The 57,671-nt window shown below is 39.2% G+C and carries 46 protein-coding genes and 1 pseudogene (1 of these 47 running past the window's edge); 23 read left to right on the forward strand and 24 right to left on the reverse strand.

Annotation, left to right across the window (positions count from 1 at the left end):
* Positions 1-93: pseudogene (locus F607_RS35940) on the reverse strand (IS982 family transposase); the annotation flags it as partial.
* 442 nt (positions 94-535) lie between these two features.
* Here F607_RS35940 and F607_RS0100015 point away from each other — a divergent pair.
* The 3 genes from F607_RS0100015 (at position 536) to F607_RS0100025 (ending at position 5,635) form a co-directional block, all read left to right on the forward strand.
* Positions 536-1,387: a 6-carboxytetrahydropterin synthase gene (locus F607_RS0100015; RefSeq protein WP_027706383.1), complete on the forward strand. Its 852-nt coding sequence runs from the start codon at positions 536-538 to the stop codon at positions 1,385-1,387.
* A gap of 677 nt (positions 1,388-2,064) precedes the next feature.
* A complete protein-coding gene (locus F607_RS0100020) occupies positions 2,065-4,110 on the forward strand; it encodes a putative bifunctional diguanylate cyclase/phosphodiesterase (RefSeq protein WP_027706384.1) in 2,046 nt (681 codons plus the stop codon).
* A gap of 370 nt (positions 4,111-4,480) precedes the next feature.
* On the forward strand, positions 4,481-5,635 hold the full coding sequence (locus F607_RS0100025) for a type IV pilus assembly protein FimV (protein WP_157365335.1): 1,155 nt from the start codon (positions 4,481-4,483) through the stop codon (positions 5,633-5,635).
* A 63-nt stretch (positions 5,636-5,698) separates the two neighbouring features.
* On the opposite strand, the gene F607_RS0100030 is transcribed toward F607_RS0100025, so the two are convergent.
* Complete coding sequence (locus F607_RS0100030; protein ID WP_157365336.1) at positions 5,699-6,304, reverse strand: hypothetical protein; 606 nt, start codon at positions 6,302-6,304, stop codon at positions 5,699-5,701.
* A gap of 264 nt (positions 6,305-6,568) precedes the next feature.
* On the opposite strand from F607_RS0100030, the gene F607_RS0100035 reads away from it, so the two are divergent.
* The 5 genes from F607_RS0100035 to F607_RS0100055 all read left to right on the forward strand — a co-directional run bounded on the left by F607_RS0100035 (position 6,569) and on the right by F607_RS0100055 (position 14,058).
* A complete protein-coding gene (locus tag F607_RS0100035; protein ID WP_027706387.1) occupies positions 6,569-7,843 on the forward strand; it encodes an imelysin family protein in 1,275 nt (424 codons plus the stop codon).
* Between the two features lie 91 nt (positions 7,844-7,934).
* Positions 7,935-9,326 (forward strand): di-heme oxidoreductase family protein, encoded by a 1,392-nt coding sequence (locus F607_RS0100040; protein ID WP_027706388.1) that lies wholly within the window; start codon positions 7,935-7,937, stop codon positions 9,324-9,326.
* An 89-nt stretch (positions 9,327-9,415) separates the two neighbouring features.
* Positions 9,416-10,462, forward strand: a complete 1,047-nt coding sequence (locus F607_RS0100045) for an imelysin family protein (protein WP_027706389.1) — start codon at positions 9,416-9,418, stop codon at positions 10,460-10,462.
* 2 nt (positions 10,463-10,464) lie between these two features.
* Positions 10,465-11,613, forward strand: coding sequence for a DUF1513 domain-containing protein (locus tag F607_RS27475; RefSeq protein WP_051310582.1), 1,149 nt, complete (start codon positions 10,465-10,467; stop codon positions 11,611-11,613).
* 816 nt (positions 11,614-12,429) lie between these two features.
* On the forward strand, positions 12,430-14,058 hold the full coding sequence (locus F607_RS0100055; RefSeq protein ID WP_027706390.1) for a methyl-accepting chemotaxis protein: 1,629 nt from the start codon (positions 12,430-12,432) through the stop codon (positions 14,056-14,058).
* 77 nt (positions 14,059-14,135) lie between these two features.
* Here the strand turns inward: F607_RS0100055 and groL are convergent, their stop codons facing one another.
* The 3 genes from groL to F607_RS0100070 all read right to left on the reverse strand — a co-directional run bounded on the left by groL (position 14,136) and on the right by F607_RS0100070 (position 16,854).
* Positions 14,136-15,773: a chaperonin GroEL gene (gene groL, locus F607_RS0100060; protein ID WP_027706391.1), complete on the reverse strand. Its 1,638-nt coding sequence runs from the start codon at positions 15,771-15,773 to the stop codon at positions 14,136-14,138.
* A gap of 81 nt (positions 15,774-15,854) precedes the next feature.
* A complete protein-coding gene (locus F607_RS0100065; protein ID WP_027706392.1) occupies positions 15,855-16,148 on the reverse strand; it encodes a co-chaperone GroES in 294 nt (97 codons plus the stop codon).
* Positions 16,149-16,386: 238 nt separating this feature from the next.
* On the reverse strand, positions 16,387-16,854 hold the full coding sequence (locus F607_RS0100070) for an FxsA family protein (protein ID WP_027706393.1): 468 nt from the start codon (positions 16,852-16,854) through the stop codon (positions 16,387-16,389).
* A gap of 365 nt (positions 16,855-17,219) precedes the next feature.
* Between F607_RS0100070 and F607_RS0100075 the strand changes: the two genes are divergently transcribed.
* Positions 17,220-17,981 (forward strand): SDR family oxidoreductase, encoded by a 762-nt coding sequence (locus F607_RS0100075; RefSeq protein ID WP_027706394.1) that lies wholly within the window; start codon positions 17,220-17,222, stop codon positions 17,979-17,981.
* A gap of 114 nt (positions 17,982-18,095) precedes the next feature.
* Here F607_RS0100075 and F607_RS0100080 read toward each other — a convergent pair whose 3' ends face one another.
* Positions 18,096-19,112 (reverse strand): DUF481 domain-containing protein, encoded by a 1,017-nt coding sequence (locus tag F607_RS0100080; RefSeq protein WP_038289356.1) that lies wholly within the window; start codon positions 19,110-19,112, stop codon positions 18,096-18,098.
* Positions 19,113-19,265: 153 nt separating this feature from the next.
* Here F607_RS0100080 and F607_RS0100085 point away from each other — a divergent pair, with 153 nt between their 5' ends.
* Both F607_RS0100085 and F607_RS27480 read left to right on the forward strand, forming a co-directional pair.
* Positions 19,266-19,586 carry an MGMT family protein gene (locus tag F607_RS0100085; RefSeq protein ID WP_027706396.1) on the forward strand — a complete coding sequence of 107 codons (321 nt, stop codon included), beginning with the start codon at positions 19,266-19,268 and terminating at the stop codon, positions 19,584-19,586.
* A gap of 103 nt (positions 19,587-19,689) precedes the next feature.
* Entirely contained in the window at positions 19,690-21,003 is a 1,314-nt protein-coding gene (locus F607_RS27480; RefSeq protein ID WP_157365337.1) for an AmpG family muropeptide MFS transporter, read from the forward strand.
* Positions 21,004-21,065: 62 nt separating this feature from the next.
* Here F607_RS27480 and F607_RS0100095 read toward each other — a convergent pair whose 3' ends face one another.
* A complete protein-coding gene (locus F607_RS0100095; RefSeq protein WP_027706397.1) occupies positions 21,066-21,548 on the reverse strand; it encodes a YajQ family cyclic di-GMP-binding protein in 483 nt (160 codons plus the stop codon).
* A gap of 372 nt (positions 21,549-21,920) precedes the next feature.
* Between F607_RS0100095 and F607_RS27485 the strand changes: the two genes are divergently transcribed.
* The 3 genes from F607_RS27485 to F607_RS0100115 all read left to right on the forward strand — a co-directional run bounded on the left by F607_RS27485 (position 21,921) and on the right by F607_RS0100115 (position 26,273).
* A complete protein-coding gene (locus F607_RS27485; protein WP_051310588.1) occupies positions 21,921-22,901 on the forward strand; it encodes a GGDEF domain-containing response regulator in 981 nt (326 codons plus the stop codon).
* Between the two features lie 10 nt (positions 22,902-22,911).
* Complete coding sequence (locus tag F607_RS27490; protein WP_051310591.1) at positions 22,912-23,892, forward strand: 2-dehydropantoate 2-reductase; 981 nt, start codon at positions 22,912-22,914, stop codon at positions 23,890-23,892.
* A 383-nt stretch (positions 23,893-24,275) separates the two neighbouring features.
* On the forward strand, positions 24,276-26,273 hold the full coding sequence (locus F607_RS0100115; protein WP_027706398.1) for a HAMP domain-containing sensor histidine kinase: 1,998 nt from the start codon (positions 24,276-24,278) through the stop codon (positions 26,271-26,273).
* A gap of 276 nt (positions 26,274-26,549) precedes the next feature.
* Here the strand turns inward: F607_RS0100115 and ampE are convergent, their stop codons facing one another.
* The 3 genes from ampE to F607_RS0100130 all read right to left on the reverse strand — a co-directional run bounded on the left by ampE (position 26,550) and on the right by F607_RS0100130 (position 30,543).
* On the reverse strand, positions 26,550-27,476 hold the full coding sequence (gene ampE / locus F607_RS32400; RefSeq protein WP_027706399.1) for a regulatory signaling modulator protein AmpE: 927 nt from the start codon (positions 27,474-27,476) through the stop codon (positions 26,550-26,552).
* A 16-nt stretch (positions 27,477-27,492) separates the two neighbouring features.
* Positions 27,493-28,053 (reverse strand): 1,6-anhydro-N-acetylmuramyl-L-alanine amidase AmpD, encoded by a 561-nt coding sequence (gene ampD / locus F607_RS0100125; protein WP_268967623.1) that lies wholly within the window; start codon positions 28,051-28,053, stop codon positions 27,493-27,495.
* Positions 28,054-28,143: 90 nt separating this feature from the next.
* On the reverse strand, positions 28,144-30,543 hold the full coding sequence (locus F607_RS0100130) for a DUF1631 domain-containing protein (RefSeq protein WP_027706401.1): 2,400 nt from the start codon (positions 30,541-30,543) through the stop codon (positions 28,144-28,146).
* An 814-nt stretch (positions 30,544-31,357) separates the two neighbouring features.
* On the opposite strand from F607_RS0100130, the gene F607_RS27500 reads away from it, so the two are divergent.
* The 4 genes from F607_RS27500 to F607_RS32405 all read left to right on the forward strand — a co-directional run bounded on the left by F607_RS27500 (position 31,358) and on the right by F607_RS32405 (position 34,771).
* Positions 31,358-31,732 (forward strand): retropepsin-like aspartic protease family protein, encoded by a 375-nt coding sequence (locus tag F607_RS27500; protein WP_211233576.1) that lies wholly within the window; start codon positions 31,358-31,360, stop codon positions 31,730-31,732.
* Between the two features lie 72 nt (positions 31,733-31,804).
* The gene (nadC, locus tag F607_RS0100140; protein WP_027706402.1) at positions 31,805-32,644 is read left to right on the forward strand and encodes a carboxylating nicotinate-nucleotide diphosphorylase; all 840 of its coding nucleotides are present in this window, start codon (positions 31,805-31,807) and stop codon (positions 32,642-32,644) included.
* A gap of 174 nt (positions 32,645-32,818) precedes the next feature.
* Positions 32,819-33,829, forward strand: coding sequence for a UDP-glucose 4-epimerase GalE (gene galE / locus F607_RS0100145; protein ID WP_027706403.1), 1,011 nt, complete (start codon positions 32,819-32,821; stop codon positions 33,827-33,829).
* A 159-nt stretch (positions 33,830-33,988) separates the two neighbouring features.
* Positions 33,989-34,771, forward strand: coding sequence for a class I SAM-dependent methyltransferase (locus F607_RS32405; RefSeq protein ID WP_051310593.1), 783 nt, complete (start codon positions 33,989-33,991; stop codon positions 34,769-34,771).
* A 2-nt stretch (positions 34,772-34,773) separates the two neighbouring features.
* Here the strand turns inward: F607_RS32405 and F607_RS32410 are convergent, their stop codons facing one another.
* The 9 genes from F607_RS32410 to F607_RS0100195 form a co-directional block, all read right to left on the reverse strand.
* Entirely contained in the window at positions 34,774-35,457 is a 684-nt protein-coding gene (locus tag F607_RS32410; RefSeq protein WP_027706404.1) for a class I SAM-dependent methyltransferase, read from the reverse strand.
* Positions 35,454-37,580: a bi-domain-containing oxidoreductase gene (locus F607_RS0100160; protein ID WP_027706405.1), complete on the reverse strand. Its 2,127-nt coding sequence runs from the start codon at positions 37,578-37,580 to the stop codon at positions 35,454-35,456. Before F607_RS0100160 ends, F607_RS32410 begins: the two co-directional genes overlap by 4 nt.
* Positions 37,564-38,352, reverse strand: a complete 789-nt coding sequence (locus F607_RS0100165; protein WP_027706406.1) for a class I SAM-dependent methyltransferase — start codon at positions 38,350-38,352, stop codon at positions 37,564-37,566. Before F607_RS0100165 ends, F607_RS0100160 begins: the two co-directional genes overlap by 17 nt.
* A complete protein-coding gene (locus tag F607_RS0100170) occupies positions 38,346-39,536 on the reverse strand; it encodes a hypothetical protein (RefSeq protein WP_027706407.1) in 1,191 nt (396 codons plus the stop codon). The genes F607_RS0100165 and F607_RS0100170 overlap by 7 nt, the downstream gene beginning before the upstream one ends.
* 1 nt (position 39,537) lies before the next feature.
* Positions 39,538-41,391, reverse strand: coding sequence for an asparagine synthase (glutamine-hydrolyzing) (gene asnB, locus F607_RS0100175; RefSeq protein WP_027706408.1), 1,854 nt, complete (start codon positions 41,389-41,391; stop codon positions 39,538-39,540).
* A 1-nt stretch (position 41,392) separates the two neighbouring features.
* Positions 41,393-42,421 carry a DUF354 domain-containing protein gene (locus F607_RS0100180; RefSeq protein WP_027706409.1) on the reverse strand — a complete coding sequence of 343 codons (1,029 nt, stop codon included), beginning with the start codon at positions 42,419-42,421 and terminating at the stop codon, positions 41,393-41,395.
* A complete protein-coding gene (locus tag F607_RS0100185) occupies positions 42,418-43,296 on the reverse strand; it encodes a glycosyltransferase family 2 protein (protein WP_027706410.1) in 879 nt (292 codons plus the stop codon). Before F607_RS0100185 ends, F607_RS0100180 begins: the two co-directional genes overlap by 4 nt.
* Positions 43,283-45,136, reverse strand: a complete 1,854-nt coding sequence (locus F607_RS0100190) for a hypothetical protein (protein WP_027706411.1) — start codon at positions 45,134-45,136, stop codon at positions 43,283-43,285. The genes F607_RS0100185 and F607_RS0100190 overlap by 14 nt, the downstream gene beginning before the upstream one ends.
* 96 nt (positions 45,137-45,232) lie before the next feature.
* A complete protein-coding gene (locus F607_RS0100195; RefSeq protein WP_027706412.1) occupies positions 45,233-45,649 on the reverse strand; it encodes a pilin in 417 nt (138 codons plus the stop codon).
* Positions 45,650-45,961: 312 nt separating this feature from the next.
* Here F607_RS0100195 and pilB point away from each other — a divergent pair, with 312 nt between their 5' ends.
* The 5 genes from pilB (at position 45,962) to yacG (ending at position 51,040) form a co-directional block, all read left to right on the forward strand.
* Positions 45,962-47,671 (forward strand): type IV-A pilus assembly ATPase PilB, encoded by a 1,710-nt coding sequence (gene pilB, locus F607_RS0100200; RefSeq protein WP_027706413.1) that lies wholly within the window; start codon positions 45,962-45,964, stop codon positions 47,669-47,671.
* Positions 47,672-48,020: 349 nt separating this feature from the next.
* The gene (locus tag F607_RS0100205; protein WP_027706414.1) at positions 48,021-49,238 is read left to right on the forward strand and encodes a type II secretion system F family protein; all 1,218 of its coding nucleotides are present in this window, start codon (positions 48,021-48,023) and stop codon (positions 49,236-49,238) included.
* Positions 49,239-49,335: 97 nt separating this feature from the next.
* Positions 49,336-50,208 carry a prepilin peptidase gene (locus F607_RS0100210; RefSeq protein ID WP_027706415.1) on the forward strand — a complete coding sequence of 291 codons (873 nt, stop codon included), beginning with the start codon at positions 49,336-49,338 and terminating at the stop codon, positions 50,206-50,208.
* A gap of 2 nt (positions 50,209-50,210) precedes the next feature.
* Complete coding sequence (gene coaE / locus F607_RS0100215) at positions 50,211-50,807, forward strand: dephospho-CoA kinase (protein WP_038289361.1); 597 nt, start codon at positions 50,211-50,213, stop codon at positions 50,805-50,807.
* Positions 50,804-51,040, forward strand: a complete 237-nt coding sequence (gene yacG / locus F607_RS27515; protein WP_051310595.1) for a DNA gyrase inhibitor YacG — start codon at positions 50,804-50,806, stop codon at positions 51,038-51,040. Before coaE ends, yacG begins: the two co-directional genes overlap by 4 nt.
* Here the strand turns inward: yacG and F607_RS0100225 are convergent.
* The 5 genes from F607_RS0100225 to ftsZ form a co-directional block, all read right to left on the reverse strand.
* The gene (locus tag F607_RS0100225; protein ID WP_038289364.1) at positions 51,028-51,981 is read right to left on the reverse strand and encodes a Nudix family hydrolase; all 954 of its coding nucleotides are present in this window, start codon (positions 51,979-51,981) and stop codon (positions 51,028-51,030) included. The genes yacG and F607_RS0100225 overlap by 13 nt on opposite strands.
* A 141-nt stretch (positions 51,982-52,122) precedes the next feature.
* Positions 52,123-54,822: a preprotein translocase subunit SecA gene (secA, locus tag F607_RS0100230; protein ID WP_027706418.1), complete on the reverse strand. Its 2,700-nt coding sequence runs from the start codon at positions 54,820-54,822 to the stop codon at positions 52,123-52,125.
* A 127-nt stretch (positions 54,823-54,949) separates the two neighbouring features.
* Positions 54,950-55,891, reverse strand: a complete 942-nt coding sequence (locus tag F607_RS0100235; RefSeq protein ID WP_027706419.1) for a M23 family metallopeptidase — start codon at positions 55,889-55,891, stop codon at positions 54,950-54,952.
* A gap of 524 nt (positions 55,892-56,415) precedes the next feature.
* Complete coding sequence (lpxC, locus tag F607_RS0100240) at positions 56,416-57,330, reverse strand: UDP-3-O-acyl-N-acetylglucosamine deacetylase (RefSeq protein ID WP_027706420.1); 915 nt, start codon at positions 57,328-57,330, stop codon at positions 56,416-56,418.
* A 100-nt stretch (positions 57,331-57,430) separates the two neighbouring features.
* Positions 57,431-57,671: the final stretch of a cell division protein FtsZ gene (ftsZ, locus tag F607_RS0100245; protein WP_027706421.1), read on the reverse strand. Its footprint extends 926 nt past the window's final position; the window shows 241 of its 1,167 coding nt (coding positions 927-1,167); its start codon lies off the right edge, out of view; the stop codon is at positions 57,431-57,433.

Here is a 57,671-nt window from a genome sequence, read left to right on the forward strand (position 1 = left end):
CCCTCGTTCACGTAATCGCTGGCCTTTAAGTAAATCATTAAAGGTATCATCAACCCAGCAATAAACTGCTATGATAAACTCTTCTACTGACATCCCCTGTCCCTTTGAATTTGTTTCGGCAAAACAAAGGTTGGGGTCAGGGGTTGTCATTTCAAACTAATAAAAGTCGAGCATCGCGTTACCATAAGTATTTAATGTTGAGGCGTTAAACCAAAAGACACATCAGTAAAAAAGATGCTAACGACTGATTACTGATATCTCAACCACTTCATCAATAACCAGGGCGATCGCATATAAATTTTCCTTTAAAACCAAAACCACTTTTTAAAGCTCCATGTCCAAAGTCTGCAAAACACCCACCGAACACACCGTAAATCCTTCCCTGGATGCCTGATTCAATAGCTAATAGGCGTAGCTTATTATCTACCGTGTATTGAACTATTTTTAATAAAGGCACAGTCAACACAAAGTGAGGGTGTTTTCGTTACCTCAGAATAAGGTAAAATCACTTGTTTAATCAGTAGACTTTAGTTTTATGGCCTCTTTATTTGTTGAACAGTTGACCGTTATAGACTTCTCCTATTTATGCCCTGAGCGTGGTCTCGTTGGCGAAAGCTGGTTAGTCGACGTGGTACTTGATGGCTCACTTAATGAACAAGGTATGGTGTTTGACTTTGGTAATGTCAAAAAAGATATCAAACAAGCGATTGACAGCACTATTGACCATACACTGGTTGTTCCTTCAAAGTCCAAAGCGATACAGCTCGTTGATCATGGAGATATTCGTGAAGTAACGCTTGAGACTTCCCAAAACGGTATCCTTCACTGTCAAGCACCTAATGCTGCCATTGTGCCAATTCCTGTTGATGTAATCACACCATCAACATTAAAGGCCGTTGTTGAAGAGCATCTAAAAAGTGTGGTACCCGATAATGTGGACTCAGTATCTGTAAACCTATATCCCCAATCCATTCAAGAAGCCTATTATCATTACAGTCACGGCTTAAAAAAACACCATGGCGACTGCCAACGTATTGCTCATGGACATCGATCGCCACTCAAAGTTAAGCTAGATGGTCAAACCAGTCCAAAGCTAGCATCTCAGTGGTCTAAAAAATGGCAGGATATTTATCTTGTTACTGAAGCAGATATTTTGGATGAATTTGAAAATAAAGGCTTTACATATATCAAATGTGGCTACCAAGCCCCACAGGGCTATTTTGAATTGACAATTAATAAAAAATGCTGTTATTTTTTCCAAACGGACACCACTGTTGAGCTAATAGCCCAACACTTAGCACAAGAAATAAAAAAAGATTACCCTAGTCATCAAGTTACTGTTCATGCCTATGAGGGGTACAAAAAAGGGGCCATTGCTACTGCATAACCTATGATTGATTGTTCATTCTTTATCACATAACGCAACGCAATAAAAACAAAAATAAAGGTTTAAAGATGCCCTCAAAAATACGGATCACTGAGGGTATCTTAGTGCTTTCACTAAAACCTAGTCCGAACACAGAGCAGCTATTATAGCAAGCTATTCACACAACGAATAAATTAGTATTTTTGACTTTCTTATATCCAGTATTTAGCTAATCTGATTAGTAAGTTATTTATGAGGTATTCAGTAGTTGTAATACCCTTTTGCAAAAAAAACGCTATGAGAAGGACAAACTTTAATTGCAAAAACAAAATAAAATATACTTATAACACAGGATATACTTATTCAATTTTTACTTTGTTGAATAAGTAGTTGAGTTTAATGAATTGCTTATTATCTCGGCTTTGGCCATTATTGAATACACATGACGGCTAAAAATAAGCTATTAGAAACAACGGGTTAGAATTAATTCATATCATGGTTTTCATTAGACATGAGTTAATTCAGGTTATAACCACTAACAGTATTGCTTTACCTGCAATGCCTTAGCTTCTAAATGGCCAAAGTCGAGTATTATTACAAATCTAAATATTTAAGCGTTTTGACGAATGATAAAACATTTCGCATACTGGAAATGGTACAGACCCCAAGAACGTCACGTTGTAAAAGAGGGACTGTGATTGGCTTTAACAATACCTAAAAGAGATCGGTTATCTGTTAAATTACTGCGCGTGGTGTTATTTTCTGCATTCCTCGTGGGTGTAGTCTTGAGTGTCGCGCAAATCGTTTTTGATGCATATAGCTCCGACGAGACCATTGATAACCAAGCCTACGCAATGCTAGCTATGGTGCGTGATCCAGCTATTCAGGCCGTGTATAGCTTGGATAAAGAAATGGCATCACAGGTTGTTGAGGGTTTATTCGAAAACCAATCTATCCGCTATGCTGCCATCGGTCACCCAGATGAACCAATGCTGGCTGAAAAGCGTCGCCCCCTTATCAGCACACCTTACCGATGGTTTACCGATAAAATCTTTAATACTGAGCGCACTTACAAAGTTAATTTATTTGGACGACTGCCCTACAGTGAATATTATGGTGATCTAATGATTACCATTGATACTGCGCTTAGTGGCTCAGAATTTGTCAATCGCAGTATTATCATTTTTATGTCTGGTATTTTACGTGCCGTAGCCATGGCGACTGTACTCTATTTAATCTACACCATTCTATTGACGAAACCGCTTACCCGAATCATTGATAACTTATCCCATATTAATCCAGACCATCCTGGCCAAAAAAAGATTCCAATGCTTAAAGGCAACGAAAAAAATGAGATGGGAATTTGGATACGAACCGCTAATCAGCTTCTGGAGTCAATAGATCGCAATAACACCAAGCGCCAAAAAGCAGAAGCACACGTGCTTCGTTTAGCCCAATACGACTTTCTCACTGGGCTGCCTAATCGTGTTATGTTGCAAAAACAGTTACAGCGAATACTACAAGAAGCAGGTGGTAAAAACTGTCTGGTGGCCATTTTATGTTGTGGTATTGATGATTTTAAAGGCGTCAATGAACAGTTCACTTATAAAGTGGGTGACCATATTTTAATGGCACTGGCAGACCGTTTACGTAACCAGCGAAGTAGCGTTCGTGCCGTTGGCCGCTTGGGTGGCGATCAGTTTGCTATCATCCAGGATAATATTGAACAGCCTTATGAGGCTGCTGAACTAGCACAAAATGTGTTAAATGATGTAGAAGAGCCTTTTGTCATAAACAATGAACCCATTGCTATTCGAGCCACAATAGGGATCACATTATTCCCTGAGGACGGTAGCAATCCAGAAAAACTACTGCAAAAAGCAGAGCAAACAATGACACTGGCAAAATCGCGCAGCCAAAACCGCTTCCAGTTCTATATTGCCAGTGTGGATACTGAAATGCGTATCCGCAAACAGCTTGAGAAAGATCTGCTTAAAGCACTGGAAAATAAAGAGTTACACTTAGTCTACCAACCTCAAATTGACTACACTACAAACCGTGTCATTGGTGCAGAAGCATTATTACGCTGGATTCACCCTGATAAAGGTTTTATTTCTCCTGATTTATTCATTCCATTAGCCGAAAAGAATTTATCCATTATTCCCATTGGTGAGTGGGTGCTACAACAAGCCGCACAACAACTGCAGTTTTGGCATAATATGGGCTTTGAAGAATTCCGCATGGCCGTCAACTTGTCAGCGGTACAATTACGCCAGGAGAATATTGAAGAACTTATTACTGAAACATTACAAAAATATTCTATCCCACCTTACTGTATGGAATTAGAAGTCACTGAAACCAGTATAATGGATGATGTATCACTAGCTGCAGCACGTCTTGAGAGTATCAAGCGGTCTGGGGTAATGATCGCTATTGATGACTTTGGTACAGGCTACTCATCACTAAGCTACTTGAAAAAATTACCTTTCGATAAAATTAAAATCGACAAAGGATTTATGCAGGATGTTATTCACGATGAAGATAATTCAGCCATTGTGAGAGCAATCATCCAACTAGGAAAAAGCTTGGGACTTAAAGTTATTGCAGAAGGTGTAGAAACCGAGGAGCATGAAGGCTATATTATCAGCCAAGGCTGTGAGGAAGGCCAAGGATATTACTATAGCAAGCCAGTTTCACCCGAACAATTTCAACAGTACGTAAAAAAAAACAACAAAGCAGCCTGAAGAATGAAAACAACAATGGGTTAGAGCCATCTACCGCCAGCTAATAATATACAGTGATCTTCCATGGAGTGCTTCGTTGCCCTCACAAAAAATCACTATTTTTAGAGTCTCCCCAATGTCTTTCACGAAGTAAATACAGAATTTTATCTATTAAAGGCATACTCAAGCTTTACAGATGAACACTTCATGTTGTATACATCCTTAATGGCAAGAATCGCTACTGTAAGAATTTAACAGTTTACGACAAGCATCTTATACTTAAGTAAGTCTTTGGCACGGAAAAGCATAGTCTTCTTTTGTAGTACAACAGTGTTTTATTGTGATACCAAAAGCAGACTACCAGATATTTTACAGCTTGCTAGAAAATACCATGACAAACAAAAAAGCCGTTCTACTTTCAGGAATTTTATCCTCAATTACAGCTGTATTCACCATACCGCTACATGCTTTACAGTTGGGGGATGCAAGCCTCTTTTCCGTTATGAATGAACCTTTAAAGTCCCATATTGAAGTGCTTCTACCTAACGATCGTGCAACACCGACTCACACTATCCATGCACGTCTAGCAAGTCAGCCGGCTTTCTACCAGGCAGGTGTTGAGCCAGTAACTATCTTACAACACTTGCGGTTTAAGACAGTTACTCACCCTAATGGCAAGGCATATATTGAAGTTTCCAGTACTCAACCTATACGCGAGCCTTTTCTCAACTTTGTGATTGAAACAGAATGGCCAACAGGACGTCTACTACGCCAGTATACTTTGCTGCTTGACCCGCCAGCACCAACGTCTACACCACCGACCCTTGACCTTGATGCTACACAGTATCAGATAGCAGGCAGTTCATCAGAGTCCCAGACTAACAGTGCAGCCTCTCAACATCATCAGCCGTCATCTACACAAACAGAAACCTACACGATTAAAGCAAACGACACCTTGTGGGAAATCGCAAGAGATGTTCGTCCAAATAAGTCAATCAGTATTCAACAAATGATGATTGCCTTACAGGCTCTCAACCCTCATGCATTTATCAATGACAACATTAATTTACTAAAACGTGGCAAAGTACTGCGTGTGCCCAACACAGCGCAAATTGCTGTCATTACCCCACAAGAGTCATCGGAATTATTAGCAGCTCAGACAAATGATCCGAACACCTTGACGGCCCCTCCTTTAGATGCAACACATCAAGCCTCTCCAGTTGCTTCCAAAAGTTCAAATAGCGCTGACCGGCTTACTATAGTTACCCGTGTAGATCCAACCGCCAGAGGTAACTCAGCATCACAGACTCATACATCAGAGATAGCTTACAACTCAACGCTAACAGTTACTCAAGAACAATTAGACAAAGCCAAGCGCGAAAATGATGAGCTAAAATCGCGGTTAAATGATTTACAGGCACAAATTAATACATTAAAACGCTTATTAGTCCTAAAAGATGAGCAAATGGCGAGATTACAAGCTCGATTGGAAGAATTAGAGGCACCTGAAACAGTACCTCAACAATCATTAACCCAAGTTCCTTAATCTTTATCTTTGCCCTATAGAAAACCACGTTAAGGCACTAGCTAATAAAAATTGTGAAACTGGCTATAAGCTTACGGTTTGGGTAGCAGCATTTTCAGACAAATCAGAACGCATCGCAAAGCTACCCATCACCAGCTTTATACCTGGCTCAAGTCTTGTCTCTTCCCGTTGATTACGTTGCATAACAAAATATATGGAGTGCGAAGGTGTTTGCATTCCACAATAATCACGAAGAAAAGCCTCCCGGGTATAGCCTTTAACCTGGTAAAACTCACGAACACACTGCACATTACCAAGTTCACTCTCTTTAATATCGTCTATCACTTCGAAGCGTTTTGACTCTATTGATGCACCAGGTATTTCAAGCTGCTTGAACGTATCAGAATAACCCTGTGCATAAGCCATGATGTTTATGGTGTCTTCATAAAGTGCACGTGGAATCTCCTGGTTACGTGACTCAATGTTTATATCAACACCTAATGAAAAAACACCTTCCAATGAAATCCACTGATGCTGTCCATCACTGTTCTGATAATCCACATCCCATGAAGCAGGATAACGAAACGATATTCCATCCTGGCTAAACTGTGCTGTTTCTGTCGTATCCAACGTCATGTCACAGCCAGATATCATCAAACTACTTATGAGAAATGCTATTACTGTCTTCATATGAATAATCAATCAGTTATACAAACTACTTCACACATTACCTGATTAATCTTTACTATAGAATGAATTTTGAGACAAAACTCACCAAATGGATGTGACGAGGCGACAAATACCACCTTTATTCAAAACAGCTTAATAAAGTAGCACCATAACAAACTGACCATCTTTTAAACGATAAGCATTATCATTATCATTATAATATGTAAATCGTTATTATTATCTTTATATCTGAACACGATGTACTTCTTAAGGAGTGTACCCCGCATGCTACGTCAGACAGTGCTTACCTGTTTACTTACGTCAGTAGTGGCCTTGCCACTATCTGTACAAGCCAAAACTGAAAAAGGTCAAACACCATCGCTAAAAGCCGTTGTAAAACAATATGCTGATTTAGCGTATGCAAATTACAGTGATGCGTTACAAACAGCTCAAGCACTGCACACAACAATCAATCAGCTAGCCAAAAACCCTAATGAAGACACGCTTAAACAAGCCAAACAAGCTTGGCTTAAAGCACGTATTCCTTATCAGCAAACAGAAGTATTTCGTTTTGGTAACAAAATCGTTGATGACTGGGAAGGCCAAGTCAACGCCTGGCCCCTTGACGAGGGGTTGATTGATTATGTTGATAATAAAAACTACGAACACGAGCTTGGCAACATTGGCGCGAGTGCCAACATCATTGCTAATACACAAATCAAAGTCGGCAGTAAAACCATTGATGCAACAACCATTACTCCTGAACTATTAGCTTCACTCAATGAACTGGGTGGCTCCGAAGCTAATGTCGCAACAGGCTATCACGCAATCGAGTTTTTACTATGGGGACAAGATCTGCACGGCACGCAAGCAGGTGCTGGTGAACGCAAAGCAACGGACTTTATACCAGGCAAACAGTGTACAAACCAACATTGTGATCGTCGTGTGGCCTATCTTAAAGCAGCATCTACACTGCTGATCAGTGATTTAACCGAAATGGTCAACCAATGGGCACCTAAAAAGAACGACAATTATCGACATGAGTTACTCAACGAGTCACCTGAACAAGGCCTACGTAAAATGTTTTATGGTATGGGCAGCTTGGCTTTAGGTGAACTTGCAGGTGAGCGAATGAAAGTCGCACTGGAAGCAAACTCACCTGAAGATGAGCACGACTGTTTCAGTGATAACACCCATAACTCCCACTACTTTAATGCTCAAGGTGTTAACAATATTTTCTTTGGCAGATACCAACGCACTGATGGTTCAAAATTAACAGGGCCTAGTGTGGCTGATCTGGTAAAAGCTAAGCAGCCAAAAACTGCTCAAGAAATTGAAAAGCTATTTAACGCGACTCAATCTTCGCTACAAGTGCTTGTTGATAAAGCTGAAAATGGTATGGCATTTGACCAAATGATTGCCGCAAACAATAAACAAGGTCATACCATTGTGCGCAATGCCATTCAGTCACTGGTTGCTCAAACAGAAGGCATAGAAAAAGCCGCAAAAGTAATTGGCATTGATAACTTAAATCCAGATAATGCTGACCATTCGTTTTAATTGAAAAAATATTGTTAATTAAAAAAGCTACTTATATACCCTAGCCCTGTTAAAGGGCTAGTTATTATAACACTAATGCAGTAAAACCACCGTGAAGCCTCTTATTACCCTTACCCTACTGTTACCATCTTTTTTTCTTAATGCTACGCCATCGACCAGTGATGTATATTCAGGTGGCAAGACAACAGTAAAAGATACAACCCATAATGCATATTCGCTACCCGCTGCTAATTTACCCATTACCCAAAAACTAGACTTTAGTGTGGGTAATAGTTTCTTTCGAAATCCTTGGGTACAAGCGCCCTCATCAACGACTGCCCGTGATGGTTTAGGCCCCTTATTTAATACAAATGGTTGTCAAAACTGTCACATTAAAGATGGGCGTGGCCACCCTCCTGAGCCTAATGACCATAATGCTGTTTCGATGCTTGTCCGACTAAGCATTCCCGCATTTACAGAACAACAACAGGCTCAACTAAAAAAGCAAGGCGTTATACCTGAACCAACTTATGGTGGACAACTACAAGACTTTGCCAATGCTCCTGTTCCCAACGAAGGTAAAATCAATATTACCTACACAGAACACATCGTATCTTTCGATGATGGGTATCAAGTCAGCTTACGCAAGCCTACGCTCACCATTACTGAACTTGGTTATGGCAAGCTCCACCCAGCCACCATGATGTCAGCACGAGTTGCCCCACCCATGATTGGTTTAGGCTTGCTCGAAAGTATTGATGAAAAAACCATTCTGGCCCATGCCGATCCAGAAGATAAAAACCAGGATGGCATCTCTGGCCGCCCTAATTATGCTTGGGATCATCACTTACAAAGAACACAAGTTGGACGCTTTGGCTGGAAAGCCGGGCAGCCTTCATTAATGCAACAAAATGCGGCTGCCTTTAATGGCGACCTGGGCATTACATCGCTCATGTTTCCTCATGATGATTGTACTGCACCACAAAAAGCGTGTAGCAAAGCACCATCAGGTGGAATACCTGAAGTTAGCGAAAAAATTCTTAAGTTTGTTGAGTTTTATACCCAACATTTAGCAGTTCCCGCTCGAAGAAATTCTAACGATCCATTAGTAATAAAAGGTCAAACGCTGTTTAATGACAGTGGCTGTAATAGTTGCCATATTCCCCAGTTAAAAACAGCTCACCGCCCTGAACGACCAGCCTTATCTGAACAAGTCATTTGGCCCTACACCGACTTACTGTTACATGATATGGGGGAAGGACTCGCAGACCAACGTCCAGAGTTTGAAGCTTCAGGTACAGAGTGGCGAACACCAGCACTGTGGGGTATTGGACTTACGAAAGCAGTTAATGATCATACCTACTTTTTACATGACGGGCGCGCCAGAAACTTAATGGAAGCTGTTCTCTGGCATGCTGGAGAAGCTGAACAATCAAAACAACAGGTATTAAAAATGAATGAAGAAGAACGAGCGGCATTACTGGCTTTCCTAAACTCACTATAGGGCCCCCCCCAACTCACAAGCCCTCAGAACATTACAGTTATCTACTCAAATACCACTTTTGGGTGGTATTTGATTATGAGTTTGACACTATGAAATACTTACACTTCAATCATTATCGTCGCATATACTCTAAGTGTCTTTTAATAAGCTGCATCTTAATAGCATCACCACTACGAGCTAACACCGATAGCTTAACTAAGCTCATTGAAACAACCTATGCCAACCTAACAACTCACGCAGAAACACTACATCAATCCAGCCAGCAACTTTGTAAATCACCAGCTACACAACAACCAGCCCATTTAGTCACTAGCCAGCAGGCCTGGCGAGATGTTATGGGTGCCTGGATTAAAGCTGACATAATTAACTTTGGACTGGTCGTTGATGAGAATATTGCTTGGCGTTTTCAGTTTTGGCCAGATAAAAAGAATTTAGTTAAACGCAAAGTCGAGCAGTTTTTACAACAACATTCCGATGCCATTACTGAACAGCAAGTAGCTCAAGCCAGTGTAATTCTACAAGGACTTTCTTCGGCCGAGTATTTGCTCTTTGATCAAAATAGCCCCTCTGTCGCAGACAACAACCAACGCTGCCAACTCTTGGTGGCCATAACCAAAGTTCTCGTTAAAAATAGTCGCTATCTACAAAAACAGTGGAATAAACAACAGTTAAGCATCAAAAATCAACATGATTATCTAGCGTTGGTCAGTAATGCATTAGCCTCTTACCTGGAAAAAACCTATAAAAAATGGTCCTTAGCCGTATTAAAAGAAAACCCATATTTTGCAGAATCCTGGCGTAGCCAGCACTCAAATGAAAACGTCCAACAAAGCTTAATGGCTGCTAACCGCTGGTATCAACAGCTTATTCTACCTTATCTAAACGATACTAAAGCCAAGCAAGTTTTAGCGAAATCCCTTAGTACTAATTTCCAACAAACTATTACACAATTCAAAGCGTTACCAACGTCTTTATTTAAGATGCTGCAAACAATCAAACAACAAGAAAAACAATCTGCAGTAAACCAATTACAAACAGCAACACAACAACTGCGTAGTTTAAAAAAACAAGTAACTGTGGATTTGCCTCAAGCACTTGATGTTTTGATCGGCTTTAATGCAAATGATGGAGATTAGTTGTGTCATTTGAACAGCCCATCAATCGCCGTACTTTTTTGCAAAACAGCTTTTTTGGTTTATCCGCCTTTTGCTCACCCACATTGTCTGCTACTGAGCAGATACTCAATAAAACCACTAAAACACCACCTCTTCTTAGCGCAGCAAAAGACAATAAAGGCAACTACCGTATTTGTATTTTTTCACCGTGGCAGTCACAACTTTTTTCCTTAGCCCTCCCCCACCGCGCACATAGCATAACACCACACCCAAACCAACCCATTGCAGTTTGTGTTGACCGTCGTCCTGGCCGACAGCTATACATATTTGATTATCAAAAACATCAGTTGCTCCAACAACTAACCGCGTTACCCAATCACCATTTTTACGGTCACGGCGTCTTTAGTCATGATGGTGAATATTTCTTTACCACTGAACAGCACTGGCCAACCAGCCGCGGCCAAATAGGTGTATATCAAACCCATAACTTTAAACGAGTAGATACGCTCAGCAGTGGTGGTATAGGTCCTCATGAAATACGTCTACATCCACAACGCAATCAGTTAATTATCGCTAATGGAGGCATACAGACCCATCCAGACTATGATCGACGTAAACTGAATATAGACACTATGGAGCCGAATTTAAGTTTAATCGACTTAGCAAAAGGCGATGTACAACAGCAATGGACATTTAATCCCAAACAGTTGAGTATTCGACATTTAGATGTAGGTGAGGATGGATTAATAATTGTGGGTTTACAGTATCAGGGCGATCAAAGTGATATTGTGCCTCTAGTACTTTATCAGCAAGGTAATAGCGAATTACAGCCTATGCATACTGACGAAATCGGCTGGCTTCAACTTAATCAATATATTGCCAGTGTCTGTGTCATGACTCGTTGCAATACTGCGGCTATTACTGCACCACGAGCCAACAAAGTTACGTTTTGGGATTTGAAAACGAAGCAGCTACGAAAAACAATCTCCCTAATAGATGCTGCAGGCGCTATCGCGTTAAATGATCAGCTCTGCGCCATAACCACAGGGACAGGAGAAGTACATATTTTTGACTGTAAAACGGATATCAAAAAAGTACACACCACAAAATACAATAATATTGCCTGGGATAATCACTTAAATATTGCCAATGCAGTGCATGAATCAGTTTGATTCCTCCCGCAGCAGAAGAGCATCCTTGGTCTCTACTGCTAACGGTGCTCCCAGCACCCGCTCCACAAACAAATTCAAGCACTTCAAACCTACATTGTGCGATACCCCAGCCACAAGCTAATATACCGTTGTCGTGCTTTTCTCCAATTAAAGCGTCAAAGATACGCCAGCAAGCTTGAGATGTTAACGCGATCTTGATGGAGCCATTGAGGACTGTTTGTGAAACACGCGCTGGGAGCGCAGTACCCATTGCAGGCCAAGGATGGCCTTGTGATGGGTGTGGCGCAAATAGTCCTTAATGGCGAATTACACGAATACACCTCAAGATGTACACCTGCCCTAAAACACCTAAACGGCAAAAGTCACAGATACTCAACGAGAAAACCGTCACCATATTAAATCCATCTATAACATTTTGCTTTATACTTTACAGTTATTGACTGATCACTTTAAGAGCACCTCTAAAAATGAACCATTTTCCTAATAGCATTGCCAGCACTGTATTCGCCCCCTCATGTACTCCTTACTTCCCTGAGGCTCTCCGTGCCGAACTTTCTTGTTCTTGCAAAAAAATCACTATTTTTAGAGGCACCCTTAATTTTATTGTTAAATGTATTGACTCAAAAATTAAAGCGATAACAAGCATTAAAAATATTAACGAAGAGAGTAACGCTATTTCACTGAAAAGGTCATAGCTAAAAGCAGCTCACGACAGTTAACTGCTTTACAGTTGATTTATTTCGCCCACTCGATACATCACTGCTAAACTTTTAATATCACACAATACCGATTTTATATAATAAATTGAGGTAGCTCATGGGGTGGCTCAAGAAAAGCCTATTAGCAAAGGTTTATTTTATTCCTTTTTTAGTGGGCGCTATACTTCTTGCTCTGAGTGCTTTCAGCCTTTGGCAAACCAATAATGCATTAAAAGAGTACAATACTCTGATTAATGAAGACTTCTATCATAGCCAACAAATCGATTATTTGAACTTGCTATTTAAAAGGCAAGTTCAAGAATGGAAAAATGTTCTACTTCGCGGACATGATAGTGGAGACAGGCAAAAATATTGGGTAAAGTTTGAAAGTCAACAACAAGAAATTCAACGTATTGTCAAAGAACTCATACCTCTTATTAACGAAAAATCAACAGCTAATGATCTAAATTCCTTTGCTCAAACCCATCAGCAGCTCTTTAGCAAATATCAACAAGCTTATAATACTTTTAATCAAGGTGATAATGATTATAAAGCCGCTGATAAACAAGTAAGAGGTATAGACAGAGAGCCTTCAGCATTACTAGAAGGGCTTCAAAAGAAATTAAGTGATAGCTCAAAATCAAAAAGTGCTTTACTTGCCTCAAGCAGCCTAACATTATCTAACAGCTTATTTATTACAACGCTTGTGGTGCTAATTTTTAGCCTCAGTGTTGCTTTCCTTTGGTTAAAAGCCTTATTAATTAAACCACTTCGAGCCTTATCAAATCATCTTTTTGCATTAGAATCCGGCAACCTTGAATTTAACAGTGAACTTAAATCTCGCGAAGATGAACTTGGCCTAGTCTCAAAGTCAGTTATAAAACAGCAAGCCTCACTCAAAAATACAACTGACAGTTTAAAGGCTGTTTTACAAAGCTTAAAACAGTCTTCCCGTTCATTAAGTCATATTTCTCAGGATATTTCTCGCGGTATTAATGAACAACATTTGCGTACCGATCAGGTCGCTACTGCAATGAATGAGATGAGCGCAACCGCACATGAAGTTGCTCAACATGCGGCAAATGCTGCTGAAGCAGCCACTAATGCAGACAACTCTGCACAAAGTACAATGGGCATCATGAATAACACGATTGAAACCATCAATGATATGTCAAAAGAGGTCAGTAATACTTCGGATGTTATTCAACGTTTGGAAGAAGAATCAAAAAGTATTGGAACAGTGTTAGACGTGATTCGTGGTATTGCAGAACAAACCAACCTGCTTGCACTTAATGCTGCTATTGAAGCAGCACGTGCAGGCGACCAAGGTCGGGGGTTTGCGGTCGTAGCCGATGAAGTTCGCACACTTGCCCAACGCACCCAGCAATCCACAGCTGAAATACAAGATATTATTGCTAATGTTCAAAATGGTGCCCATGATGCCGTTGCAGCAATAGAACGCGGTCGAAATCAAACAGCAGAAGGTGTTGAAAAAGTGACTAAAGCAGGTGAGTCATTACAAACCATCACCCACGCAGTAGAAGAAATTCGCGATATGAACCAACAAATTGCGACTGCAGCAGAAGAACAAACCTCTGTCGCTGAAGATATTAGCCAAAACCTACATGAAATTACGGATATAGCATCAACTAACAGCAAAAACGCTGATAAAACTGCAGAAAACAGCCATAATTTAGAAGACCTTGCCAAACAATTAGAAGAACTTGTTGTACAGTTAGCAAAATAGAAAATACATCAACCACACCTTAATACCAAAAACCCCCGCAGAGCGGGGGTTTTTATAGGTGCTTATAAAGCAGGCAATTACATCATGCCGCCCATGCCACCCATTCCGCCCATGCCACCCATATCTGGAGCAGCTGGCTTGTCTTCTGGGATTTCAGCAATCATTGCTTCTGTAGTGATCATCAGACCAGCAACAGATGCAGCAGCTTGCAGCGCAGAACGCGTTACTTTAGCTGGGTCAAGGATACCCATTTCGATCATGTCGCCGTATTCACCAGTTGCAGCGTTGTAACCGTAGTTACCTTCACCTTTCTTGATGTTTTCAACAACAACTGATGCTTCATCACCTGCGTTAGCAGCGATCTGACGCAGAGGCGCTTCAAGTGCACGTAGAGCCAAAGATACACCTGCATTTTGGTCTTCGTTGTCACCTTGAACAGTTACTTTTTGCAGAGCACGGATCAGAGCAACACCACCACCAGGTACCACGCCTTCTTCTACCGCAGCGCGAGTTGCATGCAGAGCGTCTTCAACACGTGCTTTTTTCTCTTTCATTTCAACTTCAGAGCCAGCACCCACTTTGATGACAGCAACACCGCCAGCCAGTTTAGCAACACGCTCTTGCAGTTTTTCTTTGTCATAGTCTGAGGTAGACTGCTCGATTTCTGCACGGATTTGCTCAACACGCGCTTTGATGTCAGCCGCAGAACCAGCACCATCTACTACAGTTGTATCTTCTTTAGTGATTTGGATGCGCTTAGCTTGGCCCAGCTCGTCCAGTGTAGCTTTTTCCAAAGAAAGGCCTACTTCTTCAGAAATTACAGTACCGCCAGTCAGGATAGCAATGTCTTGCAACATCGCTTTACGACGATCACCAAAGCCAGGAGCTTTAACGGCACACACTTTAACGATACCGCGCATGTTGTTAACTACTAGTGTAGCTAGTGCTTCACCCTCAACGTCTTCAGCAATAATCAGCAAAGGCTTGCTTGATTTAGCAACAGCTTCTAGTACTGGCAACAGCTCACGGATGTTAGCGATTTTCTTGTCAACCAATAAAATGTATGGGTTTTCAAGCTCAGCACTCATGTTTTCTTGGTTGTTGATGAAGTATGGAGACAAGTAGCCACGATCAAACTGCATACCTTCAACAACTTCCAACTCGTTTTCGAAACCGCTACCTTCTTCTACAGTGATAACGCCTTCTTTACCTACTTTTTCCATTGCTTTAGCAATGATTTCACCAACGTGAGTATCAGCGTTTGCAGAAATAGTACCTACCTGAGCAATAGACTTGGAATCTTCACAAGGAATTGCCATGTCTTGTAGGTGATCAACCACTTCCAATACAGCTTTATCAATACCGCGCTTCAGGTCCATTGGGTTCATGCCAGCCGCAACAGACTTCAAGCCTTCGATAACAATTGACTGAGCCAATACAGTTGCAGTAGTTGTACCGTCACCTGCTTTATCATTTGCTTGAGACGCAACTTCTTTAACCATTTGTGCGCCCATGTTTTCGAACTTGTCTTTCAGTTCGATTTCTTTTGCTACAGAAACACCATCTTTAGTGATGGTTGGCGCGCCAAATGACTTCTCTAAAACAACGTTACGACCTTTAGGACCGAGTGTTGCTTTAACTGCGTCAGCCAAAACGTTTACGCCCTTGATCATTTGTGAGCGGGCGCTATCGCTAAACAAAACTTCTTTTGCCATATCTAGTATTCCTTAGAACGTTAAGTGCAATTAACCGTAATATAAGCGTGTAATAAAACTGCGAATGGTGTAGTACTGTGCTTAGCCTTCCAATACACCATAGATGTCGCTTTCACTCATGATGATGAGTTCTTCGCCATCTACTTTAATGGTGTTGCTATCAGCGTATTTTCCAAAAACTACTTTATCGCCTACTTTTACGCTCAAAGGACGTACTTCGCCGTTATCCAGTACTCGGCCGGAACCAACAGCGACAATCTCACCTTGGTTTGGCTTTTCAGCTGCACTACCAGGCAGCACGATACCGCCAGCAGTTGTCTTTTCTTCTTCTTGACGACGAACAACAACTCTTTCGTGTAACGGACGGATTTTCATTAATATCTCTCCAGTTTTTACCTATTCGCTGAGTTACGCTCAACAAGGTTGTCCAAGCGTGAACAGCTATTGGAGTAGCTATTCACCATCCCTTTGCCAGGGCGCCTGTTACTCACTCAAAGCAAGCTTAAAGCCTTTTGGAAAGTGCTTAATTCATAAGCTTTACTTGAGTTCTAAAATTCGTGTGTCCATTAATGGGGATCACAAAAAATAATTTCAATGGGTCCCACCAAAAAATTTATTTTTTTTCCTCATTTGAACCTTCTCGATGGAATTCACCATCAATCACATCCCCATTTAAAGGACGCTCCCCTGTTTGCTGGTAATAGCTCTGTGAGGTGGAGGTATAAGCCATAAATTTACCCGACCGGAGCACTGCAGCAATCATTGCCCGTCGGGTAACTGGCAACAGACAGCAAAAACCAAATGCATCAGTCACAAAGCCAGGCGTTAATAACAAGGCACCTCCGACAGCCAGCACAATGCCTTCAAGCATTTCCTGAGCAGGTAACTCACCCGTTTGTAGCTTAGAGCGAGCACGCATCAGTGTGCTAAAACCTTGTTGACGTAAAAGATTAAGGCCAATAACCGCGGTTAATAACACTAATCCAACAGTTGGAAATGCCCCTATCCAGGAGCCCACTTTAATGAGTACCAGCATTTCAACAACCGGTACCACAATGAATAAAAGCAATAAAACGCGCATGACCCCTCTCACTTACTAACTGTTAACGTGTGCAGCAATTAACCATGGCATTGGCATAATGCATAGGGTGCTGTTTTGTTAAATGACGACGCTTTGCCCAAATTCAAGGGGTAAAGCTTAAATTATCGCAATGTTGGCCCACTATTTTGACCCACTATTGTTGTGATTGCTTGCTGAGCAGCTTTGGGCTAGGGCAACGATGCAAGGAAGATTAAGAGGTTTCACGGTACTCTTCTCTCTTCACTTGTCAACAAAGGTAGATGGCATCATAAAACATGCGTAGTATGACAGCCTGTTTACGGAGTAAATTTATCTATAACGAAGGATAACCCCATAAGAATAAACAAATTAAGGGAGTAAATACGATGGAACTAAAAAACCGCTCCATTATGATCACTGGTGGCGCCCAAGGCTTAGGAAAAGCTATGGCATTACACTTAGCGTCACAAGGTGCGAACTTAGCTTTAGTTGATTTAAATGCAGATTTGCTGTCTCAAACTGCAGATGAATGTGAAAGCAGGGGCGTTAAGGTGACAATGCACACGGCTAATGTCGCCAACGAGACAGAAGTTATAGAAACTGTAAATACCATTGCACACCAACATGGCACGATTGACGGCCTTATCAATAATGCAGGGATTCTGCGTGATGGCATGTTGGTAAAGGTTAAAAACGGTGAAATTGTCAAAAAGCTCAGCTTAGAGCAGTGGCAGTCGGTGATTGATGTCAATCTAACAGGTGTATTTTTATGTGGGCGAGAAGTTGCTGCTCACATGATTGAGCATCAAACAGCCGGCGTCATGATCAACATTTCCAGTATTGCCCGCTCAGGTAATATCGGCCAAACCAACTATGCTGCCACCAAAGCAGGCGTTATCGCACTAACCACCACCTGGGCCAAAGAGCTTGCTCGATACAACATCCGTTGTGGCGCAATAGCTCCAGGCTTTATCGCCACGGATATGACTGCGAGCATGAAACCAGAAGCTTTGGAGCGTATGACCAAAGCAATCCCCTTACAACGAATGGGTACTCCTGATCAAATAGCGCAAGCAGCTGAATTTATTTTCACCAACGATTATTTCTCTGGACGCGTTATTGAAGTGGACGGAGCCATGCGGCTATAACCTTCATGGCGCTTATGCTATTGATTAGTTAGCCATCAAATAAGACATTAGGAAAGAAAACTACTCCTGCCGACATGCTGTACCTCTAATAAAGTCAGGTGTCGGTAGGAGGTATTACCAGGAATAACCTAAGCCAACAGAAACAGCTGAATCCCGCTTGTGTTTTCCTTCATCAGGTTCGTTATCGTAGTCTAATTCATATTGCACGACAGCAGATATATTATAGGGCAACTTGTACTCTAAGCCTGTTTCACTCTCAAACAGTAGCTTATTCCCTTCTGTGCGAGGAATAAGTAACTCATGCTTGTGGAAAAAAGACAGCTTATCAAGAAATACCGTGGCTTTTTCGTAGTCTGTTGCCCAACGAAATACATCTACATGGCTATCACCAGCATCACGATAGCGAGACCACACACGTGCCAAGCCACCTTCAACTGAAAAACGATGCAGTGGCGTATTGAAAAACTGGTAACCTAAACCAAAGCCTAATGTTGTACGTTCATTAAGGTTTTTCAAACCGTCTTCTTCATACGACAAATAGGTATTAGCAAACCAGTGCTCATCCAGAAAACGGTCGTAATTGTAGTTCGCTTCTAACTTGTCTTCTGTTAAACGCTCATTTTTCTCTGCACGCTCTGATTCAAGCTCTAGACGGTGCCGGTTCATACCGTGAACCAGGTTTAAATTAAGATCCAGCTTCAGTTCTTTTGATTCCGTGTTCCCTTCCTTTAACTCAGCAAAAGCCAACGCCTTTCCTGAAAATTTAAAGGGTTTGGATTTTTTTTCTTGGGGGTACATTTGATCAATCCCCCGCAGCTCAGCAAACTCAATAACCTGCCCATTTCCTTGCTGTAATTTGTGGTTTTTTCCATCTGCCAGCAACTTGCCATGAATAGTTTCACCACTGTGCGTAAGGAGTGTTACAGGCTTTTTAGTTTCAATTTTTTTTACTTTGGACCAATTCAACTGAATAGTTGCATAAGGGGTTTTAATCACTAAAACTTCTTGATCAAGATACTTTATTGTACCTGAAATTTGGTCGCCATTACTGAGCTCAAGACTGTCTGCAAAGACAAAGCAAGACATACTCAGCAAACACGACACCAGAGTGCTTTTAATTAAAAACTGCATTCGTTTACTAACACTATTACACTGATATTAAGGATTACTACTGATTACTACAGCGACACTTTTGGATGTCACCCTTGTCGGTCATAGAGTCTGAGTTAAGAATCATCTATGATGTTCAAGGTGAATGTGTATAAATGTCGATTAGAGCAATGTATGGAAGTATCTAAACACGAGCGCATATGGCAGGTGGTCAGTATGATTCCTACGGGCAAAGTGGCTACCTACGGCCAAGTCGCCCGAATGGCTGGGCTAAAAAATCATTCCCGCATGGTGGGTAGTGTACTTAGTCAACTTCCCCCTCATTCCGGACTGCCTTGGCACCGGGTTATTAATAGCAAAGGGAGAATTTCATTTCCCCAAAACAGTCCACAATATAACAAACAGAAACAATTATTATTAGCGGAAGGCATTAACTTTATTTCAGATAAGGTTTCACTTGCTAGCTATCAATGGCAAACTGAGGGGTGCGCTTAGCAAATGCTGTATAATTTTTAAATTGTGTTAATAAGAATTTTCAAGGGTATTAATAATATTAAAATTATTATTAATACAATACATAAGTTGTTTTGGTTAATCAATGAAAATGACGCCTTTTTTCCAAGCGATTCTTAACCGTCGCATGCTGATATGCCTGTTTACGGGTTTAGTGTCTGGCCTGCCCCTATATATATTAATTTCCATGCTGCCTGCATGGCTTCGCACTGAAGGTATTGGCCTTAAAGAAATCGGCTTGTTAACACTGGTACAAATTCCTTATGCCTGGAAATTTGTCTGGTCACCGATCATGGATGCCATCAAGCTACCCTGGCTGGGTTTACGTCGAGGCTGGATGTTAATTTCCCAACTGGCGTTATTGTTGTGTGTTTGTGGTTACGCATTTATTGATCCAACAGACTTAATGTGGGTCGCGATTATTTCCACAGCGACTGCCTTCTTTAGTGCCAGTCAAGATATCGTGATTGATGCCTATAGACGGGAAATACTACCTGACGAAGAGCTTGGCCTGGGTAACTCATTACATATCAATACCTACCGCCTCTCAGGTTTAATTCCTGGCTCTTTAGCATTGATCCTTGCGGATACTATGCCCTGGTCAACCGTCTTTTTAGTCATTGCATTATTTCTGCTTATTGGTATTGGCCTCACCCTGAGCATTGCTGAACCCAAGCACCAACTACCACCTCGCCCTACATTTCAATCTGCCGTTATTGAGCCATTCCATGAGTTTTTTACCCGCCATGGACTTCGCTATGCTTTAGCTGTTTTAAGTTTTATGGTGCTTTATAAACTTGGCGATAACTTAGCGACGGCATTATCCACAGCCTTTTACTTAGACAAAGGCTACAGCCTGACGGAAATCGGGCTGATCGCTAAGCATGCTGGCCTTTGGCCAATGATTATTGGTGGTTTGCTGGGCGGATTAATTATGATCCGTATTGGCATCAATCGATCACTTTGGCTTTTTGGTCTTGTACAAATTGTCTCTATTTTGGGCTTTGCCTGGCTAGCCGAAGCAGAAAAAAGCTTATGGCTACTTGCTCTCATTATCAGCTTTGAATATCTGGGAGTTGGGCTGGGTACTGCTGCATCTGTTGCCTTTATTGCCAAAACAACCAGCAAAGCACATGCTGCAACTCAATTTGCTCTATTTACGGCATTAGCCGCTTTGCCGCGTACCACCCTCAACACATTTAGTGGTTTTTTTGCGGAGTGGCTGGGTTGGACTCACTTTTTTATGTTCTGCACCCTGTTGGCTATTCCAGGCATGCTACTTCTCTTTTATATTGCACCGTGGAATGGAGCCACGCGCTCAATCCCAAAGTACCCAATACCACCAAAAGATGAAGACTCATTAACCGCCAAGCCAGCTAATATTTCACAGTCAACCTAGGGCCTGTTAACACGAAGGGACAACTAAGGTGTGTCCCTTATACTAAGCCACAAACTGAGCGCTTAGTCCCTAAAGTTATTGTACTGTAGTGGTAGATCCAATTCAGCTTCTTTCAAAAGGCTAATAGCTTCTTGCAGGTCATCCCGTTTTTTCCCTGTCACTCTTACTTTATCACCTTGAATAGATGCTTGAACTTTCAGCTTTGCATCTTTAACTAACTTAACAATTTTCTTACTAATATCTTTATCAAGGCCTTGCTTTACCGTGATATCCTGCTTCACCTGCTTGCCTGAACCATAATGGTCTTTCACCTCAAGACATTTTATATCGATGCCACGTTTAACCATTCTGGTTTGCAGTAAATCAATCATCTGCTGTAATTGAAAGTCCGCATCTGCAGTCAGAGATACTGTTTCATCCTGCAATTTAAAGGATGCTTCTACGCCTCTGAAGTCATACCGTTTATCCAGCTCTCGATTAGCCTGATCTACTGCATTATTAAGTTCATGCAAATCTACCTCAGATACAATATCAAACGAAGGCATTAACTATTTCTCCATTCACTAAAAAATAAGAAAGGTTTACACACTTGGCCATTCAGCAACTATCGTTCTAATAACATGTGCTATTCCATAAGTGGATGCAAGCCTATAAATAACGCATATATAACAGTAACTTGACTTTTACACAGCACTTACAAAATAAAAGCAAAAATAGCTCCACCAACTAATGGTAAATTAGCTAAACTTAGAGCCAATACAATAATTTGACAGATATCACGGCCTGTTATTATATCTTAATAATCAGCTTTTCTGTCGAATTTCAGCAGTTTATGCTGCTTCTTAAGCTATTGTAAAACGAATACTCAAGCATTTTCTAAAGTAAACAACAATAAAGCGGTACATAAGAAGTATATTATGGCGAACCTGAATACCCCTATCCTTGTGGTTGATGATGCAAAGTTCAGTAGCATTATGATAGGACGCGCTTTAACAGCTGCTGGTTTTAAAGATATTCGTTTTGCCAGTAGTGCTAACGAAGCCCTCAATCAACTTGAAAAGCGTGCTGCTAATATTTTGATTGCTGACTGGTTGATGCCTGAAATGGACGGACTTGAGCTTACAGATCAAGTGCGCATACTTGACAGTAACTCACATCACTTTACGTATGTCATGCTGCTTACTGCAAAAGAAGGTGTCAACGCATTAAAAGAGGCATTTGACCGCGGCGTTGATGACTTTATCAACAAGTCTGTAATGAATGACCAACTACTCCCAAGAATTTACGCCGCTGATCGTATTTCTTCTATGCAAAACCGTTTATTAGAAGAAAACAGACTACTTACTGATAATATGAATGTGCTTGAAAAGCGCAACTTGGTTGACCCGCTAACAGGTCTTGGTAATTTACGTTATTGCCTGCAACGATTAAGCGATGCGTTACGCCATGTAGAATCTCGTGAAGCAGCCTGTTGCTTACTCGTGGTTGCGTTACAAAATGGCAAAGAGATTCAAAGTAAATATGGCCTTGCCATTTATCAAGAAATTATTCGTGGTATGGCACGACGATTACATCAGCTTATCCGGCCAATGGACATTTTATCGCGTACTGGAGAAGAGCAGTTTGCGGTCATCACCACACATGATGATCTTGAAGCATTCAATGTGAAAGGCTTTAGACGACTTCATGCTGGGTTAAACCTAAAAGCATTCAAGACGTCTGTAGGCTACTTATCGATTAAAGTAGGCATCAGTATTTGTATAGCCGATAATAAACAAAAATTACCCACTCATGAACAAATTTTAGTTATTGCCCGCAGTCAATTAGCAAAGTCATTTGAAACAGGTATGATCACGGTTACCCACTGGAAACCTGAGCTAATTGCCAACAAGTCCTAACGGATACGCAATGATCAAAATGAATACTGCCCACTGTGCTGAGCACTTCCAGGCAGCGCCTTGGTTTATTTTAGGTGGTGGTGCAATGGGGTGTTTGTGGGCTTATGATTTATCCCCAAACAGTATTATCCTGGTTAAACCTGAACGCTATCGTCACTACACAAGCGGCTCCACTAAATCCTTAATTACAACTCAGCTCGCTTATCAGCAAACGCCTTTTGCCTCCCCCAACACACGTAAATGTAAACTTGCCAATATACAAAATTACACTTCGCCTATTCTCAAACTTATCGTCACCACAAAAGCACAGGATACAGTAGCAGCCTTAGAAACTATTCAGCACACACTCCATTCCCATGCCCATATACTACTGTTACAAAATGGTATGGGCAGCCAGCAAGCCGTTAAAAAACAATTCCCAGAGTATACACTCTGGTGTGGATCTACAACACAAGGCGCCTATACGACGGATTTCCTGCATGTGGTTCATGCTGGATTAGGTCAAACCTGTATTGGACCTTGGTATATAAGCACTGAGACTAACCCTCGATATTCAGCTATTTTTCAACAACAACTAATAACGCAGGGTCAGCAAGTAATATTTATTGATGATATTCTTCCTCTTCTATGGCGAAAGCTGGCAGTCAATGCATGTGTCAACGGTCTAACTGTTTTATTTGAATGTAAGAATGGTGAGTTACTTACTCATCCTAAACACTTAAAGTGGGTTAAAACGCTTTGCCAAGAGACGGCACAGTTTTTAGATTACAAGCGAATTGCCTACACAAAACCCCTGTTTCAACATGTTTGTCATGTTCTAGAGCAAACTGCTGAGAATTACTCTTCAACCTATATGGATGTTAGCCACCAGCGCTCAACAGAGCTGATGTACATCAATGGTTTTATCCTATCAGAAGCAAAGCGGCTTGGGTTATCATTACCTACACACACCACATTAATGGCGCAGTTGGCTGAAAAAGGTATATTTTAAAGCTTGAACTCAACTAGTTAATAACTATAGTCAGCTCTAAAAGAGTCCTTCGCAAAAGGTATTGCATCACTGAACTGCTATTCTATACCCAAAACGAAGGGTTTTTAGGGGCGGCCGTCAAGCGATGAAGCCCCTGGGCAAGTTTACTTCTGTGAAACTTGCGGTAGCCACTTTAATTGATATAACAGCGCTGCTGGGCGGTTATATTAATAAGTGACTAGGGTGGCAGTTAAATGCTCCTGCATAAACTGCATTCCCACCATCCTTGGTAGTCAAGAGTGCTGACAACAAACCCAAAAAATGATTCGTGAAGGGTATATACAGTTAACTGTGCCTTTTCTGTGAGAATAATCAGTCTATTTTTCTAGGTATTTTCTATAACCATGGCTAGTTTTCGCCGGTACTTAGCAAATGACTCTATCAGCGGCAAGCTGCTCACGCTGTTAATTTCAGTGACAGTGTCATTGGTACTTATTGCCTGTGGTGCATTAACCATCACAACCTATTTAATTTCTAAAGAGTACAATATCACCCAGCCCTTACACCAAATTGAAGCATTATTTGGTAACCCTGTATTAATTACCTATCTATTAGAATCCCCCGAGACAAGTAAGCCCTTTCTTGCCAACCTTAGCTCTCTTACCTCACTGCAGTCACTTAACATTCTTGATGCAAATAAAACATCGCTACTTTCTTATCAGAATACAGAGAGCCAGCCAGAACTCAGCACTGAACAAAGTCAGTTAGCGGTTTACCTACCTCAAAAAAAACAAGTCGTCACGTTGGTGCTTGCCGCCAAACCTTCTTTATCCAACGTATTAGTCCTTGCTATCCATATTGCAATTTTAGCTATTATTGCTACGGCTGGCTTGATCTGTATCTTAGCTATACGTCGAGTGAAGCATATCATTATCCATCCCATCCTCCACCTGATTGAGCAAGCACACACCATTTCAGACTATGACAACTACAACGTGCGTGCGACCAAGTTTAACAATGATGAAATTGGTATCTTGGCAACGTCATTTAATAAAATGCTTAATAAAGTACAGGCACGGGATCAACAACTGATCAATGCCAAAGATCAAGCAGAAAAAGCCAGCCAACAAGCACAAGCTCTTGCCCTGGAAACTCAAAGAACGAATAAAAAGCTGGCTTTAGAAGTTCAGGTACGCACTCATATAGAACAAAAGCTAACGGATTTAAAAAAATACTTAAGCGATATCATTGACTCTATGCCCTCCGCACTCATCGCTATTGAGCAATCCCAGCATATTCAACAATGGAACAAACAAGCCAGCACACTCTTTGGTATAACTGAAAATGACGCCTGTGGTAAGTCTGTCTACGAAGTGATTACCTGCTTAAAAAAACATCAGGATACCATTAGTAAGGCTTTAGCACTTAATCAAGCCCAAACAATAGAAAAAGTTGCTATCAAACATCCCAGCCAGGAAGTGCATTATTTCGATATTGTTGTTTATCCCCTCACCTACTCAGCCTCAGCCAATAACTCATCTAAAAAAGGCGCTGTTATTCGGTTAGACGACATTACCCAACGTCTTTTTATTGAAGAAGCCATAGTACAAAATGAAAAAATGATATCCGTTGGTGGCTTAGCTGCTGGAATGGCTCACGAAATTAACAACCCATTAGGAGGGATAGTTCATAATGCGCAAAATATTCAACGACGCTTATCACCCAGTTTAATCAAGAACCAAGAGCTGGCCGCAAGACTGCATATTGATATTCAGTCATTGAACCAGTATTTAGAAGAAAGGGGTATATCTCGCTTTTTAAACAATATACAAGATGCTGGACAGAGAGCATCTAAAATAGTCAATAACATGTTGCAGTTCAGCCGAAGAAGCAACCGTGTCCTACAACCCACTCAACTAAATACACTTATTACACGCACACTTGAAATTGCCCATAGTGACTTAGCCATCAAACAAAGCATTGAACTTAATACTATAAAAATCAGAACCTATTTTGACCCTCAGCTGGATAAAGTACCTTGTATTAGCAATGAAATTGAACAGGTTTTATTAAATCTCATCAAAAATGCTGCCTATGCTATACACCAGCGTTCAAGCCCTCTAACGGAAGGGTTAATAAATATAAAAACCGAGCGCAAAGAGCAGCAAGCACTTATTATTGTCGAGGATAATGGTGTTGGTATGACAGCTGATGTCAGAACCCGAATTTTTGAACCTTTTTTTACAACAAAAGAAGTAGGATCAGGAACAGGTTTGGGGTTATCGGTTTCTTATTTTATCATTACCAATAATCACAAAGGCAAGATGCAAGTCAGATCAACCCCTACAGAAGGCACACGGTTCACCATTAGTTTGCCCTTAGCAGCATCTATTGCAGCATAATTCACAAGGAGTATAAATCTCTCATGATGCTAGGGCCTGTTAACACTATTTGAATATCACTGTTATGACGGTAAAAGCACTAATCTAGGCGCGAAGAGTGAAGTTTAGTTGTTCTAAATAAACAATGAGCAACAACGAGTAGTGCTTTTACCGTCATCACCCTTCGGGCCGTGATTATTTTTCCACCTAGCAGTGTTACAAGTCATTTATGTAGAATGACTACACGGCATTCCTTGTGCCTTGCTAAGCGAATAAATAGTCTACGGCAGTGGTGATTCAAATAGTGTTAACAGACCCTAGGCTAAAATGCCAACCTATCACCAAAATTGCCAAGCCTGCAGCCCATACTACAAGTGTCCTCATCAGCAGATCTCGGATAGCCATAAGCTCTTCAACTGCAAGCTGTTGTTGCTCTCGCCAATGATTTAGCTTTACAAACTCTTCCAAGTTCAGTGGCAGTGATAGTGCTTGGAGTCCACAGCGGGCAACAAACTCTCCTGGCTTTTCTGTCCAGTTTGCCCAAATATGTCTTAACTCATGGTAAGCACCTGCAAAGTTACCTGAAAGGGTAAATGAAGCCGCTAACAGCCTGGCTGGCAACCACTCTAGTAAATAAAGACAGTCCCAGGCTATTGAAGCACGAACCAATGCAGGACTATGCTTTTCCATATAGTCAATATAAAGCGCATTCAGTCTATATAGCAATGCAGCCCATGGTCCTAATAATACAAACCAAAATACGACTGTAATTAATTGCTGTAGGGCATCATAAAACAATTGACGCCTTAAAAGAATGTATTGATTTTCTATACCTGTGACTTGCTGTTGAGCAAACTCTGGGAATATTTGTTCCGTTCGAATAAAAAGTGTTTCGGGGTTTGCTGTGCGCATAATCGCTAACACGCGATCAAGACGTTTTACAAACCCATGCCGACCAAAACTATAAAGTAAAACTAGAACATTTAATAAAACTAAAGGCGCATTCCATAAAAAACCTTCAAGCAGCCAGGTTAAAGCCGCTAATCCTAGTAATGGAATGCTCCAGGCAAGACACCAAAGTCGTACATCAGGTACCAGCTTTACCTTAAACAAGCGCATCAAAAAACTTAACCACTGAAAGTACCAGCTGTCATGATGAATTGATTCTCGCCATCGCTTTAATTGACAGCACCCAAAGGCAATAAATATTTCCAAAAAAAGCATTGTCGCCTCGCTGGTTTTATTGTCCGTTTTTTGTCAGCAGCCGCTTATAATATTTCCAGTCAAACGCAGGTCCTGGGTCCGTTTTTCGTTCTGGAGCAATATCACTGTGCCCCACAATCCGCTCCATTGTAATACCAGGATAATACTTTATTAATGTTTGTGTTATTTTAGCTAATCGCTGATATTGAACACTTTCATAAGGCTGGTGATCAGTACCCTCAAGTTCAATACCTATCGAAAAATCATTACAGTTTTGTTGATCTAAGAATGCAGACTCCCCTGCGTGCCATGCTCTTTGATCAAAACGAACAAACTGAACTACATTACCTTTCCGACCAATCAATAAGTGAGCCGATACTTTCAGGCTAGAGATTTCTAAAAAATAAGGATGATCACTGGGATTAAGCTGATTAGTGAAGAACTGACGTATAAAGTCATTGCAGTACTGGCCTGGTGGCAACGAAATATTATGTATAACAAGTAAGTCAATAGTTACTGAGGCAGGACGACTGTTACAGTTTGGGCTTGGACAAAACATTGCCCCCTCAATGAGCCCATTTTCAATTGTTTCAAACACAACAAAGCCACCACACATGATTAGACATCATGTGTTAGGCTATCATAAGCAAAAATAAGATTCTCTCAAATATACCCTACGTGAATGATTTTAGACTTTCATTTTACGCAGGTTACCAATAACTGACTGAAGCGCTCGATCAAAAAGAAGGTCGTCATCTAGCAGCGTAATATTGCCATTTTCAATATCTAGCGCTAAATCTAAATGGGTTTTTTCAGCTACTTTAACACCCGTACGGTTAACAAAAATATACTTACCATTAGGCTTAATATAGGCCGCTAGCTTAGCTCGATAACGATTTTCAGTTGATTGACCAAACTCTACCCAACTACCCACTTTCAATCTTTCTAGCTTCGCTAAACTGGCATCACTGACCAAGGGCTTTTGGTTATCTTGTAACTTATTACCTTCTGTATTAACCCTCATAGTGGCCATATTGGCTGTTTGCATTTGCTCAAGCGGCTGCCCACTTTCTGCTGACGTCATTGCTTGCCCCTTTTCATTATTATCTTGAGCTTGTTCAGCTTTTTGCCCTGTGGACTCAGGCGCAACAGGTAACTGTGGAGGAACTTCTGACACCACTTGTTGTTTAATTTGTGGTTGGTCATTGGCTACTGGGCTTACTTCAGTTTCTTGCGTTGGTCGAGGAGTCCTCAGGCTTTTGATCTGCAAATTTCTGATTTGCACAAAAAGCTCTTTCATATTGAAAGGATCATACGCAATACTGGTCAAACCTTCCTTGACCTTTTTCATTAAAGGAGGGACAAGTCTCAATAATTCTTTTCTCTCTTCTACACGCTGATGCGGTGTAATACTCCATAATAACTGGTCCATCGTTTTTACTGCATCCTGCCAGGCCTCTGACTCCTCTCCCTCTTTAAGGTAAGCCAGAAACATGACATTACTCCATGCATCTGTCAGCAAGTTTGTGACAACTTCAGGTACTTGTCCTTTAACTAAACGCTCCTGTATCGTTTTATCAACAGTATCTCTAGCCACCTCAGATCTTGCTTTACCTTCTTCAGCATCTTTTGTGCGCTGCTCAAGAATACCTGCGCGATGACGCTCTTTTTCAAGGAAATGGGTAAAGTCATCTAATAGCTCTTTGAAAAGCTCAACATTATCAGTGAAATCATTAAGTATCCGTTGAACAATTTCATCCGTTTTTTTGTAAAGTGCTTGCTGAGCTTGATCATCATGCTCATCACAACCGAGTGCCGCAGCAGCCATCTCATTCAACAGTTTGCGGGCAGGGTGAGCGGCTTTGCAGAATACCGCCTTGTCAATGATAGCAACTTTCAGTATTGGAATTTGTAAGCGGCCAATGAGCGCCTTAAAGTTTTCAGGCAAGTTTCGATCATCAAGAATATACTCAAAAACCATTGATACCAGGTTGATTACATCCTCATCAACCTCACCAAGGGATTTATGCACTTGTTGCTGAACGACACCTCGCACCTGTACAGCTAAATCCGTGTTCTGCATATCAGCCAGACGTCCTACTTGAAAAATTGGCTGATGCTGTAACTGAGAAAGTGCCGACATGAGTTGCCCATGATCGATCACAGGTTGATCAGATGCTATTGCTGGTTGAACCTGTGGGCGAAAATGACCCAATAACCCACGCAATTCATTAAAAAACTCTTGAGCCAGGTGATACTCAGTAGCCCCGTCCCCGCCAGCAGCTGAAAAGCCTGTGTCACCTCCAGCCTGGTCACTTGCTGAGGTTTGCGTCTTTCTGGATGACGACAATGTTGGTCGCTGACCGGGTCTTCGCGCTGCCTGAGCTGATGTCAGGTGAGGCATTACACCTGCTGTTTTCAATAGGTTATTAGCATCACTGTAATACTTATCCAGCTCACCAAGCACATATTTTTCAAACAGCTTGAATATGACAAGCTTAATTTTGATTTCAGCATCAATGGATTTACAGGCGTGAACAAAAGCAGTACAGAGAGAGTGCGGACCAAGTGGATTATTTTTGTCATTTATAGTTTGCTGAGGAACTAGACTGTCAATACGGAGAGACAAGTGCATCAAATTCATGCTGACATCATGATTTAGCACTTTAGAAACCATTGTTTCAATAGCAACAGCTTCTTCTAAATCATCATTTTGTACCAAAGAAAGTGCATCAGCACTAAAGCTATCATAAGCGAGGGTCGCAGACTGGTCCTTAGCTTTAACAAGTTGAGTGAAGTTACGCTTATACTCTTCATGAAAGGTTGAAATAATAGAAGTACGCTTTAAACGAACCTCACGCATAGCCTCAAAAAATGCGTTTTGCTCTGCGTTACTGCCAGCACGATCAGCCCGCTCAAACAACACATCATCAACATTTTCAAACAAGTTGCCTAGTGCACTACGTAAGTGATTGTTAAAGCTTTCAGAAAGCTGATTTAGAAGCGGTGAAAGTCTTGCATTCAATGCAGTTGAACCACCCTGATTAGAAATCTTACTTATCGGTACAACTTTAGACTCATGGTTCATATTCTGCATCTCCGTACTAAACCAAGCACTACTTTGAAGTGATGCGTTACTTACTGATTTGTTTCACTACATAAGCAAGTATAAGTTATTAGCGCCACATTCCCTGAAGTATCACGTACCTAACAAAGCAGGCTCTAACCCTCCTGATAGAATCATTTCCCGGACTAATAGGAGAAAAAAGTAAACTGCCTAGTCAATTATAGCGTTAATATTGTCGCAAAAAGATCACAAAAAGAAAATATTGGTGAATCAGTCACATTTTTGTAGGTTTTGTGTCATTTTCATGTCTTTACTTATTTAATCTAAACCATCAAAATGACATGTTTATTTTGATTTGCTATAACACTGGTAGATAAAAGGCCAAAGCAGCACGATAAGAGTTCATTCTGGTCACTGTAAGTAAAAAGTTTGTGTCTCCTAAATAAACCCTCCAAAAGCAGGCAAACACTTCACTATCTCTTATTTACAGCAATAAGCTATAAAAAAGACTTACGCTATTTCAAGTTTATATACCTTACAAGCTATCCTACCTACTCATCTATCTGCGTCAAACAAAGGATAAAAATACAACAAGGGAGCTACTGTGGTGTAAACATCCAACATATTTCATACTTTAAGCTATTTGTAATACTATAGAATTTGCGTTTTCGACAGTCTACGAGAGCTTTTGATGCAAACCAACCCTCACAGTAAACTCGGCAAAGGCATGATGATTGCCGGTTGGGCAATTGCTTTACTAATATTGACGTAGATCTTTGCAAAGTTTGAGTCATCACAAAACAATCCTAACCAACAGCTTGAAGTCACCCAAACAGTGAATGGCGAAGTACAAGTTCATTTAAAACGAAATCGTTATGGTCATTACGTGCTGACAGGGCAAATAAACCAAAAAGATGTCGCCTTTCTGGTCGTCACTGGTGCTACTTACGTTTCAGTCCCTGAAGCTGTAGCAGAACAGCTTGGCATGATTAAGCAAGGACAAGGTTATGTTCAAACGGCGAATGGAACAGTAACTGTTTACTATTCAACCATCCGACAGCTCACTATTGGTGATATCGAGCTTTATGATGTCCCCGCTAATATCAATCCCCACATGGATGATGATGAAGTTCTTCTTGGTATGAGTGCACTTAAGCACCTAGAGTTTACTCAGCGTGGTAATACATTAATATTAAAAACCTCTTCATAAAGACATCCTGTTTTTCGCTCGCTATACTCTTGCCCATACTTTCTATTCATCACTAAATACCCTTAATTGGCTATGTATTCCAATCAACAATTGCAAGACAGTATTGACCAAATCACCACTTTTGCCCTTGCCGAAGATATTGGCAATGGTGATATTACCGCAAACCTTATTCCTGCTGACGAAAATGCAACAGCCACTATAATTTCTCGTGAAGATGCTGTTATTTGCGGACGGCCTTGGGTCGATGCCACATTCCATAAAGTGGACTCGACAATAAACACCCACTGGCAAGTCAACGAAGGTGAACACGTTACACCGAATCAGCTGTTGCTCACGGTATCTGGTCCTGCTCGCAGCATATTAACTGCAGAACGTACAGCTCTTAACTTTTTACAGACGCTGTCAGGCACTGCTACACGTTGTAGCCACTACGCCAAACTAGTAGCTCACACAGAAGTGAAACTACTTGATACCCGTAAAACACTTCCTGGCTTACGGCTAGCACAAAAATACGCCGTTGCCCAAGGTGGTTGTTTTAACCACCGCATTGGTTTGTACGATGCATTTCTTATAAAAGAAAATCACATTGCAGCTTGTGGTAGTATCTCCGCAGCTATTAAAAATGCTCAGGCTTTAAACTTAGGGAAAAACATTGAAGTTGAAGTGGAAAATTTAGATGAGCTGCATGAAGCCCTTTCTGCTAAAGCAGACATCATCATGCTGGATAACTTTTCAATTAGTGACTTACAGCAGGCTGTTTCCATCAATAAAAAACAAGCGAAGCTTGAGGCCTCAGGAAATGTAAGCAAAGAAACCATTATAAGTATTGCAGAAACAGGTGTTGACTATATATCCATTGGCGATTTAACCAAAAGCTGCCAAGCCATTGATTTATCAATGCGTTTTCAATAACAAACTGTCTGCATACCACCAATCAGTCACTTTTTTAGCTACTATGACATCATAATTTGACTGGTGTATTAAAAAAACCCTTCACTAAGGGTATATACTTTACACATCTCTTTTTAATCAGCGCTACCCATAATATGGGTAGTACTAACCAACGGTTTAAAAACAAAATATTCTATGAAAAAAATCCTTGTTACTGGTGGCGCTGGCTATATCGGCAGCCATACGTGTGTAGAGCTACTTAATGCAAACTATGATGTCGTTGTTGTTGATAATTTATGCAACAGTAGTAGTGAAGCCCTTAATCGTGTTCAAAAAATTTGTAACAAAGAGCTTACTTTCATCAAAGCGGATATACGTGATAAAGAAAGCATGGAAAGAATCTTCAAAGAGCATTCTTTCTATGCCGTAATCCACTTCGCTGGTCTAAAAGCCGTTGGCGAATCAACTCAAATACCACTGACCTACTATGAAAACAATATTACTGGCACGCTGAACCTCATCCAGGTAATGCAGCAACATAAAGTATATAACTTCGTTTTTAGCTCTTCTGCTACGGTCTATGGCGATCCTGCAAGCCTTCCTATCACCGAAGACTTTCCTCTTTCAGCGACAAACCCCTATGGTCGCTCAAAACTTATGATTGAAGAAATTCTAAGAGACCTTTATCAAGCAGAGCGTCATTGGAATTTAATAATACTACGCTACTTTAACCCTGTTGGCGCCCATAAGTCAGGACTCATTGGGGAAGATCCACAAGGTATACCCAACAACCTGATGCCTTTTATTTCGCAAGTAGCTATTGGTAAGCGTGAAAAACTTCATGTATTTGGCAATGACTATGATACAAAAGATGGCACAGGGGTAAGAGACTATATACATGTGGTCGATTTAGCCAGAGGCCATGTTAAAGCGCTCGAAAAAATTCAGGAAAATCCTGGATGTAAAGCCTATAATTTAGGCGTAGGAACAGGCTACAGTGTACTTGAAATGGTCAATGCATTTGAAAAAGCCAGCGGTAAGCCTGTCCCATATGATATCGTTGCAAGAAGACCTGGAGATATCGCTGCCTGCTACGCCAATCCAGATTTATCAGCCAAAGAATTACATTGGAAGGCTGAGTTAGGGTTAAAAGATATGGTTGAGGATACCTGGCGCTGGCAGGAAGGTAATCCAGGGGGTTATTAAATTCTAAATATTATGTTTTGAGGTGGCTAGCTGCCTCATTTCAAATAGCATCCTCTTTCCTATCTTCTCAAGTTTAACTTTCATAAATCCACATAAACAATTTTCTATATTATTACTAGCAAATAAATTAATAATGATTAATTTATAACTGGTCCTACTATGAAACGAATAGAAGAAGTTTCACCCAAGGTAACTCCTGAGTTATACTCAAAGATATATGAATTTTGGAGCAATAATGTCAACAGTGAGAAGATCTATGGGAGTCTTGTTACAAACAGTGAAAGAGGATCAGAGCAATATTTTCAGGAGCTAGAAAGCCAGCGTTACCGATCTCATAGACACTTATTACCTTGGATTCATAGTATGAAGCCAGGAAAAACTGTTCTTGAAATTGGTTGCGGCATAGGTCTTGACTCATATCAGCTAGTCAAGCATGGTATGAAACTAACTGCTATTGACCTGACTAATATCGCTATTGAAATAGCATCTAGTCGTTTTAAAGCATCAAATATTGAAGGAAATTTTTTTATTGGTGATGCAACAAGCCTCCAGTTCGACGATAATTCATTTGATTACGTTTACTCTTTTGGGGTACTTCACCATGTACAAGACACAGAAAAAGCTATCATTGAAGTTTACAGAGTACTTAAACAAGGCGGAATAGCAAAAGTAATGTTATATAATCTACACTCATTAAATGAACTTATACATAGACTCACTCTTACACCCTTTGAAGATAAAAATGAACTTTGTCCTGTAGTGAGAAGATTTTCTAAAAAGGAAGCTTCGAGGCTTTTTTATAAGTTTAACAGAATTGACATAAAAAAAGACTTTGTATATGGTGAAGGATACGGCAGACTCTTCAAATACACCCCACTCTGGCTATACAAGAAACTTTCTTCCATTGCAGGCTGGCATTTAATGATAACAGCATACAAATAGTTCTATATTTTCCTCATTGACCACAAAAACCATCTATGAAAATACTTTTTTAACTTCCATTTTGCAAATGGACCTATCAATAAAACCTGTATAATTTGAAATATTGTTTTTTGTCGATACTCAAATGAAATATATTTTTTTTTAAAGTTTGAGAACCCAACCTCACCAGATAAATCCCTTAAAAGTAATGGATCTAATGGCCTTTCATCTGGACTAAATACATTTAATCGCAGTAGATTATTTGACATAAAAATTTTATTTTGAATACAACTTCCATTTGGATCATACCCAATAATTCTTCCTGAAGAACGTAACACCCTATAACACTCTTTCAATAACTTGCATTCTTGCCCTGGTAAATGATGAATAAATGCAGCAGCAATAATTAAATCAAATGAGTTATTTTTAAAAGGCAATAATAAAGCATCTGCTTGAACTTTAGTGTGACCAGAATGCTTCAACATTGCGTATGATAAATCTAAACAAACAATCCATATTCCCGAAACATTTAGTAACTTTTTACTTGCAGCTCCTGATCCTCCACCAATATCTAATACATCCCCTCTTGAAAAATTTCCTATCCATTCCATAACCTCTACTTCATCTTTTCTTGACAAAACAGAATAGTAACTATCACGATTAGTTTCCCAAAATTCTTTCTCTTTTGTATAGTAAAATTTTTTCATATTTTTTTATTTAAACTCATAAATGCATCCAGGGATATTTTTGATGCCGAAAGGACATCCTCGGAATTAACATTCCCGCCATCTTTAATCATTTTACAAAAATAATTTATTTCCTCTTTATGTCCCATATCAGGCACAATTTTAATTTTTCTATAGTTTGAACTACCAACAGCATTAATTGACTTAAAGTTATTTATTGAATATGTAGTACCTCCTTGGTGTACCGTAATGAACTCTCTAGGCAATTTTTTATGTCCAAATGATAAGTACGTCAAAACGCCTATAGCTTTATTATCATAACCAACGGTAACACAAAAATTACACTGACTTTTAATATTCTCTGATTCTTTTCTTAAATATTGAGCTTTAACCATTGAAGCTTTTTGATCAGTCAAGTAGTTCATATAATCAAAAAAATGCTCAGCCTCTCCTATTAGTCGCCCACCACCTTCAAACTCATTCAGTGTCCAGTGATCTGATGGTATAACTGGTATATGAACTTGGTAATTAATAAAAAGTGGGAGGTTTGGGTCAAGCATACTTTTAAGTATTTTAGAAACTTTTGCGAATCTTCTATTATATCCGATCATTAGCATTTTATTTGACGAATTAATACTGGCTAATAACTCTTCATATTCATGATAAGTTAAAGCTGCAGGTTTTTCTAAGAAAACATGTTTTCCTGCTTTTAATGACTTACATGCTAGATCAGCATGACTATTATGCCGTGTAGATATTACAACTGCGTCTATATCGGGATCTGTTAAGGCATCATCTATATCTGTACTATTCAACTGTATATTATATTTATCGCATAACGAAATAGCATTAACACCAGAGCTAGAAATAACAGATTTTATTACAAAACTATTATTCTCATAAAAATATGGCAACAGTGTACTTCGCGCAAAGTTACCACAACCCAAAAATGCCAAAGTAATTTTACTTTTATTTATAACAGCGCCAATCCTAACAGTTTTCTTTTCAACTTGATTCAGATTACGAGAATACTTAATCAAAACAGAACAACCTTTATACTTATTGCTATATAAATCATTATACGCATCCTGTGCCGAATCAACTGGGTATTCACCTATTAAAAAATCATTAAGATTTATTTTGCCAACTGATATTTTTTTAATAAATTCCTGCAAATTTCTATGCTCAGTCCATCTAATATATTCATATGGATAATCAGTTCTACCTGCATTATAGTCAGGATCAAAACAACCAGGTCCATATGCCCTCGAAAAACGTATATCTAACTCGTTTAAGAAAAATGGCATTCTTTCTAAATCCATTTTTACAATTCCAACAAAAACAACTCGTCCTTGCTTCCTACACATTTTCATTGCATTATTTGGTATAATACTTTTCTTTGATGAGGCACAAATTATAACAACATCCGCTCCATAACCTTGAGTAAGCTCAATAGCAGAACTAACTGGATCAACATTACTAGCATTTATTGTAAAGGAGTTAGGACATGTCTTTTTAAATAAATCTATTTGCTTTTGTGCAATGTCAACACCAATAACCTCACATCCAGAGATTGATGCTAACTGAGCAGTTAAAAGTCCAACTAAACCCAAACCATAAACAATAACTCTATCGCCTATTTGAACTTCAGCTTTTCTAATGCCCTGTAAAGCAATTCCTCCTAATGTAACATAAGATGCATCCTTTAATGGGACATTATCTGGTACTTTTACTACATAATTTACTGTAGGAGCAACAATTTCTGCATGACCTTCTGCAGCAAAAGCAACTCTATCACCTGGTTTAAATTGAAATACATTACTTCCAACTTTTTTAACGATTCCAGAGCCACTATAACCTATCGCTCGCATCAACGTAGCTTCATCGTAAATAATATTTTTGACTATACTTGGACTATAACCAAGTATTAAATTTTTGACGGCATTCCTCATCCATGGATCATTAGCAATCTGTTTAATTAACTCAGGAAATGTTTTACTAAGTGTAGCACTTTCAGTTCCTGAGCTAACTAACGTATATTTTGTTTCAATTAATACCGAGTTATCACCATACTTAGGAACTGGAACATCCTCAACAACTATTTTTCCCTTTTTATCAATAACACGTCTAAACACTTGCTTCATTCATCTTCCCTTTCTTTGCTACCACTAAAACACCAGCACCTTTTTTTGGCTTACTCCACTGCCCAAACCAAGAAACAACGTTAATTACAGGAAATAATAATGCATAAAGTATTTTATTTTTTTCTTCCGCCTTGGTAATTAAATATGATATATTATTTGCCAATGTCTCTAAATACCCAAATGTATAATATGCCTCATTAACGTTAAAGCCAACTAACTTTACCTTTTTAATAATATCATCTAGTGTATATCCAGCTCTATAATGTCCAGGAACATTAAAGTTTTCTTTAAATTTAATAAACCATTGCCTTTCTAATGCAGGAACATGGAGTATCAATAAGCCTTCACTTCGTAATGAAGAGTAAATACTTGACAACCCAGCCATATCATCTTGCAAGTGCTCTAAATTATCAACAGAAATAGCCAAATCAAAATAACCATTAAAAGGAAGTCTCGTTATATCTGCTAATACAAAAGATACATTTTTAATATTACATTTATCTATAATAATCGCATTCTCTACCAGTTTTTTTATTTCTATATCACACCCAACAACCATTGATTCAGGAAACTTTTTTGCTACCTCATAACAAAAAACTCCTCTACCACAACCCGCATCTAAAATTCTACTAAAACTTTTACCTTTGAATATATAAGGCAACACTCTTCGCAACCTTATTCTTAATCCAGATATTGGCACCCCAAAAACATTTATATACACTTTCTCAATAAATCTAGCATTAGGATTTCTTGCAATATCTTTTCCTAACATGATTTCTCCTCGACGCGAGGGTAATAATACAAATAGCATGATAAAGCAAAACACATCCAGGCATTACACCACCTAAGCAAATTTATTTTTTTAGTATAGAACCTATTTTTTTGATAATAAAAAACACCTCTTCCTGAGTATAAATTACTTAAAGTCCAGTTTAATATTTTATTTGTTAAATTAAAATATCTATCGTAGTGCCTAGAAAAACTAATAACTCCTTGAGCAGAGCCATGAATATCATAAGGAAGCTCTTTATCACTCATCCACTTTGGAGCTCCATCTATATTAAATAAGTTATCCGCGTAAAATGACAAACCAGCATAATACTCATCTTTGAAGCTATAGTCCTCCCTAGCATTCATGTAACTCCATAGTGCATCTAGTATAAATCCAGTATGATAATTATCATGTCTTATAGGTGACATTTCTTTCGGATCGGTATAAAACCAAGAGCCTTTTTCTGTTTGCTGGCTAACAACATATTTGACTAATCTATCAGCCTCTTCAGTATAAAAACTTATATTGCTAAGTTTTTCATACTCAGCAACAACACTACCAATTAATATACTGACATCCATAACTCTCATTGTCATGGGCAAAGGCATATAACTAAGACATAATTCCTTTCTAGTATTTTTAAGTACCTGCAATTCATTAAAAAAAAATCTAATTGATTTTCTAACGGTTTTTAAGTATACATAATTATGTGTGACTTTATAAGCATGTAGAAAAGCATTACATACGAATGCTGTAACAACAGCATTTGGTGTATTTTTTTTTGCATAGAACCCAAGGTCTTGCCAAGGGTACTGATATCCCCAGGACTGACATTCTTGATTGCACACTGCTATTCTATCAAGCAGTAATAGTAAATCTTCAGCTTCTTTTAATAAATAGCTTTCATTCGTTTTCTCATATCTAAAAAGGAGAGACCTTATAAATAGAGAAATACCTTTCGGATTATAGGTCTTTGGTATTAACAAGAAAGGTCTTATATTTATTGGGAATCTCATTACAGCCTGTATACAAAAAATTCTTGACCATTTCGACCATCCAAGAGTACTCCTCAAAAATGGACTATTTAAGCCATCATGCTTATTATACCCCTTAAAGTCTTGACTTTTTGCATAGTCATAAGAAGCATTATAAATATTTTCAACTTCTTCAACAGTAAATACCACTTCACCCTTCCTCAAATAATTCAAGCCAAATGTGAGTACCTATAATCATATATAATATAAAATAGTGCCATCTATAACACTTAGCATTATTTGATTTTAATACCATTTCAATAAACTCATAATTAAATAACTTATATTTATTAACAGTCGATTTACTTAAATAGTACTTTGTTAGCTCAGAAAGCTGTCCTTTAAGCAAAGATGTAGGATCGAGCTGAAAACCACTTTTCTTTCTATTTATTATTTTTTGTAGCTCATAGCTATAAATAGTATTCTTAAGAAAACCTTTTAGTTGATTATTAGGCAACAATATATTATTGCTCATCCACCAAAAGTTATTTTTCAGTGTTTGATCTAAAAAAGGCACTCTCACTTCAAGACCAAAAGCCATGCTACATCTATCTTCTTGCCATAACAAATCATTTACAAGTTTTGTTTTCCACTCAAACTCTTTCATCTCAAATATAATATCACTTTTACAAGACCAGTTTTCTTTCAACCATATAAATGCATTATCAAGTTTAGAATCAAGCATTCTCTCACCATATATTGTTTTTCTTCCAACCTCACTATCCCAAATATTTCGCAACACACCATAAACAAATGCATTATCATTAATATTTTTGAAAATATTTACTATCCTATGAGAGTTACTCCAATAAAGCTTTGCTGGATTATAAAATATTCTGTTTATCACTTTTCCAGCATGCCTTAAAAACCATCCACCTAACTCTCTTGATTTATCTATATATAGCAACCATTTAAATGCGTTATACCCAAGAAATATTTCATCAGCACCTAAACCAGATAGTGTTACTTTCACATATTTTGATGCATGCCTTGCTAATTCATAACACTGTAGCGAGTTTACTTTTGGGCACTCTAAATGCCATATTAACTTTTTAAAATCTTCTGGTGAACATTCATTAATTTCTTCACAGAAATTATCTACTTTTAGAATCTTGGCAGTTTCCTTTGCATTTTCACTTTCTTTTGGATCATCACCAACCCCAAGCGTAAAAGTTTTAATTTTATATGGTTTGACCTCTTTGACCACTGATGTAATAAGTGCTGAATCAATACCTCCAGATAGATAACATCCAACCTCAACATCCGAAACAGCATGTTGAATTACTGTTTTTCTAAAAATACTATTAAATGATTCATCTTTACCCTCTTCATCTAAAGATAATTTTACAATATTTATCTTATTATTTTTCCATATTAGAATTAATCCTGGCTTAAGCTGATAAATATTTTTAAATAAAGTTTGGTTACTAGGAATATATCTAAAGTTCATAATCATGTGAAGAACAGACTCGGAAAGAATACCACGACTATTCTCTTTAGCAATAATAGCTTTTGCTTCTGAGGCAAAAACCACTGTATTATCACTCTCAATTTTAATAAAAAGAGGTTTTATTCCAAATGGATCTCTAACCAGCATGCCCAACTTTTGTTTAATATCCCATAAAGCAAAAGCAAACATACCTCTCAACCGATTGAAGCCTTCTAAACCTTCCAAGTCATATAAATTCAAAATAACTTCTGTATCAGACTCTGTTTTAAAGTGCTTCCCTTTATTAATCAACATACTTCTAAGGTCTTTATAATTATAAATTTCCCCATTATACGTGATCAAATATTCTTTATTAAATGAGAGCATAGGTTGATTTCCACCATCAATATCAATGATAGATAATCTTCTATGTGTAAAATAAGCACAATCAAGTATATAAAATCCTTCTCCATCAGGCCCTCGGTGGGAAATAGCCTTTGCCATTCTCTTCAAGCGCTCTTCACCACTTATTGGAGAATATGTCATTTTAGAAAACCAGCCAGCAATTCCACACATATCAACTAGCTTTCTCAACTATAATATCTGCAACAAACTGAGCAACATCTATCGTATCATTCAAAAGCTGCTCTCTCTGCCTTTTAAAGTAGTTAATATCCATCTTCAAAATTTCATCCATATTATTCTTTATCAAATCCCATGATATATTATTGATATTCTTTACTAGTCTATATTTATTTTCTTGCTCATCCGTGTATCCCCTTCCAGTAGTCGCTGCATATATAGAAGGTACACCCAATACAGCGGCTTCAGATGAGACTGTTGCGCTTTCACCAATAACTAAGTCAGAGTAAGCTAAAACATGGTGCATTTCACTAACCACACCATTATACCTATAATCATTTAAATCACTAGGTAATTTTTCCTCGGAAGATATAATAATATTATAATTATCATTATATTTTTCCATCATTTTTTCCAATATTTCATAATCCCACCCAATCTCACCAATATCATGATTAGCCTTCCAGGAAACCAACCTGATAAAAATATTTTTTTTATTTTTTTTAATACCATTTTTTATAGCAATATCAATATTCGGCCTAAAATAATTTGGATGCAAATATGAAAGTTCGTGGTAACCATTATATCTGATATTTCCTTTAGGCAGCCATGAATTATAGCAATTAGGTGTTATAACATAAGATGCAAAAGGATAAGTAATTAAGTTTTGTAATTTGGCATTTTCCGTATCATAAAATACTAATGAAGGTGTTTTTGTTATTTTTCCTACATGCGCTATGAAAGTACCCCCAATCGCAGCCATTGCATTTGGACGTATTTTTTTTACGAAATCATAAAGCTTATAGTTTCTTTTAAATAACTCTAAAACTAATGAACCAACACCTCTACTACCCTGAGAAGAAAGTATTGTGTGCTCAAACCCCAACTGATCAAGTAAACTTGTAGTGACATCCTTATCTCTACTTGTAAAGAAAACTTCACAATTTTTTTTTAAAAGCTTTTTTGCAGGATTTTTAAAAAAATGAATATGTGCAGGATGGTTTATATCAAATAATATTTTCATTTTTTTGTATTTCTATATAGCAACATTGTTATTTGCTCAGAAACCAACCCAACCAAAAAAACTAAAAAACTATTACTAATTAACACGGCACCCATATTTGTGAATGATCCATATAAAATATATGTAAATATATAGTACAAAACACCTATATTAAAATATATCAAGCTGACGGGGAAAAAAATTTTTAAAGGTGAGTAAAGCATACATATTTTAAATATTATAAGCAAAAATCTAACACCATCTCTTATAATATTTATATGACTTTTCCCTTCTCTTTTTCCCACATAAATTCTTTCGTATCCAACTGAATACCCTGATCTAAAAAATGCTATTGTACATGTAGTTGGGTATGAAAATCCATTAGGATAAAGATCAATAAATTCACTAATTTTTTCTGTCTCAACAACTCTAAACCCTGATGTTAAATCTTCTACGTGATGACCTACCACCCATGAGCTAAACTTATTGTAAACAGTATTAGCTATCATTCTAAATATATTTGCCTGATGCAGTCGACTCCTTGAACCCACAATCATATCAAAGCCTTGTTCAAACTTATCTATTAATTTTGGGATGTCTTCAGGTCTGTGCTGCCCATCAGCATCCATTATTATAACATTTTTAGTTAATACTTTTCTTAAGCCACTTTTTACAGCAGCACCATTACCAGATGAATACTTTTTCTTTATCTCTTTAACATTATTTTTTAGGCAAATTTCGCTTGTATTATCAGTACTACCATCATTAATTACTAGTATTTCAAAACTATCTCCTCCCAACACTCCTTTTAATTTTGGCAGTAATATACTGAGATTTAATGCCTCATTTTTTGCTGGCATGAGGATAGTGTATTTTTGCTCATCAGGATTCAACATTATTCAACTCTTTTTTAAATTCATTGATTAATCCACTAAAAATACCAAATTTACTCATGCTATAGCTTTCAATTTCTAGCATAACCTCTCTTGCTTGTTGTGTATGCCCATTTATGATTAGCGACTGAACATATTTCAAACCTATAAAAATTTTGTTAAAACCTACCTGCCTTTCGTAAGCAACCTCTAAGTAATACATATATTTTTTTATATCATTCATTGATAAATATAGCTCTGCTAGTCTAAGAGGCATCCCTCTGTAATCTAACGCTCTTCCATCAATATCAATTCGATTTAGCATATAATTTACGATATCTTTATTGCATTTTTTCTTTAACTGTAATTTTGTTAGTGACTCAATAGCAGTTAATAGATACATATACTGTTGTGAGCTGCTAAAATCCAAGCTTCCAATCAATTCTTTTTTAACTATATTTTTTTTGTAATCGCAATCAATGCCTACGACATTTATTATATATCCAGCCAAATACCTTTTATGGTACATCATACTATTTAGTGTTTTTAAGGCCATATCATGATTATTTCTTCTTAAATAGTAATTTGTCATATATGAAATCGCTCTTGGGGATTGAGGATTTCTTTCATATTCCTTAATAGTAAAGCTGTCTAATGATGACCAAGCATATGCTCTTGTAGCGCAGACCAACGACAAGAAAAAAATATAACAAATAACCAATATATAAAAACCAATTCTGTTATCAAGATTCGACAAAGAGTATACCATTATAAAAATGATACCAATTGAAGGAAAGTAATTCCTATGCTCAAAGTACATTTCAAGGGCAAAAACACTAGACTCCATACTTATAGAAATCAAATAAAAAAACCACCCAAATAAAACCACTTTATTTTTAAAACTTAAAACAGAAATAAGAACAAAAATTAAAAACTTAATCAACACCTGCTTATCATCTAAAAAATTATTAACTATGGTATAATTATCAAAGAAGAGACCCAAGTTTCTCTCCAATGGAAATACTACATTACACAAATATCCAAAAACCACATTTATCTGCGTCATTAAACGCTGAACATAATCAAACGACTTGTATTTATATGAATAAATTGTAAAATAATCCCATCCAATTACTAACCCCACCCCTCCACAAATCACAAAAAAAAGCAACACAACAAAACCTTCTCGCCTTAACAAGCAACTCCATTCTATATTTCTTTGTTTTACAGAAATCAACTCCAAAAACAAAACAACCGGAATAATTACAAGACCATTCTCTTTGCTTAAAACAGCAAATAAAACCAGAACACCCACAATTAACAACTTCAAAAAACCGAAACTTTTATTCTCCACATAATACAAATAATACAATAGAGCCATAAGCATAAAGAATGTAGATAAAAGATTCATCCTTTGAACAACATACATAATTCCTGACAAATGGAGAGGGTGAATCATCCAGATGACAGAGGATATTACTGATACTACATATGCTTTTTTAATATCTAGCAAATTACAGAGCTTCACCAACACTAAATACAATAGAAAACTATTAGCGATATGTATTAACAAGTTAAAAAACTTATAGTAAGAATAATCATCTTTACTAAAATTGTAACTTACTATAAAACTCAATACAGAAATTGGCCTTAACAATGGGCCAGACTCATTTGTCAATGAAACATCAAGAAGAGAAACATCAGGATTATCAAGGAGAGACAATGAACTTAAATTAGGCTCATCATCAAGAAGAAGGAAGTTACTTATTGCAGGTTTATATAAAATATATGTATAAATTGGTGATAAAAAAAACACAAAAAGCAATACTTTAACTTTATGTTTCTCAAAAAAAAATTCACCCATTTTTGATACTATTAAGAACTTTATACTAATTAAATTTAACTTTAATAACCATTAAAACTACCCCCCCAGGCTAACTGGAGGGGTTACCTAACCTAATTAAGAGTCACGACAGGTAGCAGGTAAATACTTAGCGTCAATAGTCCCTTTTTCACAATCCCAGCTAACTGCTCCGCTAGAAAAAGCAGGTGTAAGAGTAAAAGTACCTCCACCAGCAGCAGTTTTCATTGAAACTGTTATCACTCCAGCTCCTGAAATTGATACACTTGTAACAAACTCACTAGTTACTGTTGCTCCAATTCCAGCAGTTGCGTTGCTACTAGGGAAAGTTCCTTCAGAAAGACGATACTCTGACACTGCAGTTTTTGCTGCTGCAGCCATATTTAAACCTTCTGTCACCTTTGCACGAATGGTATAATCCTGATAGGCAGGTATAGCTACCGCCGCCAAAATACCAATGATCGCAACCACGATCATTAATTCAATTAAGGTAAAACCTTGTTGCATTTTTTTCATGTGAAGCTCCTCCGATCAAATCCTATTCACTTGAATAGTCATAGTACGGATGTGAGAGCAATGCCAATGCCAATTTTTTTAGTTAGTACACACTCACCCCATTAGCATTAACATACTGTATATTTCTCAAAATTTAACATGTTTACTAATACAGATTGATGTCAGGTTCATTTTTAATCAGTTACCTTCATCACCACTTAGTGACAAAATTTGTCACATACTTTATGTTAATTATATCTCTTATATAGATTTTTACTTTTCGATCTATACTTTTCGTATCCTTCATCAACTAGAAACAGTAGTAACTATTCCATGTCCAGAATCATGCTTACCGGTCTTGCGAAAAGACTTGTTGATGACAATCTTCTTGACGAAGAAACGGCACAAGGCGCTTATCAAGAAGCTTCCAAGCAGAAAATTCCTTTTGTTACTCATTTAGTGCAGTCAGACTTAGTCAAACCCTTGGATGTAGCTCGACTAGCCTCTGAAGAGTTTGGCTCCCCGTTAATGGACCTTAACAGCTTTGACTTTGAAATAGCGCCTAAAGATGTTGTTGATGAAAAGCTTATTCGCAAACACCATACAATTCCGCTTTATAAGCGCGGTACTCGGCTTTTTATTGCAGTATCTGACCCGACTAACTTAGCCGCGCTGGATGAAATTCGTTTCAATACTGGACTTAATATCGACTCTGTACTGGTCGAAGAAGATAAACTCAATACAGCCATCGAAAAGTTTCTTGATAATACAGATGATGGCTTATCGGACCTTGATGATGAAGGCTTAGAAGATCTTGATATTAGCTCAGTCGATGATGATCAAGACGATAAAGGGCCAGCTGCCAGTGAAGCTGATGATGCTCCCGTCGTTAAGTTTGTCAACAAGATGCTGCTTTCAGCCATTAAGGGTGGCTCATCCGATTTACACTTTGAACCTTATGAAAAAACCTACCGGGTTCGCTTTCGTACTGATGGTGTATTACATGAAACAGCAAAACCACCCATCAGCTTAGCCCCACGGATTTCATCACGCTTAAAAATTATGTCATCGATGGACATTTCTGAGCGCCGTAAGCCTCAGGATGGCCGTATTAAGATGCGAATATCCAAGACTAAGTCTATCGACTTTCGTGTGAATACCTGTCCAACCTTGTGGGGTGAAAAAATAGTACTACGTATTCTTGATCCTACCAGCGCCCAAATGGGCATCGATAGCCTAGGATATGAAGAAGCTCAAAAAGAGCTTTATATGAATGCTCTTATGCAACCACAGGGTATGATTTTGGTTACCGGGCCTACAGGGAGTGGTAAAACCGTATCGCTTTATACCGGCCTCAACATTCTCAATACCGTAGAACGTAACATTTCAACTGCAGAGGACCCAGTTGAAATCAACCTTGAGGGGATTAACCAAGTTAACGTCAACCCCAAGCAAGGAATGGACTTTGCCCAGGCATTACGTGCCTTCTTGCGTCAAGACCCTGATATTATCATGGTGGGTGAGATTCGAGATCTAGAGACTGCCTCGATTGCGATCAAAGCTGCCCAAACAGGGCACATGGTAATGTCCACATTGCACACCAACAGCGCTGCTGAAACGTTAACCCGCCTACTTAATATGGGAGTACCCGCTTTTAACCTTGCAACAACTGTTAATCTAATCATCGCCCAACGCCTTGCCAGAAGATTGTGCAGCAACTGTAAGCAGACCATTGATGTTCCAGAGAAAACTTTACTGGAAGAAGGCTTCACTCCTGAACAAGCAAAATCTGCTGTACTTTATGGCCCCAGCGCTAAAGGCTGTGAAAAATGTAATAAAGGTTATAAAGGCCGTGTTGGTATTTATGAGGTAGTGAAAATAACCCCCGCTTTATCAAGAATTATTATGGAAGAAGGTAACTCGATACAAATTGCAGAAGTTGCTGACAAAGAGGGCTTTAGTAATTTACGCAAATCTGGCCTGTTAAAGGCCCTCCAAGGGGTTACCAGCCTAGAAGAGGTTAACCGCGTTACTAAGGATTAAGCAAATAGGCGCTAAAAACATGAAATGGTTGGCATTAATAGATTTTTGGCCTCCTTATTAGTATTCGCAATAACGATTAATAGGCTACACTAATAATGCGAACTATTTCATATAAATAATTTTAAATGGTTACTCCGAAGCAAAGATATACAGTCCTTATGAAAGCACTATGGCTCATAGAATGCAGCAACAAAATTATGACTATTGTGCTTGGATTTACATAGTACTGTTACATTCATGTTATGAGTTAAAAATAAACTTTTGCACTTCCGCCGTTATCGCCCAATACTTTCTATAATTCTTACTCTTCGGGTCATTGGCGTAGACTCAGCCCAAGGAACAGATCATCATGGCAACCAAAGCAGTAAAAGTAGCTTCCTTTACTTGGGAAGGAAAAGATAAAAAAGGTCGTAAGACTAAAGGCGAAATACAGGGTGCCAATTTAGCCACCGTTAAAGCCGAGTTACGAAAGCAAGGCATCGTCCCTACTAAAGTACGAAAAAAAGGGATGACGATTGGCGGCAAAGGCAAAAGCATCAAGCCTTTAGATATCGCTGTTTTTACTCGACAACTCGCAACAATGTTGCGTGCTGGTGTCCCTTTAATTCAATCTTTTGAAATTACTGCCGAGGGAGCCGATAACCCGAATTTAAGAGACTTGCTCAATAATATAAAAAATGAAGTGGCTGGGGGTAACACGCTAGCGGACTCACTCAGAAAGCATCCTAAGTATTTTGATGATTTATACTGTAACTTAGTCGCATCAGGGGAGCAATCGGGTAGCCTTGAGTCACTGTTAGCAAGGATAGCAACCTATAAGGAAAAAACCGAGTCTCTTAAGATGAAGGTTAAGAAAGCCATTCGCTACCCCATCGCTGTAGTTGTCATCGCTATAGTTGTTACTGCCATTCTACTTGTTAAGGTGGTTCCTCAGTTCCAAGAAGTATTCCAAGGCTTTGGTGCTGATTTGCCCGCCTTTACTTTGATGGTCATTAACCTCTCTGAATTTATGCAAGCTTATTGGTACTATTTTCTTATTGGCATCATTGCTTTTGTCTTAATAACTAGCAAGGCATTAGAAAAAAATAAAGGCCTTAGGGACGCAAGAGATAGAATGGTCCTAAAGCTTCCCATTATGGGTGATATTTTGCACAAGTCAGCCATGGCCCGCTTTGCACGAACACTTTCAACCACTTTTGCCGCGGGTGTGCCTTTAGTTGATGCTTTAGACTCTGTTGCTGGGGCTGCAGGTAATGTGGTGTTTTATGATGCAACGAAGCAAATTAAAGAGGATGTTTCATCGGGTATGCAGCTTCAATTTGCCATGAAAAATACGGCTATTTTCAGCAATATGGCAGTGCAAATGGTCTCCATTGGTGAAGAATCAGGAGCATTAGATGAAATGCTGGATAAAGTCGCCAGCTACTATGAAGAAGAAGTGGATAATGCAGTGGACGGCTTAACCAGCCTGATGGAGCCATTAATTATGTCTGTGCTAGGGGTGCTTATTGGTGGACTTATTGTCGCCATGTACCTACCTATATTCCAGTTAGGCTCTGTCGTCTAATCCCCATTTTTTATAAACTAACTGTTTTAATTATCAAGGGCAGCTAAGCTGCCCTTTTTCCTGTTGATAAGCCTCACTTGCTCCTGTAGGAAAATAAATGAGCATTCTTGAATATTTAGCTTATAGCCCAACAGCGCTCTTAATTACTTTGTTAATTGTTGGGCTAATCGTAGGTAGTTTTCTAAACGTTGTCATTTTACGTTATCCCATTATGCTGCAACGTTTATATGAGTGTGAGTGTCGTGACCTACTCAAGCTATCCCATGAAAGCAATCATGAAACGTTTAACTTAATTGTACCTCACTCTCACTGTCCATCATGCAAAACCCCCATAAAACCCTGGCAAAATATTCCTGTATTAAGCTACTTATTACTTAAAGGAAAGTGCGCTAAATGTAGTACATCAATAAGTATCCGTTATCCACTAATCGAGCTTTTAGCAGGTTTACTTGCCTTGTTAAGTGGCTGGTACTTTGGTTTTTCATTAAACACCCTTGCTGCTTGCTTGCTACTATGGGCACTTTTGACTTTAACAATAATAGACTTCGACCATCAAATTCTCCCGGACGCTATTACTTTACCTTTGCTCTGGATGGGTCTACTGGCCAACTTTCATTGGCAACTATTTACCACCATTGATCAAGCACTGTGGGGAGTTATTGCTGGCTATTTAACCTTATGGAGCGTTTATTGGCTTTTCAAACTTCTCACCCAAAAAGAGGGCATGGGCTATGGAGATTTCAAGCTACTTGCGATGCTTGGTGCCTGGCTTGGTTGGAAAATGTTACCCTTAATTATCCTAATGTCATCATTGATCGGTGCTATTGTGGGCGGACTACTCATTCTTTTTAAAGGTCACGACCATCAAGTTCCCATTCCTTTCGGCCCTTACCTAGCCGGTGCAGGGGCTGTAGCACTTTTTTGGGGCGAAACAATTGTACAACAGTATTTTCAGCTAGCAGGCTTTTAATAATGTTTATTGTGGGTCTTACTGGTGGAATTGGCAGTGGTAAAAGTGCTGCCACCGATTTTTTCAAGCGACAAGGCATTCACATTGAGGATGCAGATCAGGTTAGTCGAGCATTAGTTGAAAAGGACTCTCCCGTTCTTTGTCAAATTGTTGAGCATTTTGGTAGCTCTATCCTAAACATCGATAGCAGTTTAAACCGTCGAAAACTAAGAGAAATTATTTTCCAAGATAAACAAGAGCGACAATGGCTAGAGCAGCTTCTTCACCCACTTATTAATCAGAAAATGCTAGACAACTTACACAGTGCGTCTTCCCCCTACGCCATAATGGTTTCTCCTTTACTGTTAGAGACAGGACAACAGAAGCTAGTAGATCGAGTGCTTGTTATTGATGCTGACGAAAGTGCTCAAATTGAGCGCGTTTGCGAACGAGATCACCATGACCCTAATCAGGTTAAAGCCATTATCGCTACTCAACTTCCTAGGAATAAACGGCTAGCGATGGCGGACGATATTATTGATAATAGTGGCAATCTAGAACAGCTTTATACAAAGTTAGCGAGTCTTCATCAAACCTACTTATCAAAGGTGAAACCATGACGCTCAAGGTCAACTGTCCAACATGCCACAAATCCATGGAATGGAAGACGAGTAATCCTAACCGCCCATTTTGCAGCGACCGTTGTAAACTGATTGATCTGGGATGTTGGGCCGCCGAGGAACATAAAATTCCTGGTAGCCCTGTCTATGCAGATACCTTATCTGAGCAAATGGAGGATACCACTGGTGACCTGAGTAACGTTCACCCATTATTCTCTAATCATCGCCAATAAGCGCGAATACTGGCTATGCCCTGAGCACCTCGTGACCAAGCCAGAGACAGCTGCTCCTGAGTCATACCACCTAGCCAGAACACAGGCATAGTGGCTTGTAGCGTTAACATTTCGCACTCATCATTCGACAAAGGAATAGCATCAGGGTGGCTTGGTGTATGAGTCACAGGGGATAACGTAACTAGATCAACACCAAGGATCTCTGCTCGCTTAAGCTCTTCTTCATTATGGCATGATGCGGCAAGTAAATAACCTGACTGTTTGAATGGCTCAATATCAGCCATAGATACCTGTTTTAACTGTTGTGCAGTTAAATGTAATCCTTTACCTCCCAGTTGATAAATAGACTGGGGATAGCCTTTTAGTATTAACTGGCATCCCGCGGTTTCACAAAAAACCAGTAACTCTGAGGCAATCGCTAAATAATTCTGTTCGCTAAGCTGGGGGGCTCGAAACTGAATGAGACAATATCCCTCACCAATTAGTCTTTTTACTTCACTAAACAATTCATTTTGGTCAGTAAAGTCTCCTGTAATGACATATTCCGAAGGTAGTTGGATAGCACGAATAATTGGCTTATTAGCGGCAGGAAATGTATAGGACCAAAGTGCTTCTTTCGCTACCCACTGAATTGGTTGCCCTTCTAACCCAACAGGTTCTCCCGATAGGTGGTTTACATACCACACATCGAGCATAACAGACTTATCACCATAATCATGTTTAATTACTATCAACCTTCTAGAAGGCTTAACAATAATATTTAATTCTTCCTGACACTCTCTTATCAATGCTTTAGTAACATCTTCACCAGCTTCAACTTTACCACCAGGAAATTCCCATTTATCTCCTTGATGTTGATGAGAAGCACGCTTGGCAATGAGCACTTCACCTGATGCATTAACAATGACAGCAACAGCTACATGAACAGACTTGCTAACCATTAAGTTTTGCACTCCCCATTAACCCAAACTTATTCTTAATAAGCCAGTTATCCTCATTCTTTCCCAAACCTCAGCTTATTGAACAAAAGTAAAACATAAAAAAAGGCGACATAATGTCGCCTTTTTTTATGTTTTGGTCAACTAACCCAATCTACCATGACACTGTTTGTACTTTTTACCCGATCCGCATGGACAAGGTGAATTACGACCTACTTTCTTTCCTTCACGGGTATAAGGTTTATTAGACTCAATATCCTCAACGCCGGCTTCAGCTAATGCTCCACCTTGTTCGTGCTCATAACGCATACGTTGGGCCATTGCTTCTCGACGCTGACGCTCAACCTCTTCTGTATTGTCATCTTGACGTACTTGCACATGTGTCAGGATTTTAATGGTTTCATGAGCAATATCTTGCAACATTTGCTTAAACAGCTCAAAAGCTTCTCTTTTATATTCTTGCTCAGGGTTCTTCTGTGCATAACCCCTTAAGTGAATTCCTTGACGCAAGAAATCCATTGTTGACAAATGCTCTTTCCACTTATCATCTAAGACCCGAAGTAGCATCTGCTTCTCAAACATACGCAACACTTCTGATCCTGTTAATTCTTCTTTAGCTTTATACTCATCGATCAAAGTTTGCGCAATTTTTTGACGCAGAGGCTCCTCATGAAGTCTTTTATCTTCATCTAACCACTGCTGTATAGGGAGCTTGACATTGAACTCAGATGTTAAGTGCTCTTCTAGACCTTTAACATCCCACTGTTCAATTAAGCTTTGGGGAGGGATAAACTGATCTACTACCGAAGTTAAAACCTCATGACGATACTCATCAATGATTTCTGTTACATCATCAACCTCAAGAACTCTATCTCTTAAACCGTAAATATAGCGACGCTGCTCATTGGCTACATCATCATATTTCAGCAGAGCTTTACGAATATCAAAGTTTCGACCTTCTACCTTGCGCTGCGCCTTTTCGATAGCATTTGTGACCATTCGATGTTCTATGGCTTCACCTTTTTCCATTCCCAGAGCTTTCATAAAGCCTTTAACACGATCTGATGCAAAGATCCGCATTAAATTGTCTTCAAGAGAAAGGTAAAAGCGAGAAGAGCCTGGATCACCTTGACGACCTGAGCGACCTCTAAGCTGGTTATCTATCCGGCGAGACTCATGACGCTCGGTAGCTATAATATGCAAACCACCAGCTTCCAATACCTGTTTATGACGCTCCTGCCACTCTGCTTTAACTTTTTCTATCTCCTGCCCAGAAGGATCATCTAACTGGGCAACTTCAGCCTCCCAGTTTCCTCCAAGCATAATATCCGTACCACGCCCAGCCATATTGGTTGCAATGGTTACCGCACCTGGCTTACCAGCCTGGGCAATAATTTCAGCCTCCCGAGCATGAAACTTAGCATTAAGCACTTCATGAGGGATCTTTGCTTTGGTTAATGCTTGAGAGACTTTTTCAGACGACTCAATTGATGCTGTGCCCACCAAAACAGGTCTTTTATTAGCAACACACTCTGTGATATCAGCAATAATCGCACTGTATTTTTCTTCAATCGTCAAATACACCAGATCGTTATGATCTTTACGAATCATTGGTTTGTGTGTAGGAATAACAATAACATCTAAACCGTAGATCTGCCGAAACTCGAAAGCTTCTGTATCTGCAGTCCCTGTCATACCTGATAGTGTTTGATATAAGCGGAAATAATTCTGAAAAGTTGTAGAAGCTAGTGTTTGACTTTCACTTTGAACATGTAAGTTTTCTTTTGCTTCTAGAGCCTGGTGCAAGCCTTCTGAAAGGCGTCGACCAGGCATTGTACGACCAGTGTGTTCATCAACAAGCAACACCTGACCATCTTGCACAATATAGTCGACATTTTTATGAAAGATTGTATGAGACTTTAATGCAGCATACACATGGTGTAGTAAGTTGAGGTTTTGAGCAGCATAGAGGTTATCACCTTCTTCTAGCAGATTAGCTTGAACTAATAACTCCTCCACATACTGGTGTCCCTGCTCTGTCAACTCAACTTGACGTGTTTTTTCATCAAGCGTGAAATGACCTTCGATAGCCTCTTCCTGTCGTGTCAACTTTGGTGCTAATTTATTAATCGCAATATACAGCTCAGAACTTTCCTCTGCTGCCCCAGAAATAATCAGAGGTGTTCTTGCCTCATCAATTAGAATGGAGTCAACTTCATCAACAATGGCAAAATTAAGTCCCCGCTGAAACTTATCTTCAATACTGAATGCCATATTGTCACGAAGATAGTCAAAACCAAACTCATTGTTGGTGCCATATGTTATATCCGATTGATATGCTGCACGCTTTTCCTCAGGTGTTTGACCTGGAACCACTGCCCCCACAGAAAGTCCCAAGAACTCATAAAGCGGTTGCATCCAGCTAGCATCACGACGAGCAAGATATTCATTTACAGTGACAACATGAACGCCTTTACCTGAAAGCGCATTTAAGTAAGCGGGTAATGTAGCAACTAGTGTCTTACCCTCACCTGTACGCATTTCAGCAATATTACCCTCATGCAGTGTAATTCCACCAATCATCTGCACATCGAAGTGACGCATTCCCATAACGCGCTTACTTGCTTCACGCACTACCGAAAATGCCTCAGGTAATAACTTATCGAGTGATTCGCCTTGCTCTATACGCTGCTTAAACTCTACAGTTTTTTGCTGCAGCTGCTCATCAGACAGCTTCTGTAAGCCCTCCTCCTGGGCATTAATCGCTTTGACAATTTTTCTCATACGCCGCAATTGGCGATCATTTTTACTACCAAAAACTTTTCGGACTAAGGGGGCTAACATAATGCTCAGCTATATAAAAAGGTTGGACACATTCCCAAGGTGGGGATTCCATAGAGATAATAAAAGGGTAATGTTACCGCTAAATCTACACTATTCGAAACTCAGCACTAACAGTGAGCTAAATAGCTCACTTTCTGGTCAGCATATTTCTATCTATGTAGCCAGAGGGGTTAACCCTGCGCCCACCTTTAAACACTTCAAAATGAACGTGAGGGCCTGTAGATCGACCAGTACTTCCAACAAGCGCTATGGACTGACCTTTCTCAATGATGTCTCCAACATCAACCAGTAGCGCACTGTTATGAGCATAAAGTGTAACTAAGCCTGCTCCATGGTTAACTTCCACCACATTTCCATACCCATTCTTGCGGCCAGAAAAGGTGACTACGCCAGAAGCTACAGCAAGTACATTTTCACCATGCTTTGCAGCAAAGTCGATTCCGCCATGAAATGACCGGCGCCCCGTAATAGGATCCGTACGATAGCCAAAACGAGAGGAGATAAAGCCTTTAAGAACGGGTACACCTTTTACTAAAAATTCTTCTGAAAGCTTTCTGTTTGCCAGTAGGTCTTCGAGAATTTCTAGTTGAGTTTCACGGCTTTCAATTTTACCAATTAATTGATCCATTAACTCAATAAAGTCAGGAGCAGTATAGGCTTGATCTATATCCTGAGAGGAGGGACCACCCACAGCGGGAGGCTCTGAAAAGTCAAACTCACCATCATTAAGCTGGGCCATAGTCGTTAGACGCTCACCTAAAGCATCTAGCCTAACTATACGGCTTTGCAGTTCTGACACTCGCAAGGCTAATGAGTCAAGCTGAACATTAGCCTGCTTTTTTAAGTGTTCTATTTCTTGTTTCTGCAGCGCAATTTGATGCTGCCACTGTTTTGCTGTTTTAGCTGTTACGACAACTTGTGAGCCCATTTGCATGACACAATAAGTTATCCATGCACTAAGCACCACTAACGATGCTAAAAACAGAATACTGGCAACAAGAATCGTTGAAAACCGCACATTGACCGTTTTCGACTGTCCATGGCTGCGCCTAACGACGATAATATTCATTATGTTTTGCGTTCTACCTGGATCTTAGCGGTCTAAAGTATCAATCCTATTAACGACTAAGTAAAAACCTGCCGTATTTTCTAACTCCCTTAAATTGACCACTTTCCAATAATTGAAAACTAAGTATAGTTGTTTTCATACGTAATGTAGCTAAAAACTATACATAAAGTAACAGTTTAGCTGACGAATTTAACATCTGACTGCAATTCATTCAACTATTGACCTGAAAGAAATACAGAATTTACTGTTAATTTACTTTTGAGGACTCGCTTATGAAAACACTTTAACCCAACATAAACACTCAGCATACAAGAGCGCTTTATCTACTTTAAAACCTAGTTACCAAAATACTTGAATCCTGTTTTTGGTGCAAAAATTCTAAGGCGAGTCTGTGAATAACTCGAAAATTTCGAGTATATCCTTGCAACCACTGTTTTAAGTTATCCCTACACCCACCCAGTATTAACCACATCAAAATACGTAAATTCACCTAACAAACAAATAATAAATGTTATTTTAAGGGATTACACAGCAGCTACTGGACGCATATAAGATATGGGAGCTGTCGATGGGTCATCAAAAGTCACCATTTCCCAAGCATCTTGGTGAGAAATGAGCTTTCTCAATACTTGATTGTTTAATGCGTGACCTGATTTATACGCACGAAATTCTCCAATAAGGCTATAGCCAAGAAGATATAAATCACCAATTGCATCAAGCATTTTGTGTTTAACAAATTCATCTTCGTAGCGCAGACCATCTTCGTTAAGAATACGATAATCATCAACCACAATTGCATTATCAACACTACCACCAAGAATAAGATTCTTAGATCGAAGATACTCAATATCACGCATAAACCCAAAAGTACGGGCTCTTGCTACTTCTTTCACAAAAGAAGTACTCGAAAAATCTATACTGGCTTTCTGAGTTCTACTCCGAAATACCGGATGATCAAAGTCAATCTCATAAGTTACTTTAAAGCCATCGAACGGCAAAAAAGTTGCTACTTTGTCATTATCTTTAATGGTAACTTCACGTTTGATTCTAATGAATTTTTTGGGTGCATTCTGTTCCATGATTCCTGCAGATTGTAACAGAAATACAAATGGTCCAGCGCTGCCATCCATTATAGGAACTTCATGAGCACTCACTTCAACATAGGCATTATCGATGCCCAATCCAGCCATAGCAGAAAGAAGATGCTCAACAGTGTCTACACGAATTCCATCACTGTTTATCAAAGAGGTGCACAGTGTAGTATCACCAACATTCTTTGCTTTTGCTGAAATTTCCACCACAGGATCTAAGTCAGTGCGACAAAAAACAATTCCTGTGTCAACCGGTGCAGGTTTTAATGTTAAATAGACTTTCTCTCCAGAATGAAGGCCGACACCTGTTGCTCGGATTATATTTTTTAACGTTCTTTGTCTGATCATAATTAACGCCGCTTTGTCAAAATCCTGCATAGAGTTACACAGAGCCGGCGATTGTACCAAAGTTGTTCTTTATCACCAACTTTTCGCGAACAACGCCAGGCTAATCTGCTTGTCTTCTTAAAAAAGCAGGAATATCTAAGTAATCCATATTATCCGAGTTACGAGCTGCGTCAGGCTTGACAGCCTTTGTTGATGAACTTTCTGCAGCAGCTTGCTTACGCATGACCGTAGGCTTATCCAGTTTATTGTAGTCTAACGTACCGTCACTTTTCGTATTATCTACAACTTTAACTGGCTTTTCTGAACTTACATTCTCACCTAAGCCTGTAGCCACTACAGTG

Origin of the sequence: Zooshikella ganghwensis DSM 15267, assembly GCF_000428585.1 — a bacterium.
Taxonomy (GTDB): Bacteria; Pseudomonadota; Gammaproteobacteria; order Pseudomonadales; family Zooshikellaceae; genus Zooshikella; species Zooshikella ganghwensis.

Excerpts from the sequence above, each read along its gene's own strand:
- lpxC (WP_027706420.1), bottom strand. The coding sequence starts at position 57,330 with ATGATCAGACAAAGAACGTTAAAAAATATAATCCGAGCAACAGGTGTC.
- F607_RS0100035 (WP_027706387.1), top strand. The coding sequence starts at position 6,569 with ATGCTACGTCAGACAGTGCTTACCTGTTTACTTACGTCAGTAGTGGCC.
- F607_RS0100055 (WP_027706390.1), top strand. The coding sequence starts at position 12,430 with ATGGGGTGGCTCAAGAAAAGCCTATTAGCAAAGGTTTATTTTATTCCT.
- coaE (WP_038289361.1), top strand. The coding sequence starts at position 50,211 with ATGTTTATTGTGGGTCTTACTGGTGGAATTGGCAGTGGTAAAAGTGCT.
- pilB (WP_027706413.1), top strand. The coding sequence starts at position 45,962 with ATGTCCAGAATCATGCTTACCGGTCTTGCGAAAAGACTTGTTGATGAC.
- F607_RS0100085 (WP_027706396.1), top strand. The coding sequence starts at position 19,266 with ATGGAAGTATCTAAACACGAGCGCATATGGCAGGTGGTCAGTATGATT.
- F607_RS0100015 (WP_027706383.1), top strand. The coding sequence starts at position 536 with ATGGCCTCTTTATTTGTTGAACAGTTGACCGTTATAGACTTCTCCTAT.
- F607_RS0100225 (WP_038289364.1), bottom strand. The coding sequence starts at position 51,981 with ATGGTTAGCAAGTCTGTTCATGTAGCTGTTGCTGTCATTGTTAATGCA.
- F607_RS27480 (WP_157365337.1), top strand. The coding sequence starts at position 19,690 with ATGAAAATGACGCCTTTTTTCCAAGCGATTCTTAACCGTCGCATGCTG.
- F607_RS0100160 (WP_027706405.1), bottom strand. The coding sequence starts at position 37,580 with ATGAAGCAAGTGTTTAGACGTGTTATTGATAAAAAGGGAAAAATAGTT.
- yacG (WP_051310595.1), top strand. The coding sequence starts at position 50,804 with ATGACGCTCAAGGTCAACTGTCCAACATGCCACAAATCCATGGAATGG.
- F607_RS0100025 (WP_157365335.1), top strand. The coding sequence starts at position 4,481 with ATGACAAACAAAAAAGCCGTTCTACTTTCAGGAATTTTATCCTCAATT.
- F607_RS27485 (WP_051310588.1), top strand. The coding sequence starts at position 21,921 with ATGGCGAACCTGAATACCCCTATCCTTGTGGTTGATGATGCAAAGTTC.
- F607_RS0100045 (WP_027706389.1), top strand. The coding sequence starts at position 9,416 with ATGAAATACTTACACTTCAATCATTATCGTCGCATATACTCTAAGTGT.
- asnB (WP_027706408.1), bottom strand. The coding sequence starts at position 41,391 with ATGTGTGGAATTGCTGGCTGGTTTTCTAAAATGACATATTCTCCAATA.
- F607_RS0100195 (WP_027706412.1), bottom strand. The coding sequence starts at position 45,649 with ATGAAAAAAATGCAACAAGGTTTTACCTTAATTGAATTAATGATCGTG.
- groL (WP_027706391.1), bottom strand. The coding sequence starts at position 15,773 with ATGGCAAAAGAAGTTTTGTTTAGCGATAGCGCCCGCTCACAAATGATC.
- F607_RS0100080 (WP_038289356.1), bottom strand. The coding sequence starts at position 19,112 with ATGCAGTTTTTAATTAAAAGCACTCTGGTGTCGTGTTTGCTGAGTATG.
- F607_RS0100070 (WP_027706393.1), bottom strand. The coding sequence starts at position 16,854 with ATGCGCGTTTTATTGCTTTTATTCATTGTGGTACCGGTTGTTGAAATG.
- F607_RS0100095 (WP_027706397.1), bottom strand. The coding sequence starts at position 21,548 with ATGCCTTCGTTTGATATTGTATCTGAGGTAGATTTGCATGAACTTAAT.
- secA (WP_027706418.1), bottom strand. The coding sequence starts at position 54,822 with ATGTTAGCCCCCTTAGTCCGAAAAGTTTTTGGTAGTAAAAATGATCGC.
- galE (WP_027706403.1), top strand. The coding sequence starts at position 32,819 with ATGAAAAAAATCCTTGTTACTGGTGGCGCTGGCTATATCGGCAGCCAT.
- F607_RS0100065 (WP_027706392.1), bottom strand. The coding sequence starts at position 16,148 with ATGAAAATCCGTCCGTTACACGAAAGAGTTGTTGTTCGTCGTCAAGAA.
- F607_RS0100130 (WP_027706401.1), bottom strand. The coding sequence starts at position 30,543 with ATGAACCATGAGTCTAAAGTTGTACCGATAAGTAAGATTTCTAATCAG.
- F607_RS0100180 (WP_027706409.1), bottom strand. The coding sequence starts at position 42,421 with ATGAAAATATTATTTGATATAAACCATCCTGCACATATTCATTTTTTT.
- nadC (WP_027706402.1), top strand. The coding sequence starts at position 31,805 with ATGTATTCCAATCAACAATTGCAAGACAGTATTGACCAAATCACCACT.
- F607_RS0100165 (WP_027706406.1), bottom strand. The coding sequence starts at position 38,352 with ATGTTAGGAAAAGATATTGCAAGAAATCCTAATGCTAGATTTATTGAG.
- F607_RS0100115 (WP_027706398.1), top strand. The coding sequence starts at position 24,276 with ATGGCTAGTTTTCGCCGGTACTTAGCAAATGACTCTATCAGCGGCAAG.
- ampE (WP_027706399.1), bottom strand. The coding sequence starts at position 27,476 with ATGCTTTTTTTGGAAATATTTATTGCCTTTGGGTGCTGTCAATTAAAG.
- F607_RS0100185 (WP_027706410.1), bottom strand. The coding sequence starts at position 43,296 with ATGTTGAATCCTGATGAGCAAAAATACACTATCCTCATGCCAGCAAAA.
- F607_RS32405 (WP_051310593.1), top strand. The coding sequence starts at position 33,989 with ATGAAACGAATAGAAGAAGTTTCACCCAAGGTAACTCCTGAGTTATAC.
- F607_RS0100235 (WP_027706419.1), bottom strand. The coding sequence starts at position 55,891 with ATGAATATTATCGTCGTTAGGCGCAGCCATGGACAGTCGAAAACGGTC.
- F607_RS0100210 (WP_027706415.1), top strand. The coding sequence starts at position 49,336 with ATGAGCATTCTTGAATATTTAGCTTATAGCCCAACAGCGCTCTTAATT.
- F607_RS27490 (WP_051310591.1), top strand. The coding sequence starts at position 22,912 with ATGATCAAAATGAATACTGCCCACTGTGCTGAGCACTTCCAGGCAGCG.
- F607_RS0100030 (WP_157365336.1), bottom strand. The coding sequence starts at position 6,304 with ATGAAGACAGTAATAGCATTTCTCATAAGTAGTTTGATGATATCTGGC.
- F607_RS0100190 (WP_027706411.1), bottom strand. The coding sequence starts at position 45,136 with ATGGGTGAATTTTTTTTTGAGAAACATAAAGTTAAAGTATTGCTTTTT.
- F607_RS0100075 (WP_027706394.1), top strand. The coding sequence starts at position 17,220 with ATGGAACTAAAAAACCGCTCCATTATGATCACTGGTGGCGCCCAAGGC.
- F607_RS0100205 (WP_027706414.1), top strand. The coding sequence starts at position 48,021 with ATGGCAACCAAAGCAGTAAAAGTAGCTTCCTTTACTTGGGAAGGAAAA.
- F607_RS32410 (WP_027706404.1), bottom strand. The coding sequence starts at position 35,457 with ATGAAAAAATTTTACTATACAAAAGAGAAAGAATTTTGGGAAACTAAT.